The sequence below is a fragment of the Comamonas guangdongensis genome, from assembly GCF_041079535.1.
Lineage (GTDB): Bacteria > Pseudomonadota > Gammaproteobacteria > Burkholderiales > Burkholderiaceae_C > Comamonas > Comamonas guangdongensis.
Window position 1 is genome coordinate 111,566 of the sequence record NZ_JBFYGN010000007.1, and the last position, 56,102, is coordinate 167,667.

The following is a 56,102-nucleotide window of genomic DNA, read 5'->3' on the forward strand; positions in this document are numbered from 1 at the left end:
CCACGGCCAGGGACAGCAAAGCGCCCATGGACAGGCCGCCGACCACCACATGGTCCACATGCCGGGCAAAGCGCTGCAGGCCGGACTCGGCGCTGGCCAGCCAGTCGGTCCAGCGGGACTCGACCAGGTCTTCCATGCTGCCGCAGTGGCCCGCCAGCTGCACGCCATAGACCGTGAAGCCCTGCTTGTTCAGACCCTTGCCCAGCAGGCGCATCTCCGCAGGGGTGCCGGTGAGGCCGTGGATCAGCAGCACGCCGACACGCGCGTTGGGCCCCGTGCCCGGCATGACGAACTCATGCGGCGTGAGGCACAGCGTCTGCAGTGCGGCTTCGTTCCGGGATTCGGCCTGCATCAGTGCAAAGCCATCAATCGCATTCATGCCAGCTGCTCCACGCCCAGAATCACCTGCTCCAGCAAGGCCGTGGCCTGGCCGAAATGCTCGAAGCTCGCATGCTCTATGCCGCGGCTGCGGCAATAGTCGATGAGCTTGTACTTGGCCAGCACGAAGTCGGCCTTGCCCGAGACGCAGAAATCCGAGGTGCTGTCGCCGATGTAGAGCACGCGGCCGTGCACCGCCTGCTGCTCGGCCAGGCGCTCGCATTTGCAGTTGCCGCTGGCGCGCGCGCAGTGCTTGCTGGCCCAGGGCGACTCCAGGCGCCAGCTGCGCGCGCCCGTCTGCACCAGATGGTTGGCGATGACCTCCAGGTCGCCCAGGCCGTGCCGCGCCAGCACATGGCGGATGGCGTAGTCAATGCCGTCGCTGACCACCTGCACCTTGATGCCGTGGGCCTTGGCTTCGGCGACGAAGCCTGCGAACTGCGCGTCGATCTCTATCGTGTCCAGATGGGATTGCAGCTCGGCCTCGCTCATGTCCAGCAGCGCGACCTGGCCCTTCATGCATTCGCGCGAGCCTATGTCGCCGCGCTCCCAGGCCTCTTCCAGCTCCTGCCAGCCGGGCTTGCCGAAGCGGTTGAGCAGGGTGTCGGTCACGTCGAGCAGGCTGATCGTGCCGTCGAAGTCGCTTTGCACCATCCAGCCCGTGCGGGATGCGGAATTCTGTGCGGGATAAATGGGAATGCGCTTATTCATGGAAGCTGACCCTTACGTTCTGGCCCACCTTGGCATTGGCCGGGGGCTGATCAAACACCAGCACGCTTTCCACCACGCGCACCGGGCCGCGCTGCGTGTCGTCCTGCAGGCGCGCCGTGCCGTATATGGGGCTGATGCGTTGTACGGTGGCAGTCGGAAATTCGGGCTTGCCGGCGGTGCCGTCGCCGTCGGCCAGCACCGTGGCCTTCATGCCTTCACGAATGGCCGGGACAAAGCTCTCGTTCACTTCGGCGCGCACGATCAGCGGGCGCTTGGGCAGCAGCACCATCACATTGCCGCCCGACTGCACCGCGCTGCCCGCATGGGCGCTGATGCGCACCACCGTGGCAGCTTCCGGCGCACGCAGCTCGTGGCGCTGCTGCAAGGCGCGCAGCTGCTCGAAGCGGTGCTTGGCGACCTGGGCTTCGGCGGCCGCGATCTCGGCCTCGGCCTGCGCATCGCGCAGGGCCTGGGCGGCCTCGTCCACGTTCTGCAGATCGGCCGCGCCTTCCTTGGCCGCAGCCTGCCAGCGCGCCAGCGTGGACTTCAGGGCCGGCAGGCGCGCCTGCCGCGTCTTGAGCTTGGTCTGGGCCAGCTGCGACTCCGAATCGGCCACGGCCAGATCCGCCTTGGCCGCTTCATCGGCCAGGCGCAGCACGACCTGGCCTTTTTGCACCTGCTGGCCTTCCTTGACCAGCAGCTGCTGCACCACGCCCGAGGTCGCGGGGGCCAGCTCCAGCAGCCCGCCTTCCACATCGATCTTGCCGCGGGCCACGGCCACGGGGCTGGCGCTGCGCGTCTGGGCCGCTGCCGCGGGAATCAGCGACGCGCTTTCCTTGCCGCGCGAGCAGCCGCCCAGCGCCAGCAGGGCTGCGGTCAACAAGGTTAATCCCGGCAGGATGCCCAGACTGGAGGGAACACGATTCATGAGTTATTCCTTGATGGGGCTGGTCTGGCGCCAGTCGCTGCGAATGGCGCCGTCCTCCATGCCCAGCACGCGGTCCGCGTGGCGCACCAGGCGCGGGTCATGGCTGACGCAAAGCACGGTAGTGCCGTGATGGCGCGCCGCCCGGTGCAGAATGTCGATCACGCGCTGGCCGCTTTCGGCATCCAGCGCACTGGTGGGTTCGTCGGCAAACAGCAGCTGCGGCTCCTTGGCCATGGCGCGCGCAATGGCCACGCGCTGCTTTTCGCCGCCGGACAGCTGAGCCGGGCGCATATGGCTGCGGTGGGACAGCCCCACCTCGTCCAAAGCGGTCTTGGCGCGGCTCAGGGCTTCGCTGTCCTTGAGGCCCATATAGCCCAGGGGCAGCTGCACCTGCTCCAGCGCCGTCAGCGCGGGGAACAGATTGAAGCCCTGGAACACGAAACCCGTATAGCGCAGGCGGAACTTCTCCAGCGCACGCTGGCCGAGTTTCGCGAGGTCCTGACCCAGCACCATGGCCTGGCCGCCATCGGGCTTCTGCAGCCCCGACATCAGGGACAGCAGAGTGCTTTTGCCGCAGCCCGAGGGACCCGAGATCAGGCTCAGCTCGCCCGGATACAGGCTCACGGACAGTCCTTGCAGCACATGCACCTGGACCACGCCCGAGAGAAAGGATTTTTCGAGGCGCACGGCCTCCAGGCTGGGCTTGACCCCGTTGCGCGCTGCAGCAGAGTTGGTGGCGATAGGTTCGTTCGTCATGGATTGCATGGGCATGAACCTCAGCGCAGCAAGGTGGCCGGATCGGCCCGCAACAGGCTGCGCATGGCCCCTAGGCCCGACAGCAACGACAGCACGGCCACCAGCACGCCGCAGGCCAGCACCGCTGGCACATTCAGCGACACCGGCACCCGGTAGGCGGCCGCAATGCTCAGCAGCACCGCGCTGGCCAGTGCCGCCAGCACAAAGCCCAGGCCGCCAATCCAGCAGGCCTGCTCGACCACCACGCGCCCCAGGGAGCCACGGCTGACCCCCAGCGCATTCAGCACCGCATATTCGCGCGCCGAACCCGCGACCACGGCCTTGAGCGACTGGCTGGTGACTATGGAGCCCACCAGGCACACGATGATGGCCATGAACAGCACGCCCGCACCGGCCCCCGTATCCAGCATCCAGTAGCGCTGGGAGCGGCGCGCAAACGCGTCCGCGGTCCAGACTTCGTAAGGGCCGAAGCTGCTGGTGGGCTGGCTCAGACGCTGCTGCACCTGCTCCGCGTTCGCGCCATTGCGCAGCTTGGCCACGAAATAGGTGCTGCCCTGGCGCGCATCGCCATCGGCGATCTCGCGCGCCGTGGCCACCGAGCTCAGCACGTTCACGCCGCCCAGGCCGCGCAGGCCTTCCACGGCCGCCACGATCTGCACCGCATGGTTGTTGATCCAGGCGGTGCCGCCTTCCTGCGTGCCCAGGGTGCCCAGGTCCGCACGGTCCACGATCACGGCCCCCGGTTCGCGCAGGCGCTGCCGCTGCCAGGAGCTCAGCACCTTGGTGAACATCATCGAACTGTCCGCCGTGCCCACGCCCGACAGATAGATGGAGACGCCACCGCCGGTGGCGCCATCGGCGCTGCTGCGGGCGCGCCAGTCACCGTCGAGCCAGATATAGGGCTCCACCGCCGCCACATCGGGATCCATGCGCAAGCGCATTTCCACATCGCTGCCGATATTGCGCCCGAAGTTCACGCTTTGCGTGCCCGGATAGCCGACCCAGAGGTCGGCCGACGAAGCCGTGACATACACCGCCGCGGAGCCAAAGATGCCCAGCACCAGCGCGGCCTGCATGGCCAGCAGCACCCCCGAGAAGCCCACGGCGAAGATCGAGGGAACAAAGCGGCGCCATTCGTGAACCAGAGTCTTGCGGGCCAGAGCGATCATGGCTGAGCTTCCTGTGCCGCCTGGGCAATGTCATACAGCGGCGCCGCACCCAGCGCCTTGTACAGGGCCACATAGGCCAGGGCCTCGGCCGCCTGGGCCGTCGCCATATCGCTTTGCGCCAGCAGGGCCGCGCGGCGGTTGTCCATGCCGCCCAGTTCGCTGGCCAGGCCCAGCTTCTGGCGCACGGCCAGGGTCTTGTCGCGCGTCAGATAGATCTGCTGGGCCGAACGCAGGCCTTGCTGGCGCTTTTGCTGGGCCGCAATCGCCGCCAGCGCGCTCTCTGCGTCGGCGACGCCGTCGAGCACGCTCTGGCGATAGGCCTTGATGCTGGCCTGCAAGGCCAGCTCGTTGGCGTCGACCTGCGCCCGGCGGCGCCCCCAGTCGAACAGCGGAATATCGATCTGCGGGCCGATCAAGGGCATCTGGTCCGAAGTGGTGCGCAGATTCTGGGTCAGGTTATAGGAATACAGCAGCGAGCCCGTGAGCGTGAAACGCGGATACAGGGCCGCATGCGACATGCCCAGCGCCGCGGCCGCGCGCTCCACGGCGGCTTCCGCGCTTTGGATGTCGGGGCGGTTGCGCAGCAGGTCGGCGGGCACCACGGCCACCGCCTGGAGCGCCGGCAGGCTGGCATCCGGGTCGGCCTGCAGCCACTGGCCGTCCGGCCTGTCCCGGCCCAGCAGGGCCGCCAGCGCATGGGCCGCCCGGGCCTGGGCCTCGGTCACCGCTGCCTGCTGGGCCAGCACCTGCTGGCTTTGCAACTGCTGCTGCTCCAGCGCATAGGTATCGCCCAGCCGCTGGTCACGGCGCACCTGCAGCAGCTCCAGATGGCGCTGATCCTGCTCCTGCAGCTGTGTCAGCAGGGCGCGCTGACGCTGGGCCAGGCGGATATCCAGATAGCGGTGCACCACACCGGCCACCAGGGCCACCCGGGCCGCATGCAGCTGGGCCCGGGCATCCAGCAGCCCGGCGCTGCCCGCGCGCTTGGCCGACTCGGACTCGCCGAACAGCCCCAGGTCCCAGCTCACTTCCACGCTGGCGTGGAAATAGGAGTCGATGGCAGCGATGTCCTGCAAGGTCCGCGCCCCGGCGCTGACCACCGGCATGAAGGGGGAAGTGGCGGTATCGGCCAGCAGCTTCTGCTGCCGCAGGCGCAGCACGGCCTGGGCCACATCGAGGTTCTGGGCCAGGGCCTCGTCCACCAGCGCATTGAGCCGGGAATCGTTCCAGGCCTTCCACCACTCGGCCAGCCGGGTATCGGCCCCGGGGCCGGCCTCGGCCGCCGGCTGCTGCCAATGCTCGGGCAGGGAGGAGTCCAGTCGGACATCAACAGGTGCCGCGCAGCCTGCGAGCAAGGCCATGGCACTCAGGCACAGGCCGCTCAAGCGGAAGAAGGAAACATGGGAGACAGATTTCACGACGCGACAGAGAAACAGGCGGCAGGGCACGGAGTATTTGGATGGCGGGAAAACGCAGGCAAGTTCCCAGGCTCGCGATTGAATCGCGCAAAGCTTGCGTGTGATTGCATGGTTTATGGAGGAAGTATGGAGATGTGCTGGCAATATCACATCCACCGGCCACGGCTCATAATGCTCGCCAGAGCACACTTGGCAGCGTTTCCGCCCGGTGTTTCCCTAGCCTGCCAGCCATGAATTCTTTTGCACAACCCGCCTCAACCCCTCTCGTGCTGGTGGTTGAGGACGAACCCAGCATTGCCAGCGTCCTCGGCGCCTATCTGGAGCGCGATGGCCTGCGCTCCCGTGTCGCTCACGACGGCGAAGAGGCTTTGCAGCTGTTCCGCCAGCTGCGCCCCGATCTGATCCTGCTCGACATCCATCTGCCCAAGGTGGACGGGGTGGACGTGCTCAGGGCCATACGCGACGAAGGCCAGGTCCCGGTCATCATGGTGACGGCGCTTGCCGACGATGTGGACAAGCTGCTGGCCCTGCGCCTGGGTGCCGACGACTATGTGGTCAAGCCCTTCAATCCTCCCGAAGTGGTGGCCCGCGTGCGCGCCGTGCTACGGCGCACCCAGGCCAAGCCCCAGCCCTCGGCCGTCCCCATCCGCGTCGGCCCCATAGAAATCGATGTCGATGCGCACAGCGCCGTGGTCTATGACGATGACGGCCACTCGGCTCCGCTGTCGCTGACCCTGACCGAGTTCCGGCTGCTGGCCTGTCTGGCCGCCCAGCCCCGGCGCTGCTTCTCGCGCGCCTATCTGATCGAGACCTGCCTGCCCGAGAGCGACGCGCTGGAGCGCGTGATCGACTCCCATCTGTCCAAGCTCAGGCGCAAGCTGCAGCTGGCCGGACAGGACGGACTGATAGAAACCGTACGCGGCATCGGCTACCGGCTATGGCCCTGGGACTGAACCGCATCTGGGTCCGCTTCGGCCTGTGGATCACGGCCGCGGTGCTCATGACGATTACCTCGCTGGCCGCCGGCGTGCTGCTGTTTTCCGAGCTGCAGTACCGGGAGTTCTACAAGCAGCTGCCCACGCCCGTCAGAAACGAGCTCGACGCCCTGAATGCCCAGGACCTGGACAGCAGCCCGCGTGCGCTGCAGATCTATATCGAGTACTGGGAAGGCGACCGGCTGTTCGGCGAGAAATGGTCGCTGCTCATAGGCCTGGCCATCAGCCTGCCTTTCGGCCTGGGTGTGGGTTTCTGGATCTCGCGGCGCATCACCAGTCCCCTGGCCTCCATGGTGGAAGTGACGGCCCGGGTGGAGGGCGGCGACCTGAGCTCGCGCGCCGTCAAGGGCAACGCGCATGGCGAAATGGCCGAGATGATCGATGCCTTCAACGGCATGGTGGACTCGCTGGAAACCCTGGAAGCCGAGCGCCTGGCCACGGCCGCTTCCATCTCCCATGAGCTGCGCACGCCGTTGACGGTGCTGCAGGCCCGGCTGCATGCGATCTGCGACGGCGTGCTCGAAGCCAGCCCCGCGGAGATGAAGACTCTGCTGTCCCAGGTGGAACACCTGGGACGGCTGGTGGGGGATCTGCACACCCTGTCCATGGCCGACGCGGGCCAGCTGTCCCTGCGCAAGGAGCGGCTGGACTTGGCGGCCCTGGTGGGCGAGGTCGTCGAAGACCAGCACCCGCAGCTGCAAAAGCTGGACATGGCCCTGTCGCTGGACCTTCCCGTTCAGGAAGGCGACGGCAGCACCGACATCCGCGCCGACGCCGACCGCATGCGCCAGATCATCAGCAACCTCATCGGCAATGTGCTGCGCCACGCCAGCCGCGGCCGCTGGCTGGGCGTCCAGGTAAGGTGCGAAACCGATGTCCAGGGCCAGCCCTGGGTTGTGCTCAGCGTCAGCGATGCGGGCCCCGGCCTGCCCGACGAACTCCGGGCCCACCCGTTCCAGCGCTTTGCCCAGGCTCCGGGCAAACGCCGCCGCGAAGGCTCGGGCCTGGGCCTGTCCATCGTCAAGGCCCTGGTCACATCGCAGGGCGGCCAGGTGGAGGCCGGGACCTCGGAGCGCGGCGGCGCCCGCTTTACGGTGCGTTTTCCGCGTCTGTGAACTGCAGCGCCGGATACAGGCGGTCCATGATCTGCTGCAGGCCCTGCTCCAGCAGCCTTTGTGCCGGCTGGCTGGCCTGCGCCGGCGACTCCTCCTGACGCCGGACCTCGGCCCAGATCCGGCCCCATGACTGCGCCTGCTCCTGCGCCACCGCCTGGGTCAGCTCGCTCCACTGCCGCGGTGCCGCGGGGCTGGTATAGCTGCCACGCCCGCGGCCAAAGTGGGAGACGATCAGGTATTTGAGCAGCACCTGCCCCGCCAGCGCCGTCAGATACTCGGTCGACAGCCGAAAGCTCTGCTGTTTCTGATCGAACATCCGGTTCACCCCCCAGGCCGCACCGCCGAAGCTCAGAGCGCCAAGCAAAGCCCCGAGCAGGGCACCCGCGCCCAGGGTCAGGCCGCCGGCCACCAGATCGGCGCCCAGCCCGGTTGCGGCGCCGGCCGTCAGCGCGCCCCAGAGGCTGGCGGCCTGGGCATCCACAGGGGCGTTGATCTGCAGCTGCCCTCGCAGCTGCTCCTGAATCTGGCTCGCGGCCTGGCCGTCCAGTCCATGGATTTCCAGCAGACGCTGGGTCGCCAGAACATCGGCCTGCCGCAGCTGCTGCAGCATATCTTCGACCGCCGCCCTGGCCTGGGCGCTTAGCCTGTCCTCATCGCTGCCGGAGCCGCCCAGCTTCGCCGTCAGCTGGCTCAGGCTTTGCCAGGCCCGGGACAGCAGCCGCCCCTGCTCGGGATCGAGCCGCTGCTGCAGGCTGGCCGCGGCCAGCAATTGCCTGGCCAGCACCTCCAGGCTTTGCTGCTCGCGCCGCTGTTGCTGCGCGGCCCGCTGCTCCAGCAGCCTCCGGTATGCGGGCCGTTTGGCCCGCGGCAGCAGCGGGGCAATGCTCTGCATCATCCTGCGCTCGTGCCACCAACTGCGCGTGAACGCATCCAGCACCAGCACCTCGCGCACCACGGCCCGAAAACCCTTCGTGGCCAGCTTCCAGCGCTGCAGATCCTGCTGCGTCTGCTCCGGCGTGGTGTCGCTGCCGATCTGGTTGAGCAGCACGATCACCGGCTTGTCCAGCCACGCCAGAATCTGCATTTCGGCACTCCAGTAGCCCGCATCCGCGGGATCCTCCGCCGCGTTGACCAAGTACAGCATCACGTCCGCATGGTCGCGCGCCGCCAGCAAGGCACGCTGGCTCAGATAGAAGGGCTTGTCGCGCCAGCGGTCCCAGACATGGCTGAGAAACCAGCCCAGCGGATTGCCCTGCTGCCTCAGGCGTTCGTAGAGCCGCATGGAATCGCCAAACCCCGGCGTATCCCAGAGCCAGAGCTCGTCGCCCTGCGGGGTTTGCTGGAGCAGATAGCGCTGCGACCGGCTGGTCACATGGGCCGCGTCTTCGACCTCGCCCACATCGTCGGCCATCAAGGTCCGCGTCAGCGTGGTCTTGCCGATATTGGTGTGCGAGAGCAGACACCACTGAATGCTGTTGCCGCCCTCCGCGGGCAGTTGGCTATCGTTCATTGTCAGACTCCGGCAGCGGGGACCAGCGTGGCGTTCAGGCCGGCGCTGCGCACGAATTCCTGCCACAGATGCTCGCGCTCCTGCACCCGTGCCGGAGCTCCGCTGTTGCGCGCGCGAAAGTCTTCGGCCCAGAGCCAGACCACGGCCTGCGTGCCCCAGCGGTTGGCGACCTGGGCCAGCAAAGCGCCATGGATTTCCGCCTCCGGTGTCGCCGCCAGATTGAGCAGCAGCACCTGCTGCGCGCTGCCGTCGCCGGCTTCGGACAAGGGTGCGCCATAGGCGAGTGCGGGCAGCAGCGTGAGCCGGGCTCCGGCCCCGTAGCTGTGAGCCACATGGCGGCGCAATACGGCCTCGCGCTGCGCCGTGATCTCGAGGCTGTAGGGCCGCAGCTGCAGCGCCGTGGCGCGGCCCGCCCAGTCGCGCTGCAGCTGCAGGAAATAGGGCTGCTGCAGCGGCAGCTCCAGATGCCGTCCTAGCCACCAGACGCGAACGCCCTGCCACAGCGCCAGCAACAGGCGCGGCAGCAGCACCATGCAGCCGAGCAGCAGGGTATAGCGCTGCACCCAGAGCGCGCCCGCCGTGGGCGGCTCCAGAACCCGGGCCATGCCGGCCGCCGCCTCGGGCTGGGCTGCCCAGCCCTGCAGGGCCTGGATTTCATCCAGACTCCATGGCGCAACGCCCAGCAGATGCTGCACGGGCGCGAACAGGAGGTTGAGGCAGGTCTGCACGGCCGCCGGGGAAAGAAAAGTGCTCTCCCAGCCCACCTGATAGGCCCTGGTCAGGCCGGTGAACCATAGCGAGGCCAGGGCGCCCAGGGCCAGCAGGGCGGCGCCCAGGTGCATGCTCATCACCCACTGCGCATGGCGTGAGCGCTGGTTGAGCTGCCACCAGTTGCGCTCGAAGTTCAGCGCCATTTTCCGCAGCCCCGTGGCGCGCGAAAGCGGCCATTTCCTGGCCTGCAGCTTTTGCCGCCAGGCGCTAGTGGGAGCTTGGGCCGCAAGCGCCGGCTCGCCCCGGGTCGGTGCCAGCAGCGGCACGACGCTTTTCCGGCGCTGGAACCGGCCGCGCAGCCAGGCGAGCAGCAACAGCACATAGACCAGCAGATTCCAGGCCACGATGCCGATCAGCGCCGGCGAGAGCAGGTCCACGCGGTGCGGGTCGGTGATGGCATGGCCGGCAAAGCCCAGCGCAAAGGCCAGCGCCAGAACACCCGCCACCGCCCAGCGCGAAACACCCGCGGCCTGCTGCCACAGCGCAGCAATCTCGGCGGGCAGGCTTGCGGCCGCGATGATGCGCCGGGCACGCTGCTGCAAAAAGCGCTCGAAACCCGCCTGGCCGCGCCCCTGCTCCTTGCCCAGGGCATGCAAAGCCTCCTGCGTGATGGCCGTGCAGCGCTCGGCCGTGGGCAGCGCTTCGTGCGCGGCCGCGGTTTCCAGCGCATGGGCAAAAACAATCTCGCGGGCGGAACTGGCTTTCATGCCGCTATTGTGTTTCAGCCCGCACCCGCCCCGGCAGCAATATCGGAACAATAGCTACAGGCGCTTTGCCAGCATGGGTTCTGGCCGATCTCAGTACAAATCCGGACCGACTTTTTCCGGGCTGTGATATGAATGCGCTTTGCTTCCACACACCAAGGAGACAGACCATGACGCAAAACCTGCAGGCCATGCCCGATATCCACGGCTTCTTCGGCCCCTATGGCGGCCAGCTGGTGCCGCCCGATCTGAAGAAGTGCATGGACGAGATCTCCACGGCCTATGACGCCATCGTGCAGCGCCAGGATTTCCAGGATGAGCTGGCCTCGCTGTTCGCCGATTACGTGGGCCGGCCCAGCCCCATCTTTCATGCCAAGCGCCTGTCCGACCAGCTAGGCGGCGCGCAAATCCATCTCAAGCGCGAAGACCTGAACCACACGGGCGCGCACAAGATCAACCACTGCCTGGGCGAGGCCTTGCTGGCCAAGTTCATGGGCAAGAAAAAAGTGATCGCCGAAACCGGCGCCGGCCAGCATGGCGTGGCTCTGGCCACGGCCTGTGCGCTGGTGGGCATTCCCTGCGAGATTCACATGGGCCAGGTGGACATAGAGAAGGAACACCCGAATGTGACCAAGATGCGCATTCTGGGTTGCAAGCTGGTGCCCGTCACGCGCGGCGCCGCCACGCTCAAGGAGGCCGTGGACAGCGCCTTCGAGGTCTATCTGCAGGACCCGGTGAACACCATCTACGCGATCGGCTCCGTGGTCGGCCCCCACCCGTTTCCCAAGATGGTGCGCGACTTCCAGTCCATCGTGGGCCGCGAGGCGCGCGAGCAGTTCCAGAAAAAGCTCGGCAAGCTGCCCGACCATGTGGCCGCCTGCGTGGGCGGCGGCAGCAATGCCATGGGCATCTTCAGTGCCTTCCTCGGCGATGAGTCCGTGCACCTGGTGGGTGTGGAGCCCGCGGGCGAAGGCATAGACCGGCCCGGTCGCCATGCGGCCACGCTGTCGGTGGGCAAGCCCGGCGAGATTCACGGCATGAAGTGCTATGTGCTGGAGAACGCCGACGGCACGCCGGCGGCCGTGCACAGCATCGCCTCGGGCCTGGACTATCCGGGCGTGGGCCCGCAGCACAGCTATCTCAAGGACATAGGCCGCGTGGACTACCAGTCCGTGGACGACCAGGAATGCCTGAACGCCTTCATGACGCTGTCGCGCGTGGAAGGCATCATCCCCGCGCTGGAGAGCGCCCATGCCGTAGCCTGGGCCATGCGCGAGGCGCCCAAGCTCGGCAAGGACCAGCACATACTCGTCAACCTCTCGGGCCGCGGCGACAAGGATGCCGACTATGTAGCCCGCAAGCTGGGCCTGTAAGCCTCTCCTCGATAGCTCTTCCAAGGGCCGGCATCTCTGCCGGCCCTTGTCGTTTGCGGCGACGGGCTGGATTCTGTTGTAAATCCGGGCGCCACGCTTGTGCCGCGGCACCCGCCTTGTATGCTCGGACCGATCAAGCTACGCACACCGCTTCATGACCTGGCTGCTGCTGACTCTCCATGTACTGCTGATTGCCGGCTTCGGCCTGCGCATCCTGCTGCGCAGCGATATGCGGCCCGATGTGCGGCTGGCCTGGCTCATGGTCATCGTGCTGCTGCCCTATGTGAGCTGCCTGCTGTACTTTCTGTTCGGCGAGGTGGCGCTGGGCCGCGTGCCCGGCAAGAAGCGGCTCAATGTGGGGGAGTTCTGCAAGGCCCAGGGCAGCAGCGTGGCGGCGGCCACCCCCGCGGCCTGCAGCGGCGCCGGCATTCCCGCCCAGTGGCAGCCTGCCTTCCGCTATGCGTCCTCCATCAACGGCTTCCAGGTGCTGCCCGGCCACCGGGCCAGGCTCATGAGCGACGGCGCCGAGGCGCGTGCGCAGATGCTGGCCGACATGGAGGCCGCCAGCCGCGAGATCAATGTGCTGTACTACATCTGGCTGGACGACCAGACCGGCACCGAGCTGGCTCAGGCCCTGATCCGCGCCGCCAGGCGCGGCGTGACCTGCCGGGCCATGGTCGATGGCCTGGGCTCGCACGCGCTGATTCAGTCGGGCCTGTGGCAGCAGATGAAGCAGGGCGGCGTGCACCTGGCCGTGGCCCTGCCCATCAGCCATCCGCTCAAGGTCATGCTGACCAGCCGCATCGACCTGCGCAACCACCGCAAGATCACGCTGATCGACGGCCAGATCACCTATTGCGGCAGCCAGAACTGCGCCGACGAAGCCTTCCGCCTCAAGCCGCGCTTCGCGCCCTGGGTGGACATCATGCTGCGCATGCAGGGCCCTCTGGTGGCGCAGATGCAGCAGGCATTTGCGAGCGACTGGGCACAGTCCGATGCCGGCGTGGCGCCGCCCTCCATCGCCGCGGCCACGGCGCAGGCCGGAGGCTTCGGTGCCGTAGGCATTGCCGAAGGCCCTACCGAGCGCCCCCGCTCCACGCCGCAGCTGGTCGCCAGCCTGCTGGCCTGCGCACGCCAGGAGGTGGTGATCTCCACCCCCTACTTCGTGCCCGACACCACGGTGCTCGATGCCCTGTGCACCGCGGCCTGGCGCGGCGTCCAGGTCACGCTGATCCTGCCCGCCCGCAATGATTCATGGATCGTCGGCGCCGTCAGCCGCAGCCATTACTGGCGCCTGCTCACGGCCGGCGTACATATCCACGAATTCCGCCCCGGCCTGCTGCATGCCAAGACCCTGTGCCTGGACGGCGCTGTCAGCCTGATCGGCTCCACCAATCTGGACCTGCGCAGCTTTGACCTGAACTTCGAGAACAATGTGCTGCTGCATGACGAGGCCACCACCCAGGCCATCCGCCAGCGCCAGCAGAGCTATATCCGCGAATCCCACGCGGTGACGCTGGAACAGGTGCGCGCCACACCCTGGTGGAAGCGCATCTGGGACAACCTGCTGGGTGCCCTGAGCCCGGTGCTGTAGACGCCATGCCCTGACGCAGGGCATGGCTCGCACCACACGCGTGCATGCCGGCGGCCGGCCGCGCACCACGGCGGCCCGCCCTCCCGATTTCATGCACGCAAGTCAGGACTGATCCTCTCCGAAGTTGCGGAAATCTGCAGGAATACCCTCTGCTGGCACGGCTTTCGCTTATCTACATTCTTGTATGCAAGTTTCAAGTTACTTGCATACAAGATTCCACAACTTGCGAAAGACGACTATGCGCCGCTTTGTCAGATCACTGTTCGGACAGGTGGTGATCGCACTCATACTGGGTGTGCTCGCCGGACTACTGGCCCCTGAATGGGCCGTGAAACTCAAACCCCTGGGCGATGGCTTCATCAAGCTGATCAAGATGATCATCCCCATCCTGGTGTTCTGCGTGGTCGTGCACGGCATTGCCGGTGCCGGCGACCTCAAGCGCGTGGGCCGCGTGGGTGTCAAGGCCCTGATCTACTTCGAGGTGCTGACTACCATCGCGCTGGGTCTGGGCCTGGTGCTGGCCTTTGTCTTCGAGCCCGGCGCCGGCATGAACGTGGACACCAGCAAGCTCGATGCCTCGGCCATGGCGGCCTATGCCAGCAATGCCGACAAGCTGACCAGCGGCGGCACGGTGGACTTTTTGATGAAGCTCATTCCCAGCACCGTGGTGGAAGCCTTCGCCAAGGGCGACGTGCTGCAGGTGCTGCTGTTCGCCGTGCTGTTCGGCTGCGCGCTGACCCTGCTGGGCGAACGCGGCAAACCCGTCTCCGAACTGGTGGACACGCTGTCCATGGCCCTGTTCAAGGTCATGGGCATCATCATCAAGCTCGCGCCGCTGGGCGTGCTGGGCGCCATCGCCTTCACCGTGGGCCAGTACGGCATAGGCTCGCTCAAGCAGCTGGGCATGCTGGTGGCGCTGTTCTACGTCTCGGTGCTGATCTTCGTGTTCGTGGTGCTGGGCCTGGTGATGCGCCTGTCGGGCTTCAGCCTGATCAAGCTGCTGCGCTATCTGCGCGAGGAGCTGACCATCGTCTTCGCGACCACCTCGTCGGACAGCGTGCTGCCCCAAATCATGGCCAAGCTGCGCAACATGGGCGTGCGCGACTCCACGGTGGGCCTGGTGATACCCACCGGCTATTCGTTCAACCTGGACGCGTTCTCCATCTACATCACGCTGGCCGCGGTCTTCATCGCCCAGGCCACCAACACCCCGATCAGCATGTCCGACCTGCTGACCATTCTGGCCATCGCGCTGGTGACCTCCAAGGGCGCGCACGGCGTGCCGGGCTCGGCCATCGTGGTGCTGGCCGCCACCCTGCACGCGATTCCTGCCATTCCGGCGATCGGCCTGGTGCTGGTGCTGTCGGTGGACTGGTTCATGGGCATCGCGCGCGCCCTGGGCAATCTGATCGGCAACTGCGTGGCCACCGTGGCCATCGCGGCCTGGGAAGGCGACATCGACCGCGAGCGTGCCCATGCCGTGCTCGACGGCAGGGCCGAGCCGCGGACCGAAGAAGAAGACCATGCATCTGCTAAGGTTCCGCCTGCCATAGTCCCCGTCTCCCACTCCAGCCACTAGATCAAGCAATGACTCCTGCCTCTCCACAGCACATCGCGGAACGCGTCGTCGAAGCCATACTGGCCCAGAAGCTGGCGCCCGGTGAAAGGCTGGGGGAGCAGGAGCTGGCCAACAACTTCGACGTCAGCCGCACCGTGGTGCGCGAAGCGCTGATGCAGCTGCAGGCCCGCGGCTTTGTCCAGGTCCAGGCCCGCAGGGGCTGGTATGTGGTCCAGCCTTCGGCCGCCGAGGCCAAGGACGCCTTCTCGGCGCGGCGCATCATCGAGACCGGCATACTGCAGGAGGCCGGCAAGCCGCTGCAGCGCGTCATCACCCAGCTGCGCCGCCACATCGCCCAGGAGCAGAAGGCCATTGCCGGCGCGGACAGCGCCATGCGCGCTTTTCTGCTCGCGGATTTCCATGTCTGCCTGGCCGAGCAGATGGGCCACCGGCTGCTGGCCGACACGCTGCGCGACCTGACGGCGCGCACCACCCTGGCGGCCACGCTCTACCAGTCCACGCACAGCGCCGGCCAGTCCTGCGCCGAGCACGAGCGCATCGTGGCGGCCCTGGAGCGCGGCGACACCGAGGGCGCCAAGGCCCTGCTGCTGGAACACATAGGCATGGTGGAGCGCTCGCTGGAAACCCGCGCGCCCGAGGCCGCAGACCCCGGCGACCGCCTGCGTGCCACGCTGGCGCCCGTGCTCAAGCAGGGCCCGCTGCCGCACAAATGAAAAAGCCAGGGCCTGCCCTGGCTTTGCTGCGCTCGCGCTGCGTGCCCGCGGACCGGGATCAGCCCAGGTTCGGCGCCAGCGCCCGGCGCAGCTCCGCCATGTCCATGCCGCGGCGCTCGGCCATATCCGCCAGCTGATCCTCGCCGATCTGGCCGACGTTGAAATACACCGCGTCCGGGTGGCCCAGATAGAAGCCGCTGACGCTGGAGGCCGGGAACATGGCCAGGCTTTCGGTCAGATGCATGCCGATTTCCGCGGCGTTCAGCACCTTGAACAGATCGGTCTTGGCCGTGTGATCGGGGCAGGCCGGGTAGCCGGGCGCGGGGCGTATGCCCTGGTACTGCTCCTTGATGAGCTGCTCGTTGGAGAGCTGCTCGTCCTCGGCATAGCCCCACAGGTCCTTGCGCACGCGCTGGTGCAGGCATTCGGCAAAGGCCTCGGCCAGACGGTCGGCCAGGGCCTTGAACATGATGCCGCTGTAGTCGTCCAGCGCAGCCTCGAATTCCTTGTCCTTCTTCTCGGCGCCTATGCCGGCCGTGACGGCGAACATGCCGGCGTAGTCGGCAATGCCGCTGTCCCTGCTGGCCACGAAATCCGACAGGCAGCGGCTGGGGCGCATCACGGGCCGGCCATCCGGGCCGTCGACGGCCTGCTTCTCGGTCTGCTGGCGCATGCCGTACCAGGTGCCCAGGACCTGGGTACGCGATTCGTCGGTGTAGAACACGATGTCGTCGCCCACGCGGTTGGCCGGGAACAGGCCCATCACGCCATTGGCCTGCAGCCAGCGGCCTTCGACGATCTTCTTCAGCATGGCCTTGGCGTCCTCGAACACCTTGCGTGCCTGCTCGCCCACGATTTCATCGTCGAGGATGGCGGGGAAGGGGCCGGCCAGATCCCAGGTCTGGAAGAATGGGCCCCAATCTATGTACTGGGCAATTTCTGCCAGGTCGAAGTTCTTGAACACGCGGCGGCCCAGCACGCGCGGCAGCACGGGCGCATGGTGCGCAAAGTCCACGGGCGTGGCATTGGCGCGCGCCTTGTCCAGCGGCCACAGCGGCGTGGCCTTTTTGTTCGCATGCTGGGTGCGCACCTTGTCGTAGTCGGCCTGCAGCTCGTCCAGATAGGCCTGCTTGCCTTCGCCCAGCAGGCTTTGCGCCACGCTCACCGAGCGCGAGGCGTCGGGCACATAGACCACGGGGCCGTCGTACTTGGGCGCGATCTTCACGGCCGTGTGCACGCGCGAGCAGGTGGCGCCGCCAATCAGCAGCGGTATCTTCTTGATGCGGAAGTACTCGTCCTTGTCCATCTCGCCGGCCACATACTGCATCTCCTCGAGGCTGGGCGTGATCAGGCCCGACAGGCCTATGATGTCCGCGCCCTCGGCCTTGGCACGGGCCAGGATCTCGTGGCAGGGCACCATCACGCCCATGTTGATGACCTCGAAGTTGTTGCACTGCAGGACCACGGTGACGATGTTCTTGCCTATGTCGTGCACATCGCCCTTGACGGTGGCGATGACGATCTTGCCCTTGCTAGACACGTCCAGGCCCGCGGCTTCCTGCTGACGCTTTTCCTCTTCGATATAGGGCACCAGATGGGCCACGGCCTGCTTCATCACGCGCGCGCTCTTGACCACCTGGGGCAGGAACATCTTGCCGGCGCCGAACAGGTCGCCGACCACGTTCATGCCGTCCATCAGCGGACCTTCGATCACATGCAGCGGGCGGCCGCCGCCCTGCACCACGATCTGCTGGTAGGCCTCTTCCGTGTCTTCGGTGATGAAGTCGGTAATGCCGTGCACCAGCGCATGCGAGAGGCGCTCGTTGACGGTCTTGGGCTTGTCCGGCGTACCGCGCCATTCCAGCTTCTTGCTGTCGTCCTTGGCCGCGCCCTTGGCCTGGTCGGCGATCTCCAGCAGGCGTTCGGCCGCGTCGGGGCGACGGTTGAGCACCACGTCTTCGACGCGCTCGCGCAGCGTGGGCTCCAGCTCGTCATAGACACCCACCATGCCGGCGTTGACGATGCCCATGTCCATGCCCGCCTTGATGGCATGGTAGAGGAACACGGTGTGGATGGCCTCGCGCACCGGGTCGTTGCCGCGGAAGGAAAAGCTCACGTTGGAGACGCCGCCGCTGACCTTGGCGCCCGGCAGGTTCTGCTTGATCCAGCGCGTGGCCTCGATGAAGTCCACGCCATAGTTGTTGTGCTCTTCGATGCCGGTGGCCACGGCAAAGATGTTGGGGTCGAAGATGATGTCTTCGGGCGCAAAGCCCACTTCGTCGACCAGGATGCGGTAGGCGCGTTCGCAGATCTCGATCTTGCGCGCAAAGGTGTCGGCCTGGCCTTTTTCGTCGAATGCCATCACCACGGCGGCCGCGCCATAGCGCTTGACCAGCTTGGCGTGCTTCTTGAACTCTTCGACGCCCTCCTTCATGGAGATCGAGTTGACGATGCCCTTGCCCTGCAGGCAGCGCAGGCCGGCCTCGATCACCTCCCACTTGGAGCTGTCCACCATCACCGGCACCTTGGCGATGTCGGGCTCGGAGGCGATCAGGTTCAGAAAGCGCACCATGGCGGCCTTGCTGTCCAGCATGGCCTCGTCCATGTTCACGTCGATCACCTGGGCGCCGTTTTCCACCTGCTGACGCGCCACGGCCAGGGCCTCTTCGTACTGCTCGTTGAGGATCAGGCGCGCAAACGCCTTGGAGCCGGTGACGTTGGTGCGCTCGCCCACGTTGACGAACAGCGTGTCCTCGCCGATGAACACGGGCTCCAGGCCCGACAGGCGCATGGGGGCGATAGCAGTGGAAGGGGTAGCAGCGGACATCTGGCTCACCTGTATAAAAACCAAGGACAGAAGGAAAACAGGTGAGCGCCGTTGTCTGTGGACTGCCTGCGCGGGCAGGCGGCCGGCCCCAAGCCTGACGGCGGGTCGAAAGCTCAACCGGGCCGCTGCAGCGCTCCTTGGGGCGAAGCCCGCCATTCTAAGACGAGGCCGCTTGTCCGCGCCCGCTGCCGCCTACTGCCGCGGGGGCCCGCCGGCCCGCGACCAAGGGGCATATAAGGGCTTACCCTAGAATCCAGCGTCCTCAAGAAGAACCGCCTGGAGAAGAGAAATGCACGTGAGCCTTGGTGCGTACTACACGCTTATTCTTGCCGTACTGGTGCTGATGCTGGGCAAGCTGCTGACGCGGCATATCCGCCTGCTGCGCGACTTCAACATCCCCGAGCCCGTCTCCGGCGGCCTGGTCGTGGCGGCTGTGATCTTTGCCCTGCACCGGTTCATGGATCTGAGCCTGAGCCTGGAGTCCGGCCTGCAGTCGGCCTTCATGCTGGTGTTCTTCTCCTCCATAGGCCTGAGCGCCAACTTTGCCAAACTGCGCGAAGGCGGCAAGGGCCTGCTGGTCTTCCCGCTTCTGATAGCGGCCTTCATCCTGGTGCAGAACGGCGTGGGCGTTGGCCTGGCCACACTGCTGGGGCTGGACCCGCTGCTGGGCCTGGTGACGGGTTCCATCACCCTGGTCGGCGGCCACGGCACGGCAGGCGCCTGGGGCTCGGTGCTCGAAACCCAGTACGGCCTGAGCGGCGCCACCACGCTGGGCATTGCCTGCGCCACGTTCGGCCTGGTCATCGGCGGGCTGCTCGGCGGTCCGCTGGCCAAGCACCTGATCACCCGCCACCGGCTGGCCCGGCCGCTCACCGAATCCGAGCAGCAGCAGGCCGACGCCACCACCGTGAGCGAGGGCAGCGCGGTGGCCAACTTCGAATCCCCCAGCCATGCGCCGCGCCTGATCACGGCCGACGCCGCGGTGGAAACCCTGGCCCTGTTTGCGGCCTGTCTGGCTTTTGCCGAGTTCATGACCGGGCTGACCAAGGGCTCGGCCATCCAGCTGCCAACCTTTGTCTGGGCGCTGGGCGGCGGCGTGGTGATCCGCAATCTGCTGGACCATGTGTTCGGCTTCAAGGTCTTCGACCGCGCCATCGACGTGTTCGGCAATGCCTCGCTGTCCATCTATCTGGCCATCGCCCTGCTGTCGCTCAAGCTCTGGGAACTCAGCGATCTGGCCGGCCCACTGGTGATCATTCTGCTCGCGCAAACCCTGCTCATGGCGCTGTACGCGAGCCTCGTGACCTTCCGCATCATGGGCAAGGACTACGACGCGGCCGTGCTGGCCGCCGGCCACTGCGGCTTCGGCATGGGTGCCACGCCCACGGCCGTGGCCAATATGCAGGCCATCACCAACCAGTACGGCCCGTCGCACAAGGCCTTCATCCTGGTGCCGCTGGTGGGCGCCTTCTTCATCGACATCACCAACGCCTTTGTGCTGCAGCTCTGGATCAGCTTGCTGCGCTGACCGTTTCGCCGCGGCGGCATACAGAAAAGCCTGTTCCGGCCGCGCTGGAACAGGCTTTTTTTCTGCCGGCGGCAGACGCCACTCCGAGGCTCAGGCGCTCACGCCCTGGGCCGAGGCCGGCAGGCCGAACAGGCGGTCGAACGCCCAGTTGAAGGCAAAGGTGTAGACCATGAAGAACAGCAGCAGGCCGGCTTCCATCACCGCAGCTTCCCACAGCGAGATCTCGAACCACCAGGCCATCAGCGGAATCAGCATGGCGGCGATACCGCCTTCGAAACCGATCGCGTGCACCACGCGGCGCAATACCGAACGGCCCTTGACGCTCTGGCGCGACTCCCATTTTTCAAACAGGTAGTTGAAGCTCAGATTCCAGCAGATCGCGATCACCGAGGCCGCCACGGCCATGACACCGGAATCGCTGGCCTTTTGGCCAATCGCCATGAAGATCAGGCTGGAGACGATGATGGCAATGGCCTCGTACAGCGAGACGTAGAGGATGCGGCGCTTGGGGCCTTGCAGGCCCGAGACCTTGGCGGGAGCGGCGACAGCGGCGTGATGACTGGAAGATGTGGCAGAGGAAGAAGCGGATGCCATCGCTGAGGCTTGTTGAGACATAGGCTGCAGTGTATGTTCTGAAAATTGAAGATAAAAGTCAGTTCCTTTCAATTTTTCTGACAAGTCAAACCATGCCCTTCGCTGCCGATCAGGTCCCGCTGTTTCTCGCCGTGCTCGATGCGGGCTCCTTCTCGGCGGCCGCGCGCCAGCTGGGGCGCGTGCCCTCGGCCGTCAGCATGGCGATCGCCCAGCTCGAGGCCGAGCTGGGCCTGCAACTGTTCGACCGCCGCGGACGCGAGCCCGCGCCCACCGCCGCGGCGCGCGCGCTGGAGCCCCAGGCACGGCTGCTGGCCGAGCAGCTGCAACAGCTCAACTGGCAGGCCCAGGCCTTGCATGAAGGGCTGGAAGAGCGGCTGACGCTGGCCATTGCGCCCGAGCTGCTGGCCACACACTGGACCGGGCCGCTGAGTACCCTGGTGCAGGAGTTTCCGGCCCTGCCCATCGAGGTGCTTGCCGCGCCCCAGGCCGATGCGCTGGAACTGCTGCATGCGGGCCGGGCGCATCTGGCCCTGGTGTTCGAGCGTCCGGCCGTGGACGGGCGCGAAGGTTTTCAGGAAATGGGGCGCGAGACCCTGGTCGCCGTGATGGCGCCGCAGTTTGCGCCCTGGCAGCAGGCTCTGGCCGAGCATGGCCCGGGCGCGAAGCTGTCGGTGGAGCTGCTGGCCGCCACGCGCCAGATCCTGGTCGCCAGCCGCGACCCGCAGCAGACCGATCCGCGCTTTGTGTTTGCGCGCCGGCTCTGGCGCACGGACAGCCATCAGGCCGCGCTGGCCCTGATTGGCGCGGGCCTGGGCTGGGGTTGGCTGCCCAAGGGCCTGGTGGAAGCGCATATAGGCGCCGGCGCCCTGCTGGAAATCCCCGTGCAGAACCTGAGCAACGGCACCACGCTGTTTGTGGACTGGGTCTGGTCCAAGGAGCGCACGCAAGGCCTGGCCGCGCGCCGCTTTGTGCAGCTGCTGCGCGGGCGCTGAGCACGGCATGGCTGACGATGCTGGCGCCGCATGGATGACAGGAGCCCCAGGTAGCGAAGATGATGTCGGTGTTTTGCGCTATTCATTCCGCAGCACAGGAGTCCCAGCCATGTCCCATCAGCCGGCCAATGCCCAGAATCCCTATCCTTTCGCAAGCCATGACCCGGCGCTGCTCCAGCTCTGGCAGCGCTGGCAGCCGGGCGAGCCGCGCGACCATCGCGCGGCTCGCGCCGAGGCCGCGGCCCCCGTCGATCTGCAGCAGTTCGACCCCGGAGCCAAGCCTTTTTCGGCAGACCAGGGCAAGCAGTTCGACAAGGACAGGGTGAACCAGCTGGCCCTGGAGCTGGACGAGCTGCAGAACATTTTTTACGCGGATCGCCGCTTCAAGCTGCTGGTCATACTCCAGGGCATGGATGCGGCCGGCAAGGACGGCACGCTGCGCGGCGTGTTCAGCCAGATGACGCCCCTGGGCGTGCGCACCGTGGGCTGGAAAGCCCCTACCGAGACGGAGAAGGCGCGCGACTATCTATGGCGCATCCATCTGCAGATACCGGCCAGCGGCGAAATCGTGGTCTTCAACCGCAGCCAGTACGAAGACGTGCTGGTGCCCGTGGTCAACCAGTGGATCACGCCCGAGCAACAGGCCCAGCGCTATGCGCAGATCAACGACTTCGAGCGCATGCTCAGCGAAACCGGCACCGTGGTCGTCAAGTTCATGCTGCACATCAGCAAGGAGGAGCAGCGCCAGCGCCTGCAGGAGCGCCTGGATGATCCCTGCAAGCACTGGAAGTTCGATGACAACGACCTCAAGGTCCGGGCCCAGTGGGACGAATATCAGCGCTCCTACGCCAGCCTGCTGGCCGCCACCCATACGCCCTGGGCGCCCTGGACCATAGTCCCGGCCGACTCCAAGACCCACCGCAATCTGATGATCGCCACCCTGCTGCGCGAGGTGCTCGGCAATCTGGAGCTGCACTACCCGCCCGGAGCGCCGGCGCTGGACAAGATCCGGGTGAAATGAGGGTGCTCACATCAGCGAAGCAGCTTGCGCAGGTCCTGCCTTTGTTCTTGGCATCAGACAACCTGAAACCTCACCCTAGCCTGCGCAAGCCGCTTTGATTTCAGGAGCAACATCCTAGATACCTAGAACTGCCAACCCAGCTGTCCCAGGCCTTCGAACGAGATATCGAAGCGATCGCCGGCCTCCAACCGCTGGCAACCGCACCAGGTCCCGGTGGTCACCACCGTGCCCGCAGGCACGCTGCCGTATTCGGCCGCCACATGCTGCAGCCAGTCCACCAGCAGCCAGGCGGGATCGCCCAGGCTATGCGTACCGACGAAACGCTGGGCCTCGCCGCCGTTGACCTGCACCGTGCAGAGCTGCCGCGCCCAGTCACGGCCTTGCAGCACAGAGGTCGGCTGCCACTCGCCCAGCGCCAGTCCGCCGTGGCATTGGCCATCGGCCAGCAGGGCCAGAGCCGGAGCCTGCAGGCCGTCGCGCCAGCGCACGTCCACCCACTCGATGGCCACGGCCACGCCGTCCAGCAAAGCCAGCGCGCTGTCGTAATCCAGCGCCGCGGCCTGCTCGGCCGTCACCGACCGGCCCAGGCGCAAGGCGATTTCAGCCTCCGCCCCGCGCATATTGAAGACGGTCTGCGGCGCCACCGCCTGCAAGCGGCCCTCTTGCACGCCGTTTTCCGGCAGGGCCACATGCAGCAGGGCAGCCTGGCGATCGGCGCCGCCCGACTTCCAGTAACGCGGTGCGCGCCCGGCGGGCCACCAGTTCCAGGCGCGGGCCAGAGCGCTCTGCACGGCGCGTGCATCGGCCTCGTCGCGCATCAGCGGCGCCACATCGGCGCCCAGGCTCATTTTTTCGCCCAGCTTGCGCGACCACCAGAGCGCATCGGCCGTGGCGTAGGCATCCTCATGCAACTCGGAGGCGATCTGCTTCCAGTCGGGCAGCACATCCTCCTGGGTCTGCAACTCGGGCGCGAGCCCCATGGGCGGGGTATTGGCAAAAGGCGCCGGACCGCACCAGCCGCTCTTGCAATCGTTGTTTTCAGGCATGGAGCAATGATGGCAAATTTCGGTTTCCCATGCCGGCAGGCCGGCACTCGGCCCATGCTTGTAAGTCTTCACCTTATGGTTATGCATTAATTGCATAAAACCGCAAGCATCTGGCCTTGGACAGGAAAATGAGGCCCGCGCACACTGTGAATCCCGGACGACGGCAGCGCAAAACACAGCCGTCGAACATCAGTCAACCAGGCCCACATCATGCAAGCCAAAGCCCCGTCGGCGCCCTCCGTGGCGCACGCCCTGCCTTCCTATCTCAATTCCGATCACCTCGGCCCCTGGGGCATCTACCTGCAGCAGGTAGACCGCGTCACGCCCTACCTGGGTTCGCTGGCGCGCTGGGTGGAAACGCTCAAGCGTCCCAAGCGTATCCTGATCGTCGACGTGCCCATCGAGATGGACGACGGACGCATCGCCCACTTCGAAGGCTACCGCGTGCAGCACAACCTGAGCCGCGGTCCCGGCAAGGGCGGCGTGCGCTTCCACCAGGACGTGACGCTGTCCGAGGTGATGGCCCTGTCGGCCTGGATGTCGGTCAAGAACGCGGCCGTGAACGTGCCCTACGGCGGTGCCAAGGGCGGCGTCCGCGTCGATCCGCGCACCCTCTCCAAGGCAGAGCTGGAGCGCCTGACGCGCCGCTACACCAGCGAGATCGGCCTGCTGATCGGCCCCTCCAAGGACATCCCCGCGCCCGACGTGAACACCAACGGCCAGATCATGTCCTGGATGATGGACACCTACTCCATGAATACCGGCGCCACGGCCACCGGCGTGGTCACGGGCAAGCCCGTGGACCTGGGCGGCTCGCTGGGCCGCGTGGAAGCCACCGGCCGCGGCGTGTTCACCGTGGGCGTGGAAGCATCCAAGCTGACCGGCCTGTCGGTGCCTGGCGCACGCGTTGCCGTACAGGGCTTCGGCAATGTGGGTGGTACCGCTGGCAAGCTGTTTGCCGAGGCCGGTGCCAAGATCGTGGCCGTGCAGGACCATACGGGCACCATCCATAACGCGGGCGGCCTGGACGTGACGGCCCTGCTGGCCCATGTGGAGAACACGGGCGGCGTGGGCGGCTTTGCCGGCGCCGAAGCCATGGACAACCAGGCCTTCTGGGGCGTGGACTGCGACATCCTGATCCCCGCCGCACTGGAAGGCCAGATCACCAAGGACAACGCCGGCCAGATCAAGGCCAAGATGGTGATCGAGGGCGCCAACGGCCCCACCACTCCCGAGGCCGACGACATCCTCAACGACAAGGGCGTGCTGGTGCTGCCCGATGTGATCGCCAATGCCGGCGGCGTGACGGTCAGCTACTTCGAATGGGTGCAGGACTTCTCCAGCTTCTTCTGGACCGAAGACGAGATCAATGCCCGCCTGGTGCGCATCATGCAGGAGGCCTTTGCCGGCATCTGGGCCGTGGCCCAGGAGCACAAGGTGACGCTGCGCACCGCCACCTTCATCGTGGCCTGCAAGCGCATCCTCCACGCCCGCGAAATGCGCGGCTTGTATCCATAAAGCACCCCCTGAGCGGCTTTGCCGCTTCCCCCTCTCTCTCTTCGGGAGGGGGACGACAGCCTCGCTGCGGGGCTGCCCTTGCTCGCTGTCCCTGGATTAGGACACGCCCTCTTCAGAGGTGGAATGAAAAAGGCCTTCTGTTTCCAGAAGGCCTTTTTGTTGGTTGCGCGAGAAGGATTTGAACCTCCGACCTTTGGGTTATGAGCCCAACGAGCTACCAGACTGCTCCATCGCGCGGTAATTTGATTCGCACAGCTGCTGTGTCGATGGATTGAATTATAGCGCGAAACGGGCTTGTCATGTGCGGCAGTTATATGAACTCATCTTTGATACGGCTATTGGCTCTGAAATTTGTCGCCCTGCCTGCATGACAAGCGGCAATCTGCCGTCTGTATAGTGGCCGGCATGGCTAAAGAGAAAACCACCTTCACCTGCAATGCCTGCGGCGGCACCAGCCCGCGCTGGCTGGGCAAATGCCCCAGCTGCGGCGCCTGGAACACGCTGATCGAAACCGTGGCGGAATCCGCCTCGGGCGGCAAGAACCGCCTGAGCCAGCCCCAGGGCTATGCAGGCCTGGCCAATGCCCAGCCGGTCACGCCGCTGTCGGCCATCGAGGCCCAGGACGTGGCGCGCACGCCCAGCGGCATCGAGGAGCTGGACCGGGTTCTGGGCGGCGGCGTGGTCGAAGGCGGCGTGGTCTTGATTGGCGGCGATCCCGGAATAGGCAAGTCCACACTTCTGTTGCAGGCCATGGATGCCTTGCATCGCCTGGGCCTGCCCACTCTGTATGTGACGGGTGAGGAAAGCGGCGCTCAGGTGGCGCTGCGCTCGCGTCGCCTGGGACTGGACGCCAGCCAGGTCAATGTGCTGGCCGAGATCCAGCTCGAGAAGATACTGGCCACCATGGAGGCCACGCAGCCGGCCGTGGTCGTCATCGACTCTATCCAGACCGTGTACTCGGACCAGCTCTCATCGGCGCCTGGCTCGGTGGCCCAGGTGCGCGAATGCGCGGCCCATCTGACGCGCGCGGCCAAGACCACCGGCATTACCATCATTCTGGTCGGCCATGTGACCAAGGATGGAGCGCTGGCCGGCCCGCGCGTGCTCGAGCACATGGTGGATACCGTGCTCTACTTCGAGGGCGACACGCATAGCAACTTCCGCCTGGTGCGCGCCATCAAGAACCGCTTCGGCGCCGTCAACGAGATCGGTGTGTTTGCGATGACGGAAAAAGGCCTCAAGGGCGTGACCAACCCTAGCGCCATCTTTCTTTCCCAGCACAGCGAGCCCGTGCCTGGCTCCTGCGTGCTGGTCACGCTGGAGGGCACGCGCCCCATGCTGGTGGAAATCCAGGCCCTGGTGGACCAGGGCGGCCCGGCCGCGCGCCGGCTGTCCGTGGGTCTGGACCGCGACCGCCTGGCCATGCTGCTGGCCGTGCTCAATCGCCATGCGGGCGTGGCCTGCGCCGATCAGGATGTCTTCGTCAACGCCGTGGGCGGCGTACGCATCAACGAGCCGGCGGCTGACCTATCCGTGATGTTGGCGATCACTTCCAGCCTGCGCGGCAAGGCGCTGCCCAAGGGCTTTATCGCTTTTGGGGAAGTCGGCCTGGCCGGCGAGGTGCGCCCCGCGCCGCGCGGCCAGGAGCGGCTGAAGGAAGCCGCCAAGCTGGGCTTTACCACGGCCGTGGTGCCCAAGGCCAATGCGCCCAAAAAAGCCATTCCCGGCCTGACCATCCATGCCGTGGAGCGCGTGGACGAGGCCATGAATATCGCGCGCGGCATGGCTTAGGCGCCTCGCCCGGTCACGGCTTAGAAGCTGTCCCACTCGTCCAGAGCATTGGCCTTGGCTTGCTTTTGCGGCGCAGCCGCCTGCGTCGACGACAGCGCTGCCGGTCTTGGCGACTGGCCCTGGGAGGCCCCGGACAGTGCCGGCTGCTTCAACGGCTGCCGATAGAGGTCTGCGGCCGCCGCATCGGCCTGGTCGATCTTGAACACCTGTACCAGCTGGAGCAGACGCATGGCCTGATCGTGCAAGGCAGACGCAGCCGCAGCGGACTCCTCCACCAGGGCGGCATTCTGCTGCGTCATCTGGTCGAGGTTATTGACGGCCTGGTTCACCTGGCCTATGCCATCGCGCTGCTCGGCCGAAGCTGCCGAAATTTCGCTGATCAGATCGGTGACCTTGCGCACGCTGCTCTCAATGCCGGTAATCGCTTCTCCCGCCTGATTCACCTGGTCGGAGCCCATGTTGACGGCGTTGACGGAGTCGGTGATCAGATGCTTGATTTCCTTGGCGGCCTCGGCGCTGCGCTGGGCCAGAGTCCGCACCTCTCCGGCAACCACGGCAAAGCCCCGGCCCTGCTCGCCGGCTCTCGCGGCTTCCACCGCGGCATTCAGGGCCAGGATATTGGTCTGGAACGCAATGCTGTCGATCACGCCGATGATGTCATTGATGCGGCGGCTGCGGTCGGTGATCTGCTGCATGCTTTCAATCACCTTGCCCACCACGGTGACGCCATGCTCCGCGGCCTGGACCGCGGTATGCACCAGCCGGCTGGCCTGGACCGCGTTGTCGGCGGACTGGGCCACGGTGGAAGTCAGCTCCTCCATGCTGGCCGCGGTCTCCTCGAGATTCGAGGCCGTCTGCTCGGTCCGGGACGAGAGATTCTGGTTGCCGGCGGCGATCTCCTGCGATGCCAGGGAGATCGAGTTGACGCTGCCGTGCACCTCGCTCACCAGCTGACGCAAACGTCCCGCCATCGTGGTCTGGGCGCGCAGCAGCAGACCGAATTCATCTTCCCGGGCGACCTCGGCCTTGGCCGTCAGATCTCCGTGGGCAATGGTTTCCGAAAGTGACAGTGCTTGTTGCAGAGGTTTGGTGATGGAGCGGGTTAACGCAAACGCAAGCGCCAGACCCAGGACAAAAACCAGGCCCTGCAGCGCCCAGCTGGTCAACATGGCCGTCCGCAGCAACTGCGCTGCCTGCTGCTGTCCCATGTCGCGCTGATCCCGCTGGAGCTTGATGAAGGCCTGCAGCGTCGCGGTGTAGCGCAATATGCCGGGCAGGTATTCGCTTTCAACAAAGGTACGCAGGCTGTCCATATCGCCGCCGTCCTTGAGGCCGCGCAGGCGCTTGTTCAGCGCCTGGACGGTCGTGCGTTCGGCCTGCACCACGTCAAGCGCCTTGCGGTCTGCATCGCTGCTGGCATGCTTGACCACCCTGGCCTGCAGCTCGGAGATGCGCTCTATGCCCTGCTTCACGCGCCGATCAAACAGCCGGGTCAGATCGGCATCGGGCGTCATATTGCTGGCCAGCACGCTTTCGCCTACCGCTTCGATCGCTCCGGCCCACTCCAGTGCCGTGGCAATGCGCTGCTCGTAGTCGGCGATCAAACGCTCGTTGGAAGCCGTGGTGTTGGCAGCATGCTGCTGAGCCCACAACGCCACCAGAAACATCAACAACATCAAGCCGCCGAGGCTGAAGGCCAGCTTGAAGGAAACACGGATATTCTCAAATCGCATGGCGTGAGCCAACTTTCACAAACAATGGGTTGCCGCCAGTGGCGGGCAGGAGAGGGGTCATATTCGGCGCTGTGCGATCCCCCAGGGCTGCGGGATCGGAATTAGCAACATTAATGACTCAATTGTTACATTTTGCGCCACTCAACGACAAATTTGTATATTCAATTGCCGCTCTCAAGCCATAGCCGCCATGCTGAGATAATTTGAGACATGAATTTGCGCAATATTTTGGTTCCCCTGGGTTTGGTCGTGCTGGTGGTCGCAGCCTTCCGGTCGGCCGGCTGGCCCGGCGTCGCGGCCGTGGCAGGCGGCATCCTGATGTGGGTGCTGCTGCACTTCACGCGCTTGATGAACGTGATGAAAAAAGCGGCAGACCGCCCCATCGGCTATGTGGGCAGCGCGGTGATGCTCAATGCCAAGCTCAAGCCTAAAGTACCACTGGTGCATGTGGTGGCCATGACGCGCTCTCTGGGCGAGCGCCTGTCCGCAGAAGGCCAGGACCCCGAAATCTATCGCTGGACCGACGGCACCCATTCCCATGTCACCTGCGAATTCGTGAGCGGACGGCTCATGAAATGGACGCTGGAGCGCCCCAAGCAGAACAGCGACGAAGCAGCCTGAAGCAACAGCCCAGACATCCTCTCCTGCCGCGCCCTAAAATACCGGTCTCAGGAGACAAGCACCGCCGCTGGCCTCAGCCCGATGCCCGCCGACTACACAACCCATAGAGGATGGTTTTATGAGCCCTGCTGTTCCCTCGATGTCGGACCGCGACGGCAAGATCTGGATGGATGGCCAACTGGTGGAATGGCGCGACGCCAAGATCCACGTGCTTACCCACACGCTGCACTATGGCTGTGGGGCCTTCGAAGGCGTGCGCGCCTACGAGACCGAGCAGGGCACGGCCATCTTCCGCCTGCAGGACCACACCAAGCGCCTGTTCAACAGCGCCAAGATTCTGCGCATGCAGATCCCGTTCACCCAGGAGCAGGTGAACCAGGCCCAGATCGACGTGATCAAGGCCAATCATCTCAAGTCCTGCTATCTGCGCCCGCTGACCTGGATCGGCGACCGCAAGCTCGGCGTCTCCCCCAAGGGCAACACCATCCATTTGATGGTCGCTGCCTGGGCCTGGGGCGCCTACCTGGGCGAGGAAGGCATGCAGCGTGGCATCCGCGTCAAGATCTCGAGCTTCACGCGCCACCATGTGAACATCACCATGAGCCAGGCCAAGGCGGTGAGCAACTATACCAACTCCATCCTGGCCAACACCGAGGCCCTGGACGACGGTTACGACGAGGCTATCCTGCTCGACGCCTCCGGCTTCGTCTCCGAAGGCTCGGGCGAGAACATCTTCGTCATCAAGGACGGCGTGGTCTACACCCCCGATCTGTCGGCCGGCGCGCTCAACGGCATCACGCGCAACACCGTGATGCACATCTGCCAGGACCTGGGCCTGGAAGTGGTGCAAAAGCGCATCACGCGCGACGAGCTGTACATCGCCGACGAAGTCTTCTTCACCGGCACGGCCGCCGAGGTCACGCCCATCCGCGAGGTGGACCGCATCGAGATCGGCGCGGGCAACCGCGGCCCGATCACCGAAAAAATCCAGCAGGCCTTCTTTGACATCGTCAACGACCGCAATCCCAAATACGCACACTGGCTGACCAAGGTGTAAAAATCAACACCCCTTGAGCGGCTGCGCCGCGAAACGGCCTTTGCGCGGCGCTCCCGACTCGGACAGCGTTGATGCCAAGGCCTCGCATCCTTGAAAACACGAGAAAGATACGAAAATGACCACGAACGCCGTTGTCGAACTGGCTGCCAAAGACCTGAACGCCCAAGGCGGTGTGTTCTGCCCCAGCCCCAAGGCCGATATGAAGCTGTGGAACAGCCATCCCAAGGTCTATCTGGATGTGGCCAAGACCGGCGAAGCCAAGTGCCCTTATTGCGGCACCACTTACCGCCTGAAGGCGGGCGAGGTATTTGCGGGCGGACACTGATCACTCCCAGCTCTCAAGCACCTGGCAGTTCCTGCGAACCTCCAGGTGCTTTTTCATTTCGGCGCCAAGACCACTGCCCATGCGTATTCTGCATTTCGTCACCGGAGGATTTTCCGGAGCCACCCAAGTTGCCATAGATCTCAGTCTGGCCGCCCTGCAAACGCCGGGCTATGAAGTCCTGCTTGTGCTGCGGCGCAAGCCCAGCACCGATGAGGCCAAGATTGAAAAGCTGCGGCAACAAGGCCTTCAGGTCCGGGTCGTCTCCAACTGGATGCACGCGATCACCGTCTGGGAGCTGCGCAAAATCATTCGCGGCTTCAAGCCCGATGCGGTCTTCGCCCATGGTTTCAGCGACCATATCTGGGGTCGCAGGGCCGCGGTGGCGGAAGGAGTGCCGCGCATCTTCCATGTGGAGCACAACTCGCGCGAGCGCTATACGCCGCGCCGTCTTCGCCAGGCCCTGGCTCTGGAACCTTTTACAGAAGCTCATATCGGAGTCTCTCAAGGTGTCAGAACCAGTCTGGTAGAGCGAGGCTTCCCTGCTGAGAAATGCAAGGCCATCTGCAATGGCATAGACCTCTCGCGCTTTCCCGCAGACTTCATGCCGCAAAGTTGGGGAGATCGCGAGCCCGCAATTCTCATGGCTTCACGCTTTGCGCGGCAAAAAGATCAGAGCACCCTCATCAAGGCACTCGACGTGCTCAAGCAACGCGGCTTGAGTCCAACGCTCTATCTGGCCGGTGCCGGCAAAAGCAGTCTAAAAGCTCAGGCCCAACGATTGGTTCAACAACTAAGCCTTGAGCAGCAAGTCCGGTTTCTGGGCAATGTTTCCGATTTGCCCCGACGACTATCTCGCATCCAAGTATTCGTGCTTGCCACCCACTGGGAAGGCATGCCTTTGGCCCTGGTCGAGGGAATGGCAGCAGGATGCGCCTGCGTGGTGTCCGATGTCATCGGCGCACGTGAAGTCGTGGAGCCTGGTGTCAGCGGCCTGCTGGTGCCGGAATCGGATGTGAACGCCATGGCCGATGCACTCCAGCAGCTTCTCCTGGACCCTGGCCTGTCCCGAAAGCTTGGGCAAACGGCCCGCGATTTTGCTCACGCGCACTATGAGCGCAAGCACATGTGGGCCCAGTATCAAGAACTGTTAGCCACTAGGGTTTGAGAATCTCGGACACATGAGGTGCTTTGGCCAAGCTGTTACCCCATGTCAATTCAAGTTTCATTTTGAATTTGCGTAGCCGCTGAGCAAGGCCGGCAGGAGCCTCTTGCTGAGCCCAGATGCTGCTGACCTCGCTGGTGTCATCCAGCGCAATGACCGAAGGATGGACACCAAAAACGTGCAATCCATTCTCAAACCAGAAGCGGATATCAACGTCTACCGGCCTGTCAAACGGCATACGGGTCTTGAGCATTTTTTGCGCACCGGCTCTGCTGATCACATAACCCGCCGCAAAACTGGGCACACGCCGGTAGGAGATCAATTCCAGCATGCCTGCGACCAGCGGACCTCGGTTGGCAATCTTCTCGTGTTCACGGCCATAGAGCTTGATCATGTCCCAGCTGCCATCGACAGGCAAGGCGGCTATCGCCTCCAGCGCCTGGGGCAACTCGGGCAGCAGCCGCACATCGTCCTCAAAAACGGCCATGGCGTGAGCATCGCTATCCATGAGCTGCTGCCAGGCTTTCAAATGGCTGCAATAACAGCCCTTTTCGCCATTGCTCAAAGGCTTGTGATAGCGACCATGACTGTGGGGGGCGCAAAAATAGCGCTTTTGCTCGGCCTCCGTCAGGTCCGTCCACCACACGGCAGGCAAACGGGAGGCCATAAGCCCCATCTGCGCCAGCTGCGATGTCATCCGCTCCCGGCGCTCCACGTCCTTAGACAAATTGATAAAGACAATGGGCAATGACGACATACACTTCGGCTCCAAACAAAACGGCTGCAGTGTAGTTTGAAGAACAGCTTCTCGCAGCAACACTCGATTGACACCTTATATGAATGCGAACTTGCAAGCACCAGCCGCCCCCTCAAAGAGCAAACTGGCATCCGCTCTTCCCCATGCCATGGATGCAGCCTGCTTTGCATTCTTTGCACTGAGCCTTTGCGTTCCTTCCGGCTACTCCTATGGCTCCACGGCCATCGCTCTTTTCACCCTGATAGGGCTCATAGCAGTCCGGCCCAAGACAGCATCACAGCCCAGCACAACTCTTTTTGTGGGGATCATGCTGCTCATGGGCCTGCTATGGAGCCTGTCTTTTGACCACTGGTTCTCTGCCGCCGGCTGGGGCTACGGCGCCAAATATGCGTTGGCAGCCCTGAGTCTCTGGTATCTGAGCAAGACAGGCATCCGTCTCTCGACAATCGCCTGGGGACTCGCGTGTGGTGGCGTCGGAGCCTTGGCGATTGCGGCTTATCAGGCCATAGCCCTTCAAATGCCACGAGTTAGCGGTTTTACCAATGCCATTGAGTACGGCGGCATTGCCATGTATCTCGGCTTTGCCACTTTGACCCTGGCCTTGCTGGGCCGCTGGAGCAAGCTTCAAATCGCCGCCCTGGGCCTATGTGGCGCATGCGGGATATATGCCTCCTTCCTCTCCGACTCCCGCGGCTCCTGGGTTGTCATTCCTTTGCTGATTGCCGCCATCTGGTGCATGGCCTGGCTCAATGGCTATCGTCGTCTGGCAAGCATGGCCGCTGGCGCCATGGTCGTACTCGGGTTGATTTTGGCCGTGCCAGCCTATAACAAGCTGGAACAGCGCAGCGCAGAGGCTTCGCTGCAGATGTCTCAATATCAGCAAGACCCTCAAAAATATGCGGTCACATCGGTAGGGCAGCGGCTGGAACAATGGCGTCTGGCAATTCACTTGATCGAGCAGCGCCCTCTAGCTGGCTGGGGACTAGAAGGATATGCTCAAGCCAAGCAAAAAATGGTCGATCAGGGACTGGCCCATCCCTCCGTCATGAAGTACGGGCATGCCCACAATGAAATTCTGGACATGTGGGTCAAGCGCGGGCTCACGGGATTGATTCTGCTGCTTTTGTTCTATGCCGTGCCGGTCTGCATCTTCTGGCCCACCCCGCGCCGCCTCGACTTAGTCGATGTGGAACAGCGTCCCAAGATGCTGGCCTTGCGCGCCGCTGCGACCTTGTTGCCCCTGGCCTATTTCGGCTTTGGCTGGACACAGGTCTTCTTTGCCCACAACAGCGGCAATATGTTCTACATCTTCGGTCTTGCGGTGCTCTGGGGCGGTATCTGCAGACTGGAAGCCCAGCCCGCGGCAGCGACTCAGGCCTGACTTCTAGCGGGCAAGCCCAGGGCCAGCGCCCCCAAAGCGCCCTGGCCCAGAGCAAACACTCCGTACAGCAGCCCGACGCCGACGGCCAGAACCGCTGGCACCCCAAATGGCGCCAGTGCCGCAACGGCGGCAGCCTCCCTTGTGCCCCAACCGCCCACGCTGACGGGCAGCGCGGCCATCAGAAACACCGGAGCGATGGCGAAGGCCCAGACCTGCGGCTCCTGAGACGTGCCCAGGGCGGCGGCGCCGCATGCCAGCGCCGCCGCCGACAAAAGCTGGACCAGCGCAGAGCTTGCAGCCTGGACCAGCAACTGCCGCACGAAATCAGGGCTAAGAGCCGCTGTGCGTATGGGCTCCAGCCATGCGCCCGGCAAGCTGAGCCATCCCTGATGCAGGCCAAGCAGCAGCAATCCTGGCAGCAACAGCCACAGTACCGTGATCGCCAGCAGCAGGCCTCCGAACACCGCAATATCGAGATGCAGCCAGGGTGCCAAGGTTGAAGCGCAGGCCGCCGCGCCCAGGCCGCCGATCGCGCATAGCATCCACAGGCCGCTGACGCGATCAAGAATCACCGATAGATTGCTCGCGGCCTTGGCCTGTCCCGTGCGTTGCAGGGCAATCGCCCGGTAAACATCGCCGCCCACGACGGCACCGGGCAGCAGCACATTCAAGCCAATGGCCTGGAAATACCAGCGCATGCTGGACGCCAGCGACATTTCTGCGCCCAGCCACCTGGCCATGGCACGCCAGCGCCATGCCGAGACGACGTTCGAGGCGATGGAGGCCAGAAAGCCCGCCAGCAGCCACCATGGGCTGGCCTGCTGCAGCCGCCCCCAGAGCTGGACGGGATTGGCGAAATAGACAACGGCGGCCAGCAAGACCATGCCCATCAGGGCACGCACAACAGCTTTACGCGCCTTGCTCACAATGCGGGGGACGCAGCTTTCGCGATCTGTGCTTCGGGTGCCGGCTCAACCGCTCCATACTCCTTGGCGTAGTACTGCAAGCCGCTGCCGGACTCGTAATAGATACGGGTCAGCAACTCGCCGATCAGACCCGCGGCGATGAACTGCATGCCCATCAGCACCAGCATGACGCCGGCCATCAGCAAGGGACGGCCGCCGATGGACTCGCCCATGATTTTTTCGACCAGCAGCCACAGCAGGATCAGGAAACCGGGCGTCGCCATCCACAGCCCCATGCCGCCAAAAGCGTGCAACGGACGTTGGCGGAAGCGCATGAAAAAGACGATGAAGATCAGGTCCAGAATCACCCGGAAGGTGCGATCGATGCCGTACTTGGAGACGCCGCGTGTGCGCGCGTGGTGACGCACCGGCACCTCGGCGATGCGTGCGCCCGCATCGCGCGCCAGGGACGGAATGAAGCGATGCATCTCGCCATACAGGCGGATGCGGTCGATGATTTCGCGGCGATAGGCCTTCAACGCACAGCCATAGTCGTGCAGCTGCACATTGGTGAACTTGGAGATCAGGCGGTTGGCCAGCACGGACGGAAGACGGCGCGACAGGGCCTTGTCCTGGCGATTCTTGCGCCAGCCCGAGATCATGTCCACATCGGGATCGCTCTCCAGCCGCTCCAGCAGCAGCGGAATATCGCCGGGTTCGTTCTGCAGGTCGGCATCCAGGGTCACCACATAGCGGCCGCGCACGCGATCAAAGCCCGCTTGCAGCGCGCTGGACTGGCCGTAATTGCGCACCAGGCACACGGCACGCACCCAGGAATGCTGCTCCGCCAGTTCGCGCAGGCGCTTGGCGCTTCCGTCCGTCGATCCATCATCCACCGCAATGAGTTCGTAGCTCAGCGGCTGCGCGCTCATGGCGGCATCGATGCGCGCCACCAGATCGGGCAGGTTATCGAACTCGTTATAGACGGGGACAACGATGGAAACTTCGGGAATTGAATCGTGCACGGACTTCATGCTCAACATTTGGATAACAGTCACCTATACTAACTGAATACCCTAGGTGCCATTTCCGCCAAGCTCAGGTTTGGCCCATGCAGGCATGCGCAAACGTGAGCGCACGCTCCCGACCCTTGCGCACCTGCCAAACGCTATGGCATCCACCACCACCGAATCCCCCCGCCGCGACTGGCAACAGGCGCTGTACGCCAAACCATGGCTAGGCCTGCTGCTGCTTGCCTGTGCCCACATACTCTCGCGCACCCTGATTTCGTCGGGCATGAAATGGGATGAGTCCGAGCAGATTCTCTGGACCCAGCATCTGGCTCTGGGCTATGGCCCCCAGCCCCCGCTCTACACCTGGCTGCAATGGGCGGTCTGCCAGGTGCTCGGCCCTTCCGTCCTGGCGCTGGCGGTACTCAAGCATGCGCTGATTGCGCTGACTTACTGCCTGGCCTGGCTGGCCGGCCGGCAACTCCTCAACGACAAGGGTGCCTGGTGGGTCGCGGCAGGCCTGCTGCTGATGCCGCCCTTTGGCTGGGACTCCCTGCGCGACCAGACCCATACCGTGATGGTGACGGCCATGACCATGGGTCTGTGGTGGGCCGTGCTGCGCCAGGTCCAGCGGCCGCAGCCCGTCAACTTTGTGCTGATCGGCTTGTTCTGTGGCCTGGGCATGCTGTCCAAGTACAGCTATGCCATGCTGATCGGCGCGCTGTTTGTGGCCTCCATGACGGTGGCCCAGGTGCGCTCCGCCATCTTTGCCAAGGGCTGGTGGCTGGCCCCGCTGGTCGGTCTGCTGCTGTTTGCGCCCCATGCCTCCTGGCTGGCCTCGCACTGGAGCATGGCCACGACCGAGACCGTGCATAAGATGTCGATTTCTGCCGAAGTCTCCCGCCTCAAAGGCCTGGGCAATCTGGCCACGGCCCTGCTGTCCACCCTGGGCCTGTGGCTGATCTCGGTGTTGCTGAGCTACAGATCCAGGCTCTGGACCGCCTCGCAGCCCACGCCGCCGGCGACCCGCTCATGGGCCTGGCCCCTGCTGCAGCGCTATCTGCTCATCATCGCGGCCTGCCTGCTGGCCATGGTGCTGGCGGCCGACGTGACGGATTTCAAGCAGCGCTGGATGCTGCCCCTGACGGCGATCGCCCCTCTGGCCCTGTATGTCTGGCGCCCGGCCCTGCTGGAGCAGAATGCGGGACGCAGCTTCACAGCCATCGTCCTCGTCTTTGCCCTGGTGTTTCTGGCCATGGCCACCTTCCGGCCCTGGAACGGCGGCCGCAAGAACGACCCCGACGAACTCAACCACCCGGTCAAGGCTCTGACCCGGGAGCTGCGCAGCGCAGGCTATGACGGCAAGGGCGTGATCGTCGGCTCGGACCACATGATTGCCGCCATGCTGCATTCGCAGTTCCCGGACAGCTATGCACTGGGCTGCTCGGACGGCAAGCAATTGCAGCAATGCCTGGCGCAGACCGAGGCTCCCGCCGCCACCGAACTGCTGCTGATCACGCGTGCGGACAAGCCCGTACCGGGCTGGTGGGACGGCGTGTTCACGCAGCTGCCAAAAACCACGATCCGAACGCTGAGCATTCCCTTTGAAAAAATGCCGGCCAGCGCAACCCCTGCGCAATACCAATACGTCTGGATTGCCCCATGAATCCTGTTTTGATCACCGGCTGCGCCGGTTTCATCGGCATGCATTGCGCCAAGCGACTGCTGGAGCAAGGCGTGCCCGTCGTCGGCATCGACAACCTCAACCACTACTACGACGTGGCGCTCAAGCATGCGCGTCTGGACCAGCTGCGCCCGCATGCCCACTTCCGCTTCGTGGAACTGGATGTGGCCGACCGCCCTGGCATGGAGCGGCTGTTTGCCGAAGTGCTCCCCGGCAAGGTGCTGCATCTGGCCGCCCAGGCCGGCGTGCGCTATTCGATTGACCAGCCCGACGATTACACCGACTCCAATCTGCTGGGCTTCGGCAATATCTTGCAGAGCTGCCGCAAGCACCGGGTGCAGCATCTGGTCTATGCCAGCAGCTCCAGCGTCTATGGCGGCAATACCAAGATGCCGTTTGCCGAAAGCGATGCGGTGGACCACCCCATCAGCTATTACGCGGCGACCAAGAAGGCCAACGAGCTGATGGCCCATACCTATTCCCATCTCTACGGCATTCCGACCACGGGCCTGCGCTTTTTCACGGTCTACGGTCCCTGGGGCCGCCCCGACATGGCCTTGTTCAAGTTCACCAAGGCAATGCTGGCGGGCGAAACCATAGACGTCTATGGAGAGGGCAAGCTGGTGCGCGACTTCACCTATATCGACGACATCGTCGAAGGCATCATGCGCGTGCTGGACAAGCCGGCCACGGCCGATGCCGGCTACGACAGCCAGCATCCCAATCCCGGCACCAGCACGGCGCCCTACCGCATCTTCAATATCGGCAACAACTCCCCGACCCTGCTGATGGACTACATCGCGGCGCTCGAAAGCGCGCTGGACATCACGGCCGACAAGCGCATGCTGCCCATACAGCCCGGCGACATGCACAGCACGGCGGCCGACACCCGGGCCCTGCAGGCTTGGGTGGGCTTTGCGCCGGCCATGCCGGTCAGCACCGGCGTGCAGCAGTTTGTGGATTGGTATCGTTCTTTTTATCGCGTATGAAAGTCACTGTTTTTGGTACCGGCTACGTCGGTCTGGTGCAAGGCGCCGTCTTGGCCGATGTCGGCCATCAAGTGCTATGTGTGGATGTGGATGAGAAAAAGGTCGCGGCGCTCAAGGCCGGGCAGATCCCGATCCATGAGCCTGGCCTGGATGCCCTGGTCATCAACAACCAGCAGCTCGGCCGACTGCAGTTCACCACGAATGCCGAGGAAGGCGTCGCACACAGCGAACTGATCTTTCTGGCTGTGGGCACGCCCCCCGATGAAGACGGCAGCGCCGACCTGCAATATGTGCTGGCCGTGGCCCAGACCATTGCCCGGCATATGGACGGCCCGCGCATCGTGATCAACAAATCCACGGTCCCCGTGGGCACGGCGGACAAGGTTTCGGCCGTGATCGCCGCCGGACTGGAGCAGCGCGGCGTCCGCTACCCGTTCGATGTGGTCTCCAACCCCGAATTCCTCAAGGAAGGCGCGGCCGTGGGCGACTGCCAGCGCCCGGACCGCATCATCATCGGCACCGGCAATCCCGCGTCCGAAGCCAAGCTCCGCGAGCTCTACGCGCCCTTCAACCGCAATCACGACAAGATCGTGGTGATGGATGTGAGAAGCGCCGAGCTGACCAAATACGCGGCCAACGCCATGCTGGCGACCAAGATCAGCTTCATGAACGAGATCGCCAATCTGGCCGAGCGCCTGGGCGCCAACGTGGAGGCCGTGCGCCGCGGCATAGGCAGCGACCCGCGCATCGGCTACCACTTCATCTATCCGGGCGTGGGCTATGGCGGCAGCTGCTTCCCCAAGGATGTGAAGGCCCTGATCCACACGGCCAAGGAAGTGGAGTTCGAGCCCCTGCTGCTCAATGCCGTGGAGGAGCGCAACCATGCCCAGCGCCATGTGCTGTTCGAGCGCATCAACGCCTTCTACGGCGGCCAGCTCAAGGGCAAGACCATCGCGCTCTGGGGACTGGCATTCAAGCCCAATACCGACGACATGCGCGAGGCCCCCAGCCGCAATCTGCTCGAGGCGCTCTGGGCCGCCGGAGCCAGGGTCCAGGCCTATGACCCCGTGGCCATGCAGGAAGCGCTGCGCATCTACGGTGAGCGCGATGATCTGCGGCTGGTGGACGGCCCGCTGGCCGCGGTGCAAGGCGCCGACTGCCTGGCCATCGTCACCGAATGGCAGGTCTTCCGCGCCCCCGACTTCGCGCTGCTGGCCCAAACCCTGGGCGACAGAATGATCTTCGACGGCCGTAATCTCTATGACCCGGCTTTGCCCGCCAGCCATGGCCTGGGCTATGTCTCCATAGGCCGCCCCGCGCACCCGCCGCGCTGAAACAACCCTGCAGGCCATGACCTGCAGGGCTTGGCAACGGTTGCGGCTACGCCAGCGGCAGCTCGATCACAAAGCTCGCGCCGCGCTGGCCGTCCAGCCTGGCCTCGCAGCGCGCGCTGCCGCCATGGCGTTCGGCGATCGAGCGCACCAGCGACAGGCCCAGGCCCACGCCGCCGGAGCGCTCGCTGGCGCCGGGCAGCCGGTAGAACTTCTCGAAGATCCGCTCGCGCTGCGGCTCGGGCACGCCGGGGCCATGGTCTTCCACACGGATCATCGCCGTGCGGCCCTGCCGCGCCAGCGAGAGCGTGATCTCGCCCTGGCTGTAGCGGCGCGCGTTCTCCAGCAGATTGCGCACGGCGCGGCGCAGCAGTCTGGAGACGCCCTGCACCTCCAGCGGGCCGTCGGTCTGCAGGTCCAGCTCGGCGCCGATGCGCGCGCATTCCTCGGCCGCCAGGCCGATCAGGTCCATGGACTCCACCGTACCCACATCCACCTCGCGCATGTCCAGCCGGCTGGCCAGCAGGATCTCGTCGACGAGCTGGTCGAGTTCCGTGATGTTGCGCTGTATCTCGGCCTTGGAACGCGCGCTGGCCGGGTCGTCACCCATGAACTCCAGGCCCATGCGGATGCGCGTGAGCGGCGAGCGCAGCTCATGCGAGGCATTGGCCAGCAGCGACTTGTGCGAGGTGACCAGCGCCTCGATGCGCGCCGCCGCGGCATTGAACTGATGGGCGAGATCGGCCACCTCATCATGGCCGTGCTCGGGCACGCGCACCGACAGGTCGCCCTCGCCGAAGCGCTTCACGCCCCGCTGCAGGCTTTCCAGCCGCTTGAGCAGGCGGCGGATGATGGGAAACACGCCGACCACCACCGCCACGCCCACCAGCCCCAGCATCCACAGGAAGCCGAATGGCGGGCGCAGCCAGAACGCGACCGCACCGTCGCGCGGCGGCGGACGCCCTTCGCGCCATTCGCGCGGCGCCAGCCACAGCTGATAGGTCTTGTCATCGTTGCCGGTGATTTCAAAGCGCACGCCATCGCCGGGCAGGCCCGGCACGCGGGTGGCCCGGCCTTCGACCAGTACCTCGCCATCGGGGCCGTTCATGACCATTTCGCGCGACGGCGGCGTGCTGCTGTTCTGCGCACGCTGCTCTTCGGCAATCTTCCAGGCCCAGGCCACGCACAGCGTCAACGCCGCCACGCCGACCACCACGGCCAGCCAGATGCGCAGATACAGGCGCTGGGAAAAAACATGCAGCAGTTTCATTCACTCATCTCCATCGCCGCCCTGGCGCCTGATTTGAACCAGCATGCACCAAGCCAGAGGCCGCCAGCAAGGGCCGCCCCGCCGCAAAGGCGGCCGTCCCCCTGGGGGGAAGCCGCGCAGCGGCTCAAGGGGGGTCATTTCAATCCTGCTGCTTGGCAAACACATAGCCCACGCCGCGCACGGTCAGGATGCGCTTGGGGCTCTTGGGGTCGGCCTCGATCGCCGCGCGGATGCGGCCCATGTGCACGTCGATGGAACGGTCGAAGGCTTCCAGTTCGCGGCCGCGCACGGCCTCCATGATCTGGTCGCGCGTCAGCACCCGGCCCGCACGTTCGGCCAGCGCCACCAGCAGATCGAACTGGTAGGAGGTCAGCTCGGCGGCCTGATCGCTCACGGCGACGGTGCGCGCATCGCGGTCTATCTCCAGGCTGCCAAAGCGCATCACGGCGGTGGACGGCGCCGGGCCTTCGCTGCCCTTGCGGCGCAGAATGGCGCGAATGCGGGCCAGCAGCTCGCGCGGCTCGAAAGGTTTGGGCAGATAGTCGTCGGCGCCAAGCTCCAGGCCGATGATGCGGTCCATGGGATCGCCCTTGGCCGTCAACATCAGCACCGGCACCTGCGCGGTGGCGCCCGGCATGGAGCGGATGCGGCGGCAGACCTCCAGCCCGTCCATATCGGGCAGCATCAGGTCCAGGATCACCAGATCGGGCGGCTCGGCCACCGCGCCGTCCATCGGCTGCAGCCGCTCCAGACCGCTTTTGCCGTCGGCCATATGGGCCACTTCCAGGCCGTTGTTGCCCAGATAGTCGCCCACCATTTGCGCCAGGCGGACGTCGTCCTCAATCATCAGAAGTCGGTGCGTGCTCATAGAGGGCAGTGTAGTCATGCTCGCGCCTTGCGTTTGGTTCAAGGCCACATGCTGCAGCGCACAGGTGAGTTGCTCTTGTCTGCTGCGTAAAGTTGGGTAAACGCCCGCCATGCAGCAAGAAAACCATAGCTAACAGCGCCAATACATCAAGCGTTGGAGCCAAATTTCACCTTGGACGCCAGATAGATCAGCAACAGCACCGGCAGGCCCATCAGCGCCGTGGTGTGGAAAAACGCCTGGTAACCATAGGCATCCACGAAAGCGCCGGAGAAGCCGGCCAGCCATTTGGGCATGAGCAGCATCATGGAGCTGAACAGCGCGTACTGGGTCGCCGAGTACTGCACATTGGTCAGGCCCGAGAGATAGGCGATGAAGGCCGCGGAAGCGATGCCGCCCGACAGATTGTCCGCGCTGACCACCCAGACCAGCGCAAACACGTCATGGCCGCGCGTGGCCAGCCAGGCAAACAGCATATTGGTGCAGGCCGAGAGCACCGCACCCAGCATGAGCACGCGCATCACCCCCCAGCGCACGGCCATGGAGCCGCCCACGAAGCCGCCGGCCAGCGTCATGATGACGCCGAACACCTTGGTCACGGCTGCCACCTCGTCCTTGGTGTAGCCCATGTCCACATAGAAGGGATTGGCCATGATGCCCATGACCACGTCGCTGACCCGGTACAGGCCGATCAGCGCCAGCAGCAGCAGCGCATGCCAGCGGTAGCGGCCGATGAAATCGGCGAACGGCGCGATCAGCGCGCCCTTGATCCATTCGGCCGCATTGCGCGCCGGAGCCATGGGCCTGGCTTCGGGCTCGGGCGACAGCAGCACCGTGATCATGCCCACCAGCATGCTCGCCGCCATCACCGTATAAGCCACATGCCAGGCATGGACCACATAGCCCTGCAGCTCGCCCTGAACCTGCGAGGCCACCCACAGCACGCCCGCACCGGCCCAGATCATGGCCAGGCGATAGCCGGTCTGGTAGGTCGCGGCCAGGGCCGCCTGCTTTTCCAGCGCGGCCGACTCGATGCGGAAAGCGTCGAGCGCGATGTCCTGGGTGGCCGAGCCGAAGGCCACCAGCAGCGCGCACATGACCAGCGGCTGCAGCGCCTGCTTGGGATCCATGAACGACATGCCCAGCAGGCCCGCCACGATCAGCAGCTGCGAGAACAGCAGCCAGCTGCGGCGCCGCCCCAGCAGCCGGTTCAGCACGGGCAGCGGCAGCCTGTCCACCAGCGGTGACCAGACCCATTTGAACGCGTAGGCCAGGCCCACCCAGCTCAGAAAGCCGATGGTGGTCCGATCGATCTCCGCCTCGCGCAGCCAGAAGCTCAGGGTTCCCAGCACCAGCAGCAGCGGCAATCCCGCGGAAAAGCCCAAGGCCAGCATGCGCAGGCTCGCGGGCTGGGCGTAGATCTTGAAGGCCTGGCCCCAGCCTCGTTTCGGGGCGGCTTCTTCGGCGGTGTTGAGGGTGCTGGAAGTTTTGAACGACTCGGTCATGGTCTGGCTCTCTGGGGCAGAAGGCATTATCGGTTGCCCATGCCCCGGTGCAGGCGCTAACATCGCCTACCCCGCCGCCAGGTCTATCCGCAATCGTGCCCATGAGCAAGGACTCGCCGCCCACCCGACCTGCGCTTTTGCAAGCGCAGACCTCGGTGCGCCGCTACAGCGGCGAACATCAGGCCCATGCCCACGACCATGCGCAGATTCTGTTCGCGCTGCGGGGCCGCATGGAACTGGAGGTCGGCAGGCAGTCCGGCTTTGTGGACAGCGCCTGCGGCATGGTCATCCCCGCGGGCACCGATCATGGCTACCTGGCCCAGCCCCAGACCCAAGTCTTCGTGATCGATGCGCCCATGGCTCCAGGCCTGGACCGGCTGCGGCGCTTCGCGGTCCCGCCGCCGCTGCGCTTTCCCGTCTCCAGCCTGTCGACCGCGGCGCAGATGGCCCTGGTGCTGCAAGCCCCTTCCCTGCTGCAGCGCCGCGGCCTGGACCTGCAGTGGCTGCAGCAGCGCGTGCAGGCGGCCCTGCACGAGAGCTGGCCCACGGCGCGGCTGGCCGAGCTGATGCATCTGAGCGTGGCCCAGTTCCATGCGCGCTTTGTGGAGCTCACGGGTCACACGCCCCAGGACTGGCTGCGCGGCCTGCGCCTGGATGCGGCCACGCAGCAGCTCAGGCAGGGCGCGGCGCTGGAACTCACCGCACTGCGCTGCGGCTATGCCTCGGCCAGCGCCCTGGCCTATGCGCTGCGGCGCGAACGCGGCGTGACCTCGCGCCAGCTGCGCGCCGTCCGCTGAGCCGCCTCAGCGCAAGCGTTTCTCGACAGTTGAGCCGCGGCGGGCCGCGCATGATGGCTGCATCATGTCTTCCGTCTCCACTCTCTCTTCCCCTGCTTCCGGCGCCTCGCTGGGCCCCGTGGGTCTGGTGCTGGCCGCGGCCATGCTCTGGGGCACCACGGGCACGGCGCAGCACTTCGCGCCCGCTCAGCTCTCGCCCTACTGGGTGGGCGGCTTGCGCATGGCCATGGCCGCGCTGTTCTTCCTGGGGCTGACCCTGATGCTGGACCGCGGGCGCCCGGCATCGCCGCCACGCTGGGGCCGGCTGCTGTTCTGCGGCCTGTGCATGGCCGTCTACAACCTCAGCTTCTTTGCGGGCGTGCGCGCCAGCGGCGTGGCCCTGGGCACGGCGCTGGCCATAGGCAGCGGCCCCATCTGGGCCGGTCTCATGCAGGCCGTGGTGCAAAAGCGCATGCCCGGCGCGCAGTGGTGGCTGGGCACCTGCACCGGCGTGAGCGGCGGCATTGTCATGGCGCTGGCCGCCACCGATCGCCAGCAGCTGCCCTGGGCCGGCATGGCGCTGTGCTTGCTGGCCGGCCTGTCCTATGCGGCCTATGCGCTGGTCAATCAGGCCCTGGTGGTGCAGGGCCGCGTCGCCAGGGTCAACGCCTGGGTGTTCGGCTGCTCGGCGCTGATGTCCCTGCCTCTGGCCGCATGGCTGGGCGGGCCGCTACAGGCCGGCGTCGGCGGCTGGGCCGTGGTGGTCTATCTGGGCATGGTGGCCACGGGCCTCGCCTATCTGCTGTTCTCCGTGGGCCTGCGCGGCATGTCGGCAGCCACGGGGGTGGCGCTGAGCAAGGCCGAGCCCATCACGGCCTTCATGCTGTCTCTGCTGGTGGTCGGCGAGCGCCCGGCCTGGTGGTCCGTATTGGGCCTGCTGGGGGTGATAGGCGGCCTGTGGCTGGTGGTGCGGGCCGAGCGCAGCAGCCAGCAGCGGTCCTGCCTCGCATAGACTTGGCGGATGCGCCTCCTCTCCACTCCTGGCCTGTCTGCCCCCCGCTGCCTGCTGCTGGCCCTGGCCTGCGCCGCGCTGCTGCACGCCCCGGCGCAGGCCCAGGTGGATGTGGGCAATGCCTCGGTCCTGCGGCGCCTGGTGCCCGCGGAAACCCTGGAGAACGCCGCCACGCAGCAATATCAGGAGCTTTTGCAGCAGGCCAGGGCCCAGGGGGCGCTTGCAGGCAGTGACAACGCCCAGCTGCAGCGCCTGCGCGGCATCGCCCAACGCCTCATTCCCCATGCCGTGCAATGGAATCCGCGCGCCAACCAGTGGCGCTGGGAAGTCAATCTGATAGCCAGCAAGCAGATCAATGCGTTCTGCATGCCCGGCGGCAAGATCGCCTTCTACACCGGCATCATCGACCAGCTCAAGCTCAGCGACGACGAGATCGCCATGGTCATGGGTCACGAGATGGCGCATGCGCTGCGCGAGCATTCGCGCGAGCAGCTGGCCAAGAACCAGGCCACCAGCATCGGCATATCGCTGGGCGCGCAACTGCTGGGCCTGGGCGATATCGGCAGCGCCGCGGCGCGGTTTGGCGGGCAGCTGCTGAGCCTCAAGTTCAGCCGCGGCGACGAAAGCGAAGCCGATCTGGTGGGACTGGAGCTGGCCGCCCGCGCGGGCTACAACCCGCAGGCCTCGGTCAGCCTGTGGCGCAAGATGGGCGAGGCCACGGGCAACGGCGGCATAGGCTTTCTCTCCACCCACCCCACGGGCCCGGACCGCATACGTCAGCTGGAAAGCAATGTGCCGCGCGTGATGCCCCTGTACGAGCAGGCCCGCCGCCGCTAACCGCGTTCAGCAGCCGAGCTGCGCGCGCAGCTGCTCCAGGCTTTGCTCCAGGCTCTTGCCGCTGGTGTCTAGCAGATGGTCGGCCTTGGAATAAAACGCCGAGCGTCCGTCCAGGATGCGACGCAGATCGTCCATGGCCTCGGGGTTGGCGGCCATGGGACGGGTATCGCCCTGAGCCACGACACGCCCCATATGTTCCTCGGGCCTGGCCTGCAGCCAGACCGTGGTGCAGTGGCTGAGCAGCTCGTTGAAGGTCGCGGGGTCAGACACGATGCCGCCCGGCGTGGCGATCACCACATCGCTGTAGATCTGCACGGCCTCCTCCAGAGCCCGGCGCTCGTAGCGCCGGTAGGCGCCGGCGCCATACAGGTCATAGATTTCGCGCACGCTGCAGCCGGCCACGCGCTCGATTTCCTGGTTCAGCTCCAGAAACGGCACGTTCAGATGCTCGGCCAGCATGCGTCCCAGCGTGGACTTGCCCGCGCCGCGCAGGCCTATGAGCGCGATGCGCGAGCCGCGGTGCGGATCGCCGCTGGGCGCCGTGCCCAGGATCTCGCCCGCGGCCAGGCGCACGCGGTGCAGGTCCTGCTCGCTGCGGCCTTCGAGCAGCTCGCGCAGCAGCAGCCATTCGGCGCTGGAGGCCGTCACATCGCCGAGCAGCTCGGCCATGCTGCACTGCAGCGCCAGCGCGATCTGGTGGAGCACCAGAATGGAGACATTGCCGGTGCCGTATTCGAGGTTGGCCAAATGCCGCTCCGACACCTGGGCGCTGGCAGCCAGATTGCGGCGCGTCAGACCCCGGCGCGCGCGCAGATTGCGCACGCGCTCCCCCAATGCCTGCAGCAGCGGACTCTTGCCTGCCTCGTCCCCTTCCGCCACGGATGCGGATGCCATGTCTAACTGATCCATAAAGCTCCCCAGAGGGCGTGAATGATAAACAGTCGGGGTTAACGCCAATCATGCAATATATTGCTTGACACTCAATTGTCCCCTAATTATCTTTAGATTGCACGCACAATATTGCATGTTTCATCGAAGATTTGATGCTGATCAGAACAGCACTTCAGGAGACAACATGGCCGCCCCCACCGCCACGCCCTCGCTTGAGACCTTTCAACAGCTGGTCGCAACTGTCGCCCAAAGCCTGGACGGACGCGCTTTGGATGCCGAACTCGCGACCTGGCTCAATGCGCACTATGGTGCAGACAGCGCCTGGTATGAGCGCATGCGCGCGGCCTGCGCCAGCGGCGTGGCGCAGGGCTGGCTCTGCCAGCGCGAAAACGCGGGCATACGCTGGGGCCGCGTGTTCGAAGCCGGTCCCGCGCTCGGCGGCTTCTCGGTCGACGTGGTGCAGATGAAAGACCTTGCCGGACCGCACCATGCCCACCCGCTGGGCGAGATAGATCTCATCCTGCCCATCACTCCCGGCGCGCTGTTCGACGGCCACCCTGCGGGCTGGTGCGTCTACGGCCCGGGCAGCGCCCACCGGCCCACGGTCAGCCAGGGCGAGGCCTGGGTGCTCTATCTGCTGCCAGCAGGGCAGATCCAGTTCACACGCGCTGCGGCCTGAAGCCGCAGCCCCGCTTTCTTCCATTTGCAGAGGTCAAGGTCATGACAGAGTTACTTGCCAACCATGTTGCGGGCCGCTGGCAAACCGGCACCGGCCCGGGCAGCGCCTTGCTGGACCCGGTGCTAGGAACCGAGCTGGTGCGCGTGGATGCCACGGGTCTGGATCTGGCAGCTGCCTTTGCCTTTGCGCGCGACGCCGGCGGCAAGGCCTTGCGCGCCATGAGCTATGCCCAGCGCGCCAGGCTGCTGGCCGATGTGGCCGCCGTGCTGCAAAGCCATCGCGATGCCTATTACGAAATCTCCACGGCCAACAGCGGCACGGTGAAGGACGACACGGCCGTGGATGTGGACGGCGGCATCTACACGCTGGGCCAGTACGCCAGATGGGGGGCGGCCCTGGGCGATACCCGGCATCTCGACGATGGCGCGGCCGTGGCGCTGGCCAAGGAGGGTGTATTCCAGTCCCGGCATCTGCAGGTGCCCACGCGCGGTCTGGCCTTGTTCATCAATGCCTTCAACTTTCCCGGCTGGGGGCTGTGGGAAAAAGCCGCACCGGCCCTGCTCTCGGGCGTGCCCATCATCGTCAAGCCCGCCACGGCCACGGCCTGGCTCACGCAGCGCATGGTCCGGGACGTGATCGAGGCCGGCGTGCTGCCGCCGGGCGCGCTGTCCATCATCTGCGGCAGCTCGGCCGGGCTGCTGGACCAGTTGCAGCCCATGGATGTGGTTTCGTTCACGGGGTCGGCCGCCACGGCCGCCACCATACGTTCGCATGCGGCCGTCACCCGCGATTCCGTGCGCTGCAATATCGAGGCCGACAGCGTGAACTGCGCGCTGCTGCTGCCCAGCCACGCGGCCGCCAGCGAGGCCCTGGCCCTGCTGGCGCGCGAGGTGGCGCGCGAGATGACGGTCAAGTCCGGCCAGAAATGCACGGCCATACGCCGCGTGCTGGTGCCGCAAGCGCAGTATGATGACCTGGCCCAGGCCATAGCCGCGCAGCTGGCCAAGACCAGCGTGGGCAACCCGCGCCATGAAGGCGTGCACATGGGCTCGCTGGTCAGCCGTGTGCAGTACGACACCGTGCAACAGGGCCTGAACCAGCTGCTCGCGCATACCGATGCGCTCTACGACGGCAGACAGAGCCCGCTGGTCGACGCCGATCCCGCGATTGCCGCCTGCGCCCGGCCCGTGCTGCTGGGAACCCGGGACCCCGATGGTTGCGCGCTGGTGCACGACATGGAGGTCTTCGGCCCCGTGGCCACGCTGCTGCCTTACCGCGATCTGGAGCACGGCCTGGCCCTGGCCCATCGCGGCCAGGGCTCGCTGGTCTGCTCTCTGTATGGCGAGGATGCGGGCGCCCTGGCCGCTGCGGCCGGCGAGCTCGCGGCCAGCCATGGCCGCGTGCATGTGGTCACGCCCGATGTGGGCAAGCTGCATACGGGCCACGGCAACGTCATGCCCCAGTCCCTGCACGGCGGCCCCGGCCGTGCCGGCGGCGGCGCCGAACTCGGCGGCCTGCGGGCACTGGACTTCTATCACCGCAAGAGCGCCATCCAGGCCGCGCCCCAGGTCCTGCAAGCGCTTGCTCAAAGCGCAGGAGTGTGAACCATGGTCGACTTCAGCCAGCCCTTCAACTTCGCCCAGCATCTGTTCGAGCTCAACCAGACGCGCGGCGCCAAGATGGCCTATACCGACGATCACGGCACCCTGAGCTATGCCCAGCTGCAGGAACAGGCGCGGCGCCTGGCCCAGGGCCTGACGGCCGCCGGCATCCACCGCGAAGAGCGCGTGCTGCTGCTCATGCACGATATGCGCGAGTGGGTGGTCTCGTTTCTGGGAGCCATGTACGCCGGCGTGGTGCCGGTTGCCGTCAATACCTTGCTGACGCCCGAAGACTATGTCTACATGCTCGAGCACAGCCGCGCCCAGGCCGTGCTGACCAATGGCGCGCTGGTGCCCGTGGTGCAGCAGGCGCTGGAGCGGGCGCAGCACGAGGTCGGCCATGTCTGGGTGGCCCATCCCGAAGAATCGCCCCAGGGGCTGCCCCCGGCTTTCGAGCCCCTGCAGCCCTGGCTGGACCGGCAGCCACCCCTGGCCCAGGCCGTCAAGACCCGGGGCGACGACCCGGGCTTCTGGCTGTATTCCTCGGGCTCCACCGGCAGGCCCAAGGGCGCGGTCCATACCCATGCCAACCCGTACTGGACGGCCGAGCTCTACGGCAAGCCGCTGCTGGGCCTGAGCGAGAACGATGTCTGCTTTTCCGCCGCCAAGCTCTACTTCGCCTATGGCCTGGGCAATGCGCTGACCTTTCCGCTCAGCGTGGGAGCCAGCGTGGTGCTGATGGCCGAGCGCCCCACGCCGGACGCCACGTTTGCACGCTGGACCCGCCACCAGCCCACGGTGTTCTTCGGCGCTCCCACGGGCTTTGCGGGCATGCTGGCCCATGCCGCCTTGCCGGCGCGCGAACAGGTCAGCCTGCGCATGTGCTCATCGGCGGGCGAGGCGCTGCCGGCCGAGATCGCCCAGCGCTTCAAGGAGCACTTCGGCGCCGACATCGTGGACGGCATAGGCTCGACCGAGATGCTGCACATCTTCATCTCCAACCGGCCCGGCGACATACGCTACGGCAGCACCGGCAAGCCCGTGCCCGGCTATGAGGTAGAGCTGCGCGGCGAAGACGGCAGGCCCGTGGCCGATGGCGAGATCGGCGACCTCTATATCAAGGGCCCCAGCGCGGCGCTGATGTACTGGTGCAACCGCGACAAGAGCCGCGACACCTTCCAGGGCGTCTGGCTCAAGAGCGGCGACAAATACGTGCGCGACGCCGAGGGCTACTACACCTATGCGGGGCGCAGCGACGACATGCTCAAGGTCAGCGGCATCTATGTCTCGCCCTTCGAGGTCGAGTCCACGCTGCAGCAACACCCGGCCGTGCTCGAAGCCGCGGTGATCGGCGTGACCGACGAGCAGGGGCTGACCAAGACCAAGTCCTATGTGGTGTGCAAGCCCGGCCGGTCCACGACCGAGCAGGAGCTCAAGGCCTTTGTGAAGGAGCGCCTGGCGCCCTACAAATACCCGCGCTTCATCGAATTTGTCGACGAGCTGCCCAAGACCGCGACCGGCAAGATCCAGCGCTTTCGCCTGCGCGAACGCGATGCGAAAAACGGCTGAGCCGTCATGCATGCAGCGCCAGCGGCTATGCCGGCCGAGCTTGCCGGACTAGGGCAATCGCCGGTATTGCTTTAAATCTAAAGTTGTTAGAGTGCGCACAAAAGAGCCCTGCGCGGCCGCGTGACGGGGACGACTCGAGTGTATCCATGCCTTCACAGACCAATCACCAGGAGACAAGCATGAGCAAGCAATGGGCAATCTGGAGCGCGATCGCCATGGCAGCCGCCGCAAGCTGCGGCAGCGCCATGGCGCAGGAGAAGATCAAGGTCGGCTTCATGCTGCCCTATAGCGGCACCTATGCGGCGCTGGGCAATGCGATCGAAAACGGCTTTCGCATGTATGTGGGAGAGCAGGGCGGCAAGCTCGGCGGACGCGAGATCGAATTCTTCAAGGTCGACGACGAGTCCGATCCCGCCAAGGCCACCGACAACGTCAACCGCCTGATCAAGCGCGACAAGGTGGACGTGATCGTGGGCACGGTGCACTCGGGCGTGGCCATGGCCATGGCCAAGGCCGCCAAGGAAAGCGGCACCGTGCTCATCGTGCCCAATGCGGGCGCCGATGCGGTGACCGGCCCCATGTGCGCGCCGAATATCTTCCGCAGCTCGTTCACCAACTGGCAGACCGCCTACCCCATGGGCGTGGTCGCGGCCAAGGAGGGCAAGAAGAACGCCATGACCATCACCTGGAAGTACGCGGCCGGCGAGGAAGCCGTCAACGGCTTCAAGGAAGGCTTCGAGAAGAACGGCGGCAAGGTCAGCAAGCAGCTGACCCTGCCCTTCCCCAATGTGGAATTCCAGGCCCTGCTGACCGAGATCGCCGCGGCCAAGCCCGATGCGGTGTTTTCCTTCTTCGCGGGCGCCGGCGCCGTGAAGTTCGTCAAGGACTATCACGCCTCGGGCCTGTCCAAGACCATTCCGCTCTACGGCCCCGGCTTCCTCACCGACGGCACGCTGGAAGCCCAGGGCGAAGCCGCGCAAGGCATGCAGACCACGCTGCACTATGCGGACGAGCTGGGCACCGAGCGCGACAAGAACTTCCGCACCAGCTACGCCAAGAGCTACAAGCTGCAGCCCGACGTCTATGCGGTGCAAGGCTATGACGCCGCGCAGATGCTGGCCGTGGGCCTGAAGGCGGCCGGCGGCGACATGGCCAAGAAGGATGCATTCCGCACCGCCATCGAGAAGGCCACGATCGCCAGCCCGCGCGGCGACTTCACCCTGAGCAAGGCCCACAACCCCGTGCAGGACATCTATCTGCGCAAGGTGGAGGGCAAGGAAAACAAGAAGGTCGGCGTGGCCGTCAAGGCCTTGGCCGACCCCGCACGCGGCTGCCGCATGTAATGGGCGCGCTCAATACAGGCCTTGATACGTCGTTGCATTGCCTTGCCGCACCTGTGGTGCTGTCTGCGGCAACGCGCCTCGTCTCAAGCGCGAATCTGCGATTCGCCGGCCTGTATTGACCGCCAGTTTGTCAACGCGCTTTCACAAGGATTGCCGTGGATCTCGCCACCTTTCTGGTGCAGTGCCTGAACTCGCTTCAGTACGGGCTGCTGCTGTTTCTGCTGGCCTCGGGCCTGACCCTGATCTTCGGCATCATGGGCGTGATCAATCTGGCCCATGGCAGCTTCTACATGATCGGCGCCTATCTGGCGTTCTCGCTGGCGCCCTGGCTGGGCCAGCACTTCATCACCATGCTGGTGGTCGGCGTGCTGCTGGCCGTGGTGCTTGGCTATTTTCTCGAATGGGCCTTCTTCAGCTTTCTCTATGAACGCGACCACCTGCAGCAGGTGCTGATGACCTACGGCCTGATACTCGTGTTCGAGGGTCTGCGCACCATTCTGGTGGGCAACGATGTGCATGGCGTGGACAAGCCCGGCTGGCTGTCGGGCAGCTTCTCGCTGCTGGGCATGATGCAGTACCCTTGGTACAACGTATTCGCGGCGCTGGCCTGCCTGCTGGTGGCGCTGCTGATGTACTACACCGTCAACCGCACGCGGCTGGGCATGATGATCCGCGCCGGCGCCAGCAACCGCGACATGGTGCGCGGCCTGGGCATCAATATCCAGCGCCTCTACCGCATCGTCTTCGCCGTGGGCGTGGCCCTGGCCGCGCTGGCCGGCATGATCGCCGCGCCCATGAGCTCGGTCTACCCGAATATGGGCTCCAGCGTGCTCATCATCTGCTTTGTGGTCGTCGTGATCGGCGGCATAGGCTCGATCACGGGAGCGCTGATCGCCTCGCTGCTGGTGGGCTTTGTCGATACCTTCGGCAAGGTGTTCTTCCAGGAGCTCAGCGGCATGAGCATCTATCTGCTCATGGCCGTCATTCTTGTCTGGCGACCTGAAGGTCTGATGGGGAAAAGATGACACCCCCCCTGAGTCGCTTCGCGCCTTCCCCCTCTCTGGCGCTACGCGCCGGAGGGGGACGACACCTTCGCTGCGGCGCGGCCGGCCAGGCCCTTGCTCGGTGCCCCCTGCCTGGCTCACGCCAGTTTTACAAGCAGTGCCAAGGATCACTGATATGAGCGACACCTCCTATACGCCGCTGCCGCAGTCCAACCAGGCCTATGCCGAGGCTCCCGCAGTGAGCAACCAGAGCCGCCCCATACGTTCCAAAAGCGTGTGGATGAGCACGGTGCTGCCTTTGTCGGTGGCCCTGCTGCTGGCCCTGGCCCAGCCCTTCTGGTCCGGCTACCTGTCCGATCTGGTCGTCAAGATCATGATCCTGTCCATCTTCGCGCTGAGCCTGCACATACTCGTGGGCGGCGCGGGGCTGGTGAGCCTGGGCCATGCGGCCTATTTCGGCCTCGGCGCCTATGCGGCCGTGAAGGCCGCGGGCCAGGACGGCAGCAGCTTCGCCCTCATGCTGGGCGCGGCCCTGGCCGCATCGGGCCTCTACGCGCTGCTGGTCGGCGCGCTGAGCCTGCGCACCAAAGGCGTGTACTTCATCATGGTCACGCTGGCGTTTGCACAGCTGGCGTTCTTCGTGGTGCATGACGTGGGCTATTTCGGCGGCAGCGACGGCATCTACCTCATGCAGCGCCCGGCCCTGGGCGCCCTGGACCTGGAAAACGCCACCACCCTGTACTACGTGGTGCTGGCCGCCCTGGTGCTGGTCTATGCCTTCATCGCCATGCTGCGCCATTCGCGCTTCGGCCATGCGCTGGCCGGCATCCGCGTCAACGAGCAGCGCATGCGCGCCGCGGGCTTTGCCACCTACTGGTACAAGCTCGCGGGCTTTGTGATCGCCGGCACTCTGGCCGGCCTGGCGGGCTTTCTGCTGGCCGCCCGCGACGCCGTGGTGAACCCCGAGCTGCTGGCCTGGCACCACTCCGGCGAGGTGCTGCTGATGCTGATCCTCGGCGGCGTGGGCTCGCTGCGCGGCGCCGTGCTGGGCACCATCACCTTTGTGCTGCTCAAGGAGCTGCTGAGCACGCACGCCATCATGGGCAATGCGGCCGACCACTGGCAGCTGACCCTGGGCATGGCCATCATCGTACTCGTGGCCCTGCTGCCCAAGGGCCTGGTGGGCATCAACGACAGATGGCAGAAAAAAGCCCAGGCGGCCGCAGCGCAAGCGTCGGCAGCCAGCCATCAAGGAGCAGACCATGACTGAGGCGGGCATGATTCCCAAGATGTCGGTGCGCGGCCTGACGCGGCACTTTGGCGGCCTGGTGGCGGTGAATCAGGTGGACATCGATCTGCATGCCGGCGAGGTCCATGCGGTCATAGGCACCAATGGCGCGGGCAAGTCCACGCTGATCAACATGCTCTCGGGCGAGATAGCGGCCAGCAGCGGCAGCATCCTGCTGGAGGGCGGCGATGTCACCCAGATGCCCCAGCCCCGGCGCGCCAAGGCCGGCATAGGCCGCAGCTACCAGCGCACCACCATCTTTCCCGAGTTCACGGTGCTCGAGAACTGCCGCCTGACCGCGCAGGCCCAGGCCGGAGCGCGGCCGTGGCGGATCTGGGAGTCCGCCCAGCATTGCGCCGCCAGCCTGGAGCGCGCGCACACGGCCCTGGCGCGCGCAGGCCTGGCCCCGCATGCCCAGCGCCTCGCGGGCAGCCTGAGCCATGGAGCCAAGCGCCAGCTCGAGGTCGCCATGTGCCTGGCGACCGAGCCCCAGGTGCTGCTGCTCGACGAGCCGCTGGCCGGCATGGGCGCCGAGGAAACCGAACGCATGCTGGAGCTGCTGCAGGAGCTCAAGACCGGCCACGCCGTGCTGCTGGTGGAGCACGATATGGACGCGGTGTTCCGCATCGCCGATCGCATCACCGTCATGGTCAACGGCAGCGTGGTGGCCACGGGCACGCCCGAACAGATACGCGTCGATCCCCTGGTGCGCAGCGCCTATCTCGGAGAGGAAGAACATGCTTGACATCAAGCCCCCCCTGAGCGGCAATGCCGCTTCCCCCCAGGGGGACGACAGCCTCGCTGCGGGGCGGCCCTTGCTTGCTGTCTCTGAGTTGGCTCGTGCCAATTCGAACCACGCCATGTTCGGCGTGCAGGAACTGCACACTTATTACGGCGACAGCCATATCCTGCACGGCGTCTCGCTGGCCCTGCCGCAGGGCCGGGCCGTGGGCCTGCTGGGCCGCAACGGCATGGGCAAGACCACGCTGATCCGCACGCTGATGGGCTATGTGCCCGCGCGCCGCGGCAAGGTCTTTGCCGACGGCCGGGAGGTGAGCGGCGCCGCTCCCGAAAAAATGGCGCGCCTGGGCATAGGCTATGTGCCCGAAGGACGCGGCGTGTTCCCCAATCTCTCGGTCAAGGAGAACCTGCTGATGAGCGCGCGCGCAGGCCTGGACGGCAGACGGGACTGGAGCTATGAGCGCGTGCTGGAGACCTTTCCGCGCCTCAAGGAACGGCTGTCCAACGGCGGCCACCAGCTCTCGGGCGGCGAGCAGCAGATGGTCGCCATCGGCCGCGCGCTGATGACCAATCCGCGCCTCATGATCCTCGACGAGGCCACCGAGGGCCTGGCCCCGCTGGTGGTGGCCGAGATCTGGCGCGTGATTGCGCAGATTCGCGCCACCGGCATCTCCACCCTGATCGTGGACCGCGACTACAAGAAGGTGCTGGCCCATACCGATAGCGCGGCCGTGA

49 protein-coding genes, 1 tRNA gene and 1 riboswitch (2 of these 51 running past the window's edge) are annotated in these 56,102 nt (G+C 65.4%); of the genes, 30 read left to right on the forward strand and 20 right to left on the reverse strand.

Translation table 11 applies throughout. From position 1 onward, the window contains the following. The 6 genes in view from AB6724_RS08225 to AB6724_RS08250 are tightly spaced (at most 20 nt apart) and all read right to left on the reverse strand, a layout consistent with a single transcriptional unit that may run on beyond the window. On the reverse strand, positions 1-379 hold the start of the coding sequence (locus AB6724_RS08225; protein WP_369338027.1) for an alpha/beta hydrolase. It extends 548 nt beyond the left edge of the window; only the first 379 of its 927 coding nucleotides appear in the window; the start codon lies at positions 377-379; its stop codon lies off the left edge, out of view. Then, positions 376-1,089 carry an MtnX-like HAD-IB family phosphatase gene (locus AB6724_RS08230; protein WP_369338028.1) on the reverse strand — a complete coding sequence of 238 codons (714 nt, stop codon included), beginning with the start codon at positions 1,087-1,089 and terminating at the stop codon, positions 376-378. Before AB6724_RS08230 ends, AB6724_RS08225 begins: the two co-directional genes overlap by 4 nt. Continuing rightward, complete coding sequence (locus tag AB6724_RS08235; RefSeq protein WP_369338029.1) at positions 1,082-2,017, reverse strand: efflux RND transporter periplasmic adaptor subunit; 936 nt, start codon at positions 2,015-2,017, stop codon at positions 1,082-1,084. Before AB6724_RS08235 ends, AB6724_RS08230 begins: the two co-directional genes overlap by 8 nt. 3 nt (positions 2,018-2,020) lie before the next feature. After that, entirely contained in the window at positions 2,021-2,773 is a 753-nt protein-coding gene (locus AB6724_RS08240) for an ABC transporter ATP-binding protein (protein WP_369338130.1), read from the reverse strand. A 20-nt stretch (positions 2,774-2,793) separates the two neighbouring features. Continuing rightward, complete coding sequence (locus AB6724_RS08245) at positions 2,794-3,942, reverse strand: ABC transporter permease (RefSeq protein ID WP_369338030.1); 1,149 nt, start codon at positions 3,940-3,942, stop codon at positions 2,794-2,796. After that, on the reverse strand, positions 3,939-5,303 hold the full coding sequence (locus AB6724_RS08250) for an efflux transporter outer membrane subunit (RefSeq protein ID WP_369338131.1): 1,365 nt from the start codon (positions 5,301-5,303) through the stop codon (positions 3,939-3,941). Before AB6724_RS08250 ends, AB6724_RS08245 begins: the two co-directional genes overlap by 4 nt. A 287-nt stretch (positions 5,304-5,590) precedes the next feature. On the opposite strand from AB6724_RS08250, the gene AB6724_RS08255 reads away from it, so the two are divergent. Together AB6724_RS08255 and AB6724_RS08260 are read left to right on the forward strand one after the other, a co-directional pair. Further along, the gene (locus AB6724_RS08255; protein WP_369338031.1) at positions 5,591-6,313 is read left to right on the forward strand and encodes a response regulator; all 723 of its coding nucleotides are present in this window, start codon (positions 5,591-5,593) and stop codon (positions 6,311-6,313) included. Next, positions 6,298-7,470, forward strand: coding sequence for a sensor histidine kinase (locus AB6724_RS08260; RefSeq protein ID WP_369338032.1), 1,173 nt, complete (start codon positions 6,298-6,300; stop codon positions 7,468-7,470). The genes AB6724_RS08255 and AB6724_RS08260 overlap by 16 nt, the downstream gene beginning before the upstream one ends. On the opposite strand, the gene AB6724_RS08265 is transcribed toward AB6724_RS08260, so the two are convergent. Next, positions 7,445-8,980 carry a DUF3482 domain-containing protein gene (locus AB6724_RS08265; RefSeq protein WP_369338033.1) on the reverse strand — a complete coding sequence of 512 codons (1,536 nt, stop codon included), beginning with the start codon at positions 8,978-8,980 and terminating at the stop codon, positions 7,445-7,447. The genes AB6724_RS08260 and AB6724_RS08265 overlap by 26 nt on opposite strands. A gap of 2 nt (positions 8,981-8,982) precedes the next feature. Next, positions 8,983-10,458 (reverse strand): DUF2868 domain-containing protein, encoded by a 1,476-nt coding sequence (locus tag AB6724_RS08270; protein WP_369338034.1) that lies wholly within the window; start codon positions 10,456-10,458, stop codon positions 8,983-8,985. Between the two features lie 167 nt (positions 10,459-10,625). Between AB6724_RS08270 and trpB the strand changes: the two genes are divergently transcribed. From trpB to AB6724_RS08290, 4 genes are all read left to right on the forward strand, one after another. Further along, positions 10,626-11,828 (forward strand): tryptophan synthase subunit beta, encoded by a 1,203-nt coding sequence (trpB, locus tag AB6724_RS08275; RefSeq protein ID WP_369338035.1) that lies wholly within the window; start codon positions 10,626-10,628, stop codon positions 11,826-11,828. A 154-nt stretch (positions 11,829-11,982) separates the two neighbouring features. Then, on the forward strand, positions 11,983-13,422 hold the full coding sequence (gene cls, locus AB6724_RS08280; RefSeq protein ID WP_369338036.1) for a cardiolipin synthase: 1,440 nt from the start codon (positions 11,983-11,985) through the stop codon (positions 13,420-13,422). A 238-nt stretch (positions 13,423-13,660) separates the two neighbouring features. Beyond that, positions 13,661-15,001 carry a C4-dicarboxylate transporter DctA gene (locus AB6724_RS08285; protein ID WP_369338132.1) on the forward strand — a complete coding sequence of 447 codons (1,341 nt, stop codon included), beginning with the start codon at positions 13,661-13,663 and terminating at the stop codon, positions 14,999-15,001. An 8-nt stretch (positions 15,002-15,009) separates the two neighbouring features. Next, positions 15,010-15,714, forward strand: a complete 705-nt coding sequence (locus AB6724_RS08290; RefSeq protein ID WP_369338037.1) for a GntR family transcriptional regulator — start codon at positions 15,010-15,012, stop codon at positions 15,712-15,714. 58 nt (positions 15,715-15,772) lie between these two features. Here AB6724_RS08290 and metH read toward each other — a convergent pair whose 3' ends face one another. Next, positions 15,773-18,541: a methionine synthase gene (gene metH / locus AB6724_RS08295; protein ID WP_369338038.1), complete on the reverse strand. Its 2,769-nt coding sequence runs from the start codon at positions 18,539-18,541 to the stop codon at positions 15,773-15,775. 36 nt (positions 18,542-18,577) lie between these two features. Then, positions 18,578-18,686, reverse strand: a riboswitch (S-adenosyl-L-homocysteine riboswitch). Positions 18,687-18,830: 144 nt separating this feature from the next. Between metH and gltS the strand changes: the two genes are divergently transcribed. Then, entirely contained in the window at positions 18,831-20,069 is a 1,239-nt protein-coding gene (gene gltS / locus AB6724_RS08300) for a sodium/glutamate symporter (RefSeq protein ID WP_369338039.1), read from the forward strand. Between the two features lie 90 nt (positions 20,070-20,159). Here the strand turns inward: gltS and AB6724_RS08305 are convergent, their stop codons facing one another. Next, positions 20,160-20,663, reverse strand: coding sequence for a PACE efflux transporter (locus AB6724_RS08305; RefSeq protein ID WP_369338040.1), 504 nt, complete (start codon positions 20,661-20,663; stop codon positions 20,160-20,162). A 92-nt stretch (positions 20,664-20,755) separates the two neighbouring features. Between AB6724_RS08305 and AB6724_RS08310 the strand changes: the two genes are divergently transcribed. Next, positions 20,756-21,655: a LysR family transcriptional regulator gene (locus tag AB6724_RS08310; protein ID WP_369338041.1), complete on the forward strand. Its 900-nt coding sequence runs from the start codon at positions 20,756-20,758 to the stop codon at positions 21,653-21,655. A gap of 109 nt (positions 21,656-21,764) precedes the next feature. Beyond that, the gene (locus tag AB6724_RS08315; protein WP_369338042.1) at positions 21,765-22,676 is read left to right on the forward strand and encodes a PPK2 family polyphosphate kinase; all 912 of its coding nucleotides are present in this window, start codon (positions 21,765-21,767) and stop codon (positions 22,674-22,676) included. Positions 22,677-22,798: 122 nt separating this feature from the next. Here AB6724_RS08315 and AB6724_RS08320 read toward each other — a convergent pair whose 3' ends face one another. Continuing rightward, the gene (locus AB6724_RS08320) at positions 22,799-23,722 is read right to left on the reverse strand and encodes a fumarylacetoacetate hydrolase family protein (protein WP_369338043.1); all 924 of its coding nucleotides are present in this window, start codon (positions 23,720-23,722) and stop codon (positions 22,799-22,801) included. Positions 23,723-23,932: 210 nt separating this feature from the next. On the opposite strand from AB6724_RS08320, the gene AB6724_RS08325 reads away from it, so the two are divergent. Further along, positions 23,933-25,240: a Glu/Leu/Phe/Val family dehydrogenase gene (locus tag AB6724_RS08325; protein ID WP_369338044.1), complete on the forward strand. Its 1,308-nt coding sequence runs from the start codon at positions 23,933-23,935 to the stop codon at positions 25,238-25,240. A 160-nt stretch (positions 25,241-25,400) separates the two neighbouring features. On the opposite strand, the gene AB6724_RS08330 is transcribed toward AB6724_RS08325, so the two are convergent. After that, positions 25,401-25,477, reverse strand: a tRNA-Met gene (locus AB6724_RS08330). A gap of 168 nt (positions 25,478-25,645) precedes the next feature. On the opposite strand from AB6724_RS08330, the gene radA reads away from it, so the two are divergent. Further along, positions 25,646-27,031, forward strand: coding sequence for a DNA repair protein RadA (gene radA / locus AB6724_RS08335; protein ID WP_369338045.1), 1,386 nt, complete (start codon positions 25,646-25,648; stop codon positions 27,029-27,031). A 20-nt stretch (positions 27,032-27,051) separates the two neighbouring features. On the opposite strand, the gene AB6724_RS08340 is transcribed toward radA, so the two are convergent. Continuing rightward, positions 27,052-28,764, reverse strand: coding sequence for a methyl-accepting chemotaxis protein (locus AB6724_RS08340; RefSeq protein ID WP_369338046.1), 1,713 nt, complete (start codon positions 28,762-28,764; stop codon positions 27,052-27,054). A 210-nt stretch (positions 28,765-28,974) separates the two neighbouring features. Between AB6724_RS08340 and AB6724_RS08345 the strand changes: the two genes are divergently transcribed. The 4 genes from AB6724_RS08345 (at position 28,975) to AB6724_RS08360 (ending at position 31,932) form a co-directional block, all read left to right on the forward strand. Further along, positions 28,975-29,385, forward strand: a complete 411-nt coding sequence (locus AB6724_RS08345) for a glycerate kinase (RefSeq protein WP_369338047.1) — start codon at positions 28,975-28,977, stop codon at positions 29,383-29,385. 118 nt (positions 29,386-29,503) lie between these two features. Continuing rightward, a complete protein-coding gene (locus AB6724_RS08350) occupies positions 29,504-30,442 on the forward strand; it encodes a branched-chain amino acid transaminase (protein ID WP_369338048.1) in 939 nt (312 codons plus the stop codon). 115 nt (positions 30,443-30,557) lie between these two features. Then, complete coding sequence (locus tag AB6724_RS08355; RefSeq protein ID WP_369338049.1) at positions 30,558-30,767, forward strand: zinc-finger domain-containing protein; 210 nt, start codon at positions 30,558-30,560, stop codon at positions 30,765-30,767. Between the two features lie 79 nt (positions 30,768-30,846). Then, a complete protein-coding gene (locus AB6724_RS08360) occupies positions 30,847-31,932 on the forward strand; it encodes a glycosyltransferase (RefSeq protein ID WP_369338050.1) in 1,086 nt (361 codons plus the stop codon). Here AB6724_RS08360 and AB6724_RS08365 read toward each other — a convergent pair. Further along, complete coding sequence (locus AB6724_RS08365; RefSeq protein WP_369338051.1) at positions 31,922-32,686, reverse strand: glycosyltransferase family 25 protein; 765 nt, start codon at positions 32,684-32,686, stop codon at positions 31,922-31,924. The two genes, AB6724_RS08360 and AB6724_RS08365, sit on opposite strands and share 11 nt — an antisense overlap. Before the next feature lie 79 nt (positions 32,687-32,765). On the opposite strand from AB6724_RS08365, the gene AB6724_RS08370 reads away from it, so the two are divergent. Next, a complete protein-coding gene (locus AB6724_RS08370; protein WP_369338052.1) occupies positions 32,766-34,067 on the forward strand; it encodes an O-antigen ligase family protein in 1,302 nt (433 codons plus the stop codon). Here AB6724_RS08370 and AB6724_RS08375 read toward each other — a convergent pair. After that, complete coding sequence (locus AB6724_RS08375) at positions 34,058-34,957, reverse strand: lysylphosphatidylglycerol synthase transmembrane domain-containing protein (protein WP_369338133.1); 900 nt, start codon at positions 34,955-34,957, stop codon at positions 34,058-34,060. The genes AB6724_RS08370 and AB6724_RS08375 overlap by 10 nt on opposite strands. Positions 34,958-34,989: 32 nt before the next feature. Then, positions 34,990-36,006: a glycosyltransferase family 2 protein gene (locus AB6724_RS08380; RefSeq protein ID WP_369338053.1), complete on the reverse strand. Its 1,017-nt coding sequence runs from the start codon at positions 36,004-36,006 to the stop codon at positions 34,990-34,992. 136 nt (positions 36,007-36,142) lie between these two features. Between AB6724_RS08380 and AB6724_RS08385 the strand changes: the two genes are divergently transcribed. From AB6724_RS08385 to AB6724_RS08395, 3 genes are read left to right on the forward strand one after another with little or no spacing between them, the layout of a single operon-like run. Further along, entirely contained in the window at positions 36,143-37,648 is a 1,506-nt protein-coding gene (locus AB6724_RS08385) for an ArnT family glycosyltransferase (RefSeq protein WP_369338054.1), read from the forward strand. Beyond that, positions 37,645-38,655 (forward strand): NAD-dependent epimerase, encoded by a 1,011-nt coding sequence (locus AB6724_RS08390; RefSeq protein ID WP_369338055.1) that lies wholly within the window; start codon positions 37,645-37,647, stop codon positions 38,653-38,655. The genes AB6724_RS08385 and AB6724_RS08390 overlap by 4 nt, the downstream gene beginning before the upstream one ends. Continuing rightward, a complete protein-coding gene (locus AB6724_RS08395) occupies positions 38,652-39,989 on the forward strand; it encodes a UDP-glucose dehydrogenase family protein (protein WP_369338056.1) in 1,338 nt (445 codons plus the stop codon). The genes AB6724_RS08390 and AB6724_RS08395 overlap by 4 nt, the downstream gene beginning before the upstream one ends. A 46-nt stretch (positions 39,990-40,035) precedes the next feature. Here the strand turns inward: AB6724_RS08395 and AB6724_RS08400 are convergent, their stop codons facing one another. The 3 genes from AB6724_RS08400 to AB6724_RS08410 all read right to left on the reverse strand — a co-directional run bounded on the left by AB6724_RS08400 (position 40,036) and on the right by AB6724_RS08410 (position 43,626). After that, on the reverse strand, positions 40,036-41,256 hold the full coding sequence (locus AB6724_RS08400; protein WP_369338057.1) for a HAMP domain-containing sensor histidine kinase: 1,221 nt from the start codon (positions 41,254-41,256) through the stop codon (positions 40,036-40,038). A gap of 139 nt (positions 41,257-41,395) precedes the next feature. Next, entirely contained in the window at positions 41,396-42,142 is a 747-nt protein-coding gene (locus AB6724_RS08405) for a response regulator (protein ID WP_369338058.1), read from the reverse strand. Between the two features lie 128 nt (positions 42,143-42,270). Beyond that, positions 42,271-43,626, reverse strand: coding sequence for an AmpG family muropeptide MFS transporter (locus AB6724_RS08410; RefSeq protein WP_369338059.1), 1,356 nt, complete (start codon positions 43,624-43,626; stop codon positions 42,271-42,273). Between the two features lie 101 nt (positions 43,627-43,727). On the opposite strand from AB6724_RS08410, the gene AB6724_RS08415 reads away from it, so the two are divergent. The 3 genes from AB6724_RS08415 (at position 43,728) to AB6724_RS08425 (ending at position 46,251) form a co-directional block, all read left to right on the forward strand. After that, a complete protein-coding gene (locus AB6724_RS08415) occupies positions 43,728-44,423 on the forward strand; it encodes a helix-turn-helix domain-containing protein (RefSeq protein WP_369338060.1) in 696 nt (231 codons plus the stop codon). A 109-nt stretch (positions 44,424-44,532) separates the two neighbouring features. Next, the gene (locus AB6724_RS08420) at positions 44,533-45,414 is read left to right on the forward strand and encodes a DMT family transporter (protein ID WP_369338134.1); all 882 of its coding nucleotides are present in this window, start codon (positions 44,533-44,535) and stop codon (positions 45,412-45,414) included. A gap of 9 nt (positions 45,415-45,423) precedes the next feature. Continuing rightward, the gene (locus AB6724_RS08425; protein ID WP_369338061.1) at positions 45,424-46,251 is read left to right on the forward strand and encodes a M48 family metallopeptidase; all 828 of its coding nucleotides are present in this window, start codon (positions 45,424-45,426) and stop codon (positions 46,249-46,251) included. A 6-nt stretch (positions 46,252-46,257) separates the two neighbouring features. Here AB6724_RS08425 and AB6724_RS08430 read toward each other — a convergent pair whose 3' ends face one another. After that, entirely contained in the window at positions 46,258-47,160 is a 903-nt protein-coding gene (locus AB6724_RS08430; protein ID WP_369338062.1) for a helix-turn-helix transcriptional regulator, read from the reverse strand. A gap of 166 nt (positions 47,161-47,326) precedes the next feature. Between AB6724_RS08430 and AB6724_RS08435 the strand changes: the two genes are divergently transcribed. From AB6724_RS08435 to AB6724_RS08470, 8 genes are all read left to right on the forward strand, one after another. Beyond that, the gene (locus AB6724_RS08435) at positions 47,327-47,821 is read left to right on the forward strand and encodes a 4-hydroxylaminobenzoate lyase (RefSeq protein ID WP_369338063.1); all 495 of its coding nucleotides are present in this window, start codon (positions 47,327-47,329) and stop codon (positions 47,819-47,821) included. A gap of 41 nt (positions 47,822-47,862) precedes the next feature. Beyond that, positions 47,863-49,425, forward strand: coding sequence for a 3,4-dehydroadipyl-CoA semialdehyde dehydrogenase (locus AB6724_RS08440; RefSeq protein WP_369338064.1), 1,563 nt, complete (start codon positions 47,863-47,865; stop codon positions 49,423-49,425). Positions 49,426-49,428: 3 nt separating this feature from the next. Then, positions 49,429-50,991, forward strand: a complete 1,563-nt coding sequence (locus AB6724_RS08445; protein ID WP_369338065.1) for a benzoate-CoA ligase family protein — start codon at positions 49,429-49,431, stop codon at positions 50,989-50,991. A 179-nt stretch (positions 50,992-51,170) separates the two neighbouring features. After that, positions 51,171-52,334 (forward strand): ABC transporter substrate-binding protein, encoded by a 1,164-nt coding sequence (locus AB6724_RS08450; RefSeq protein WP_369338066.1) that lies wholly within the window; start codon positions 51,171-51,173, stop codon positions 52,332-52,334. 155 nt (positions 52,335-52,489) lie between these two features. Next, positions 52,490-53,359 carry a branched-chain amino acid ABC transporter permease gene (locus AB6724_RS08455; protein ID WP_369338067.1) on the forward strand — a complete coding sequence of 290 codons (870 nt, stop codon included), beginning with the start codon at positions 52,490-52,492 and terminating at the stop codon, positions 53,357-53,359. A 154-nt stretch (positions 53,360-53,513) separates the two neighbouring features. Beyond that, positions 53,514-54,608 carry a branched-chain amino acid ABC transporter permease gene (locus tag AB6724_RS08460; RefSeq protein WP_369338068.1) on the forward strand — a complete coding sequence of 365 codons (1,095 nt, stop codon included), beginning with the start codon at positions 53,514-53,516 and terminating at the stop codon, positions 54,606-54,608. A 7-nt stretch (positions 54,609-54,615) separates the two neighbouring features. Further along, complete coding sequence (locus AB6724_RS08465) at positions 54,616-55,371, forward strand: ABC transporter ATP-binding protein (RefSeq protein WP_439329840.1); 756 nt, start codon at positions 54,616-54,618, stop codon at positions 55,369-55,371. 115 nt (positions 55,372-55,486) lie between these two features. After that, a protein-coding gene (locus AB6724_RS08470; RefSeq protein ID WP_369338135.1) for an ABC transporter ATP-binding protein crosses the window boundary here: on the forward strand, positions 55,487-56,102 show its 5' portion. It continues 86 nt past the right edge of the window; only the first 616 of its 702 coding nucleotides appear in the window; its start codon is at positions 55,487-55,489; its stop codon lies off the right edge, out of view.

Excerpts from the sequence above, each read along its gene's own strand:
- AB6724_RS08315 (WP_369338042.1), top strand. The coding sequence starts at position 21,765 with ATGTCCCATCAGCCGGCCAATGCCCAGAATCCCTATCCTTTCGCAAGC.
- AB6724_RS08245 (WP_369338030.1), bottom strand. The coding sequence starts at position 3,942 with ATGATCGCTCTGGCCCGCAAGACTCTGGTTCACGAATGGCGCCGCTTT.
- AB6724_RS08440 (WP_369338064.1), top strand. The coding sequence starts at position 47,863 with ATGACAGAGTTACTTGCCAACCATGTTGCGGGCCGCTGGCAAACCGGC.
- AB6724_RS08400 (WP_369338057.1), bottom strand. The coding sequence starts at position 41,256 with ATGAAACTGCTGCATGTTTTTTCCCAGCGCCTGTATCTGCGCATCTGG.
- AB6724_RS08310 (WP_369338041.1), top strand. The coding sequence starts at position 20,756 with ATGCCCTTCGCTGCCGATCAGGTCCCGCTGTTTCTCGCCGTGCTCGAT.
- AB6724_RS08265 (WP_369338033.1), bottom strand. The coding sequence starts at position 8,980 with ATGAACGATAGCCAACTGCCCGCGGAGGGCGGCAACAGCATTCAGTGG.
- AB6724_RS08240 (WP_369338130.1), bottom strand. The coding sequence starts at position 2,773 with ATGACGAACGAACCTATCGCCACCAACTCTGCTGCAGCGCGCAACGGG.
- AB6724_RS08390 (WP_369338055.1), top strand. The coding sequence starts at position 37,645 with ATGAATCCTGTTTTGATCACCGGCTGCGCCGGTTTCATCGGCATGCAT.
- AB6724_RS08450 (WP_369338066.1), top strand. The coding sequence starts at position 51,171 with ATGAGCAAGCAATGGGCAATCTGGAGCGCGATCGCCATGGCAGCCGCC.
- AB6724_RS08410 (WP_369338059.1), bottom strand. The coding sequence starts at position 43,626 with ATGACCGAGTCGTTCAAAACTTCCAGCACCCTCAACACCGCCGAAGAA.
- trpB (WP_369338035.1), top strand. The coding sequence starts at position 10,626 with ATGACGCAAAACCTGCAGGCCATGCCCGATATCCACGGCTTCTTCGGC.
- AB6724_RS08260 (WP_369338032.1), top strand. The coding sequence starts at position 6,298 with ATGGCCCTGGGACTGAACCGCATCTGGGTCCGCTTCGGCCTGTGGATC.
- AB6724_RS08345 (WP_369338047.1), top strand. The coding sequence starts at position 28,975 with ATGAATTTGCGCAATATTTTGGTTCCCCTGGGTTTGGTCGTGCTGGTG.
- AB6724_RS08305 (WP_369338040.1), bottom strand. The coding sequence starts at position 20,663 with ATGGCATCCGCTTCTTCCTCTGCCACATCTTCCAGTCATCACGCCGCT.
- AB6724_RS08340 (WP_369338046.1), bottom strand. The coding sequence starts at position 28,764 with ATGCGATTTGAGAATATCCGTGTTTCCTTCAAGCTGGCCTTCAGCCTC.
- gltS (WP_369338039.1), top strand. The coding sequence starts at position 18,831 with ATGCACGTGAGCCTTGGTGCGTACTACACGCTTATTCTTGCCGTACTG.
- AB6724_RS08235 (WP_369338029.1), bottom strand. The coding sequence starts at position 2,017 with ATGAATCGTGTTCCCTCCAGTCTGGGCATCCTGCCGGGATTAACCTTG.
- AB6724_RS08435 (WP_369338063.1), top strand. The coding sequence starts at position 47,327 with ATGGCCGCCCCCACCGCCACGCCCTCGCTTGAGACCTTTCAACAGCTG.
- AB6724_RS08285 (WP_369338132.1), top strand. The coding sequence starts at position 13,661 with ATGCGCCGCTTTGTCAGATCACTGTTCGGACAGGTGGTGATCGCACTC.
- AB6724_RS08325 (WP_369338044.1), top strand. The coding sequence starts at position 23,933 with ATGCAAGCCAAAGCCCCGTCGGCGCCCTCCGTGGCGCACGCCCTGCCT.
- metH (WP_369338038.1), bottom strand. The coding sequence starts at position 18,541 with ATGTCCGCTGCTACCCCTTCCACTGCTATCGCCCCCATGCGCCTGTCG.
- AB6724_RS08415 (WP_369338060.1), top strand. The coding sequence starts at position 43,728 with ATGAGCAAGGACTCGCCGCCCACCCGACCTGCGCTTTTGCAAGCGCAG.
- AB6724_RS08230 (WP_369338028.1), bottom strand. The coding sequence starts at position 1,089 with ATGAATAAGCGCATTCCCATTTATCCCGCACAGAATTCCGCATCCCGC.
- AB6724_RS08270 (WP_369338034.1), bottom strand. The coding sequence starts at position 10,458 with ATGAAAGCCAGTTCCGCCCGCGAGATTGTTTTTGCCCATGCGCTGGAA.
- AB6724_RS08425 (WP_369338061.1), top strand. The coding sequence starts at position 45,424 with ATGCGCCTCCTCTCCACTCCTGGCCTGTCTGCCCCCCGCTGCCTGCTG.
- AB6724_RS08255 (WP_369338031.1), top strand. The coding sequence starts at position 5,591 with ATGAATTCTTTTGCACAACCCGCCTCAACCCCTCTCGTGCTGGTGGTT.
- AB6724_RS08320 (WP_369338043.1), bottom strand. The coding sequence starts at position 23,722 with ATGCCTGAAAACAACGATTGCAAGAGCGGCTGGTGCGGTCCGGCGCCT.
- AB6724_RS08465 (WP_439329840.1), top strand. The coding sequence starts at position 54,616 with ATGATTCCCAAGATGTCGGTGCGCGGCCTGACGCGGCACTTTGGCGGC.
- AB6724_RS08250 (WP_369338131.1), bottom strand. The coding sequence starts at position 5,303 with ATGGCCTTGCTCGCAGGCTGCGCGGCACCTGTTGATGTCCGACTGGAC.
- cls (WP_369338036.1), top strand. The coding sequence starts at position 11,983 with ATGACCTGGCTGCTGCTGACTCTCCATGTACTGCTGATTGCCGGCTTC.
- AB6724_RS08395 (WP_369338056.1), top strand. The coding sequence starts at position 38,652 with ATGAAAGTCACTGTTTTTGGTACCGGCTACGTCGGTCTGGTGCAAGGC.
- AB6724_RS08375 (WP_369338133.1), bottom strand. The coding sequence starts at position 34,957 with ATGGGCATGGTCTTGCTGGCCGCCGTTGTCTATTTCGCCAATCCCGTC.
- AB6724_RS08460 (WP_369338068.1), top strand. The coding sequence starts at position 53,514 with ATGAGCGACACCTCCTATACGCCGCTGCCGCAGTCCAACCAGGCCTAT.
- AB6724_RS08355 (WP_369338049.1), top strand. The coding sequence starts at position 30,558 with ATGACCACGAACGCCGTTGTCGAACTGGCTGCCAAAGACCTGAACGCC.
- AB6724_RS08365 (WP_369338051.1), bottom strand. The coding sequence starts at position 32,686 with ATGTCGTCATTGCCCATTGTCTTTATCAATTTGTCTAAGGACGTGGAG.
- radA (WP_369338045.1), top strand. The coding sequence starts at position 25,646 with ATGGCTAAAGAGAAAACCACCTTCACCTGCAATGCCTGCGGCGGCACC.
- AB6724_RS08430 (WP_369338062.1), bottom strand. The coding sequence starts at position 47,160 with ATGGATCAGTTAGACATGGCATCCGCATCCGTGGCGGAAGGGGACGAG.
- AB6724_RS08290 (WP_369338037.1), top strand. The coding sequence starts at position 15,010 with ATGACTCCTGCCTCTCCACAGCACATCGCGGAACGCGTCGTCGAAGCC.
- AB6724_RS08405 (WP_369338058.1), bottom strand. The coding sequence starts at position 42,142 with ATGACTACACTGCCCTCTATGAGCACGCACCGACTTCTGATGATTGAG.
- AB6724_RS08385 (WP_369338054.1), top strand. The coding sequence starts at position 36,143 with ATGGCATCCACCACCACCGAATCCCCCCGCCGCGACTGGCAACAGGCG.
- AB6724_RS08445 (WP_369338065.1), top strand. The coding sequence starts at position 49,429 with ATGGTCGACTTCAGCCAGCCCTTCAACTTCGCCCAGCATCTGTTCGAG.
- AB6724_RS08350 (WP_369338048.1), top strand. The coding sequence starts at position 29,504 with ATGAGCCCTGCTGTTCCCTCGATGTCGGACCGCGACGGCAAGATCTGG.
- AB6724_RS08360 (WP_369338050.1), top strand. The coding sequence starts at position 30,847 with ATGCGTATTCTGCATTTCGTCACCGGAGGATTTTCCGGAGCCACCCAA.
- AB6724_RS08370 (WP_369338052.1), top strand. The coding sequence starts at position 32,766 with ATGAATGCGAACTTGCAAGCACCAGCCGCCCCCTCAAAGAGCAAACTG.
- AB6724_RS08380 (WP_369338053.1), bottom strand. The coding sequence starts at position 36,006 with ATGAAGTCCGTGCACGATTCAATTCCCGAAGTTTCCATCGTTGTCCCC.